Source organism: Paenibacillus sp. GYB004 (assembly GCF_036577605.1).
GTDB classification, from domain to species: Bacteria; Bacillota; Bacilli; order Paenibacillales; family NBRC-103111; genus Paenibacillus_AB; species Paenibacillus_AB oceani.
The window spans coordinates 57,672-115,342 of record NZ_JARBDB010000047.1; the positions used below are offsets into that span (position 1 = coordinate 57,672).

Annotated in this window: 44 protein-coding genes, 1 pseudogene and 1 riboswitch (2 of these 46 cut by a window edge); of the genes and pseudogenes, 40 read left to right on the top strand and 5 right to left on the bottom strand. The window is 54.1% G+C overall.

The features are described from left to right. The 15 genes and pseudogenes from PV433_RS18850 to PV433_RS18920 form a co-directional block, all read left to right on the top strand. Positions 1-325, top strand: the end of a protein-coding gene (locus PV433_RS18850; protein WP_332073608.1) for a Gfo/Idh/MocA family protein. It extends 929 nt beyond the left edge of the window; 325 of the gene's 1,254 nt are visible here — the last part of the coding sequence; its start codon lies off the left edge, out of view; its stop codon occupies positions 323-325. Positions 326-435: 110 nt separating this feature from the next. Beyond that, positions 436-1,515 (top strand): Gfo/Idh/MocA family protein, encoded by a 1,080-nt coding sequence (locus tag PV433_RS18855; RefSeq protein WP_332073609.1) that lies wholly within the window; start codon positions 436-438, stop codon positions 1,513-1,515. Positions 1,516-1,538: 23 nt separating this feature from the next. Further along, on the top strand, positions 1,539-2,348 hold the full coding sequence (locus PV433_RS18860; protein ID WP_332073610.1) for a sugar phosphate isomerase/epimerase family protein: 810 nt from the start codon (positions 1,539-1,541) through the stop codon (positions 2,346-2,348). 617 nt (positions 2,349-2,965) lie between these two features. Then, positions 2,966-3,145: pseudogene (locus PV433_RS18865) on the top strand (CPCC family cysteine-rich protein); the annotation flags it as partial. Positions 3,146-3,722: 577 nt separating this feature from the next. Further along, positions 3,723-3,992: a WGxxGxxG family protein gene (locus PV433_RS18870; protein WP_332073612.1), complete on the top strand. Its 270-nt coding sequence runs from the start codon at positions 3,723-3,725 to the stop codon at positions 3,990-3,992. Positions 3,993-4,017: 25 nt separating this feature from the next. Then, positions 4,018-4,536, top strand: a complete 519-nt coding sequence (locus PV433_RS18875) for a DUF3231 family protein (RefSeq protein WP_332073613.1) — start codon at positions 4,018-4,020, stop codon at positions 4,534-4,536. A 1,971-nt stretch (positions 4,537-6,507) separates the two neighbouring features. Next, positions 6,508-7,074 (top strand): outer spore coat protein CotE, encoded by a 567-nt coding sequence (locus PV433_RS18880; protein ID WP_190924887.1) that lies wholly within the window; start codon positions 6,508-6,510, stop codon positions 7,072-7,074. Positions 7,075-7,233: 159 nt separating this feature from the next. Beyond that, on the top strand, positions 7,234-8,565 hold the full coding sequence (locus tag PV433_RS18885) for a putative amidoligase domain-containing protein (RefSeq protein WP_332073614.1): 1,332 nt from the start codon (positions 7,234-7,236) through the stop codon (positions 8,563-8,565). A gap of 213 nt (positions 8,566-8,778) precedes the next feature. Further along, positions 8,779-11,505: a DNA mismatch repair protein MutS gene (mutS, locus tag PV433_RS18890; protein ID WP_332073615.1), complete on the top strand. Its 2,727-nt coding sequence runs from the start codon at positions 8,779-8,781 to the stop codon at positions 11,503-11,505. A 15-nt stretch (positions 11,506-11,520) separates the two neighbouring features. Continuing rightward, positions 11,521-12,978 carry a S41 family peptidase gene (locus PV433_RS18895; protein ID WP_332073616.1) on the top strand — a complete coding sequence of 486 codons (1,458 nt, stop codon included), beginning with the start codon at positions 11,521-11,523 and terminating at the stop codon, positions 12,976-12,978. Continuing rightward, positions 12,978-14,999 carry a DNA mismatch repair endonuclease MutL gene (gene mutL / locus PV433_RS18900; protein WP_332073617.1) on the top strand — a complete coding sequence of 674 codons (2,022 nt, stop codon included), beginning with the start codon at positions 12,978-12,980 and terminating at the stop codon, positions 14,997-14,999. The genes PV433_RS18895 and mutL overlap by 1 nt, the downstream gene beginning before the upstream one ends. Next, a complete protein-coding gene (locus PV433_RS18905) occupies positions 14,999-15,772 on the top strand; it encodes a class I SAM-dependent methyltransferase (protein ID WP_332073618.1) in 774 nt (257 codons plus the stop codon). Before mutL ends, PV433_RS18905 begins: the two co-directional genes overlap by 1 nt. Further along, positions 15,769-16,728, top strand: a complete 960-nt coding sequence (gene miaA, locus PV433_RS18910) for a tRNA (adenosine(37)-N6)-dimethylallyltransferase MiaA (protein ID WP_332073619.1) — start codon at positions 15,769-15,771, stop codon at positions 16,726-16,728. The genes PV433_RS18905 and miaA overlap by 4 nt, the downstream gene beginning before the upstream one ends. A gap of 77 nt (positions 16,729-16,805) precedes the next feature. After that, positions 16,806-17,048 carry an RNA chaperone Hfq gene (gene hfq, locus PV433_RS18915; protein WP_190924873.1) on the top strand — a complete coding sequence of 81 codons (243 nt, stop codon included), beginning with the start codon at positions 16,806-16,808 and terminating at the stop codon, positions 17,046-17,048. A gap of 150 nt (positions 17,049-17,198) precedes the next feature. Beyond that, positions 17,199-19,961, top strand: coding sequence for a transglycosylase domain-containing protein (locus PV433_RS18920; RefSeq protein ID WP_332073620.1), 2,763 nt, complete (start codon positions 17,199-17,201; stop codon positions 19,959-19,961). Positions 19,962-20,514: 553 nt separating this feature from the next. On the opposite strand, the gene mgrA is transcribed toward PV433_RS18920, so the two are convergent. Next, positions 20,515-21,504: an L-glyceraldehyde 3-phosphate reductase gene (mgrA, locus tag PV433_RS18925; RefSeq protein ID WP_332073621.1), complete on the bottom strand. Its 990-nt coding sequence runs from the start codon at positions 21,502-21,504 to the stop codon at positions 20,515-20,517. A gap of 208 nt (positions 21,505-21,712) precedes the next feature. Here mgrA and PV433_RS18930 point away from each other — a divergent pair, with 208 nt between their 5' ends. The 4 genes from PV433_RS18930 to PV433_RS18945 all read left to right on the top strand — a co-directional run bounded on the left by PV433_RS18930 (position 21,713) and on the right by PV433_RS18945 (position 28,266). Next, complete coding sequence (locus PV433_RS18930) at positions 21,713-23,455, top strand: sensor histidine kinase (RefSeq protein ID WP_332073622.1); 1,743 nt, start codon at positions 21,713-21,715, stop codon at positions 23,453-23,455. Positions 23,456-23,457: 2 nt separating this feature from the next. Continuing rightward, positions 23,458-24,999, top strand: coding sequence for a response regulator (locus PV433_RS18935; RefSeq protein ID WP_332073623.1), 1,542 nt, complete (start codon positions 23,458-23,460; stop codon positions 24,997-24,999). 132 nt (positions 25,000-25,131) lie between these two features. Beyond that, on the top strand, positions 25,132-27,522 hold the full coding sequence (locus tag PV433_RS18940; RefSeq protein WP_332073624.1) for a bifunctional diguanylate cyclase/phosphodiesterase: 2,391 nt from the start codon (positions 25,132-25,134) through the stop codon (positions 27,520-27,522). 15 nt (positions 27,523-27,537) lie between these two features. Next, on the top strand, positions 27,538-28,266 hold the full coding sequence (locus tag PV433_RS18945; protein ID WP_332073625.1) for a metallophosphoesterase family protein: 729 nt from the start codon (positions 27,538-27,540) through the stop codon (positions 28,264-28,266). Between the two features lie 968 nt (positions 28,267-29,234). Here PV433_RS18945 and PV433_RS18950 read toward each other — a convergent pair. Continuing rightward, a complete protein-coding gene (locus PV433_RS18950; protein ID WP_332073626.1) occupies positions 29,235-29,393 on the bottom strand; it encodes a hypothetical protein in 159 nt (52 codons plus the stop codon). Positions 29,394-29,494: 101 nt separating this feature from the next. Between PV433_RS18950 and PV433_RS18955 the strand changes: the two genes are divergently transcribed. From PV433_RS18955 to PV433_RS18990, 8 genes are all read left to right on the top strand, one after another. After that, positions 29,495-30,226 carry an ABC transporter ATP-binding protein gene (locus tag PV433_RS18955; RefSeq protein ID WP_332073627.1) on the top strand — a complete coding sequence of 244 codons (732 nt, stop codon included), beginning with the start codon at positions 29,495-29,497 and terminating at the stop codon, positions 30,224-30,226. Continuing rightward, positions 30,210-31,235 carry an efflux RND transporter periplasmic adaptor subunit gene (locus PV433_RS18960; RefSeq protein WP_332073628.1) on the top strand — a complete coding sequence of 342 codons (1,026 nt, stop codon included), beginning with the start codon at positions 30,210-30,212 and terminating at the stop codon, positions 31,233-31,235. The genes PV433_RS18955 and PV433_RS18960 overlap by 17 nt, the downstream gene beginning before the upstream one ends. A gap of 65 nt (positions 31,236-31,300) precedes the next feature. Next, a complete protein-coding gene (locus PV433_RS18965) occupies positions 31,301-34,192 on the top strand; it encodes an ABC transporter permease (RefSeq protein WP_332073629.1) in 2,892 nt (963 codons plus the stop codon). A gap of 3 nt (positions 34,193-34,195) precedes the next feature. Continuing rightward, entirely contained in the window at positions 34,196-35,089 is an 894-nt protein-coding gene (locus PV433_RS18970) for an ABC transporter ATP-binding protein (RefSeq protein ID WP_190924853.1), read from the top strand. A gap of 164 nt (positions 35,090-35,253) precedes the next feature. Beyond that, complete coding sequence (locus tag PV433_RS18975) at positions 35,254-35,907, top strand: peptidylprolyl isomerase (protein WP_332073630.1); 654 nt, start codon at positions 35,254-35,256, stop codon at positions 35,905-35,907. Between the two features lie 84 nt (positions 35,908-35,991). After that, positions 35,992-36,537, top strand: coding sequence for a DUF402 domain-containing protein (locus PV433_RS18980; protein WP_332073631.1), 546 nt, complete (start codon positions 35,992-35,994; stop codon positions 36,535-36,537). Between the two features lie 298 nt (positions 36,538-36,835). Next, a complete protein-coding gene (locus tag PV433_RS18985; protein WP_332073632.1) occupies positions 36,836-37,489 on the top strand; it encodes an alpha/beta hydrolase in 654 nt (217 codons plus the stop codon). 87 nt (positions 37,490-37,576) lie between these two features. Continuing rightward, positions 37,577-38,230: a YdcF family protein gene (locus tag PV433_RS18990; protein WP_332073633.1), complete on the top strand. Its 654-nt coding sequence runs from the start codon at positions 37,577-37,579 to the stop codon at positions 38,228-38,230. Position 38,231: 1 nt separating this feature from the next. Here PV433_RS18990 and PV433_RS18995 read toward each other — a convergent pair whose 3' ends face one another. Next, the gene (locus PV433_RS18995) at positions 38,232-39,518 is read right to left on the bottom strand and encodes a polysaccharide deacetylase family protein (protein WP_332073634.1); all 1,287 of its coding nucleotides are present in this window, start codon (positions 39,516-39,518) and stop codon (positions 38,232-38,234) included. 356 nt (positions 39,519-39,874) lie between these two features. Between PV433_RS18995 and PV433_RS19000 the strand changes: the two genes are divergently transcribed. The 7 genes from PV433_RS19000 to glnA all read left to right on the top strand — a co-directional run bounded on the left by PV433_RS19000 (position 39,875) and on the right by glnA (position 48,612). Further along, complete coding sequence (locus PV433_RS19000; RefSeq protein ID WP_190924841.1) at positions 39,875-40,843, top strand: AAA family ATPase; 969 nt, start codon at positions 39,875-39,877, stop codon at positions 40,841-40,843. Between the two features lie 167 nt (positions 40,844-41,010). Then, positions 41,011-41,676: an HAD family hydrolase gene (locus PV433_RS19005; RefSeq protein WP_332073636.1), complete on the top strand. Its 666-nt coding sequence runs from the start codon at positions 41,011-41,013 to the stop codon at positions 41,674-41,676. Between the two features lie 183 nt (positions 41,677-41,859). Beyond that, a riboswitch (cyclic di-GMP riboswitch) is annotated at positions 41,860-41,952 on the top strand. 130 nt (positions 41,953-42,082) lie between these two features. Beyond that, positions 42,083-44,116: a diguanylate cyclase domain-containing protein gene (locus PV433_RS19010; RefSeq protein WP_332073637.1), complete on the top strand. Its 2,034-nt coding sequence runs from the start codon at positions 42,083-42,085 to the stop codon at positions 44,114-44,116. A gap of 79 nt (positions 44,117-44,195) precedes the next feature. After that, positions 44,196-45,512 carry a GTPase HflX gene (gene hflX / locus PV433_RS19015; RefSeq protein ID WP_332073639.1) on the top strand — a complete coding sequence of 439 codons (1,317 nt, stop codon included), beginning with the start codon at positions 44,196-44,198 and terminating at the stop codon, positions 45,510-45,512. Positions 45,513-45,514: 2 nt separating this feature from the next. Further along, positions 45,515-46,768, top strand: a complete 1,254-nt coding sequence (locus PV433_RS19020) for a methionine gamma-lyase family protein (RefSeq protein WP_332073641.1) — start codon at positions 45,515-45,517, stop codon at positions 46,766-46,768. A gap of 80 nt (positions 46,769-46,848) precedes the next feature. Next, positions 46,849-47,259: a MerR family transcriptional regulator gene (locus tag PV433_RS19025; RefSeq protein ID WP_190924832.1), complete on the top strand. Its 411-nt coding sequence runs from the start codon at positions 46,849-46,851 to the stop codon at positions 47,257-47,259. A gap of 15 nt (positions 47,260-47,274) precedes the next feature. Further along, positions 47,275-48,612: a type I glutamate--ammonia ligase gene (glnA, locus tag PV433_RS19030; RefSeq protein ID WP_332073642.1), complete on the top strand. Its 1,338-nt coding sequence runs from the start codon at positions 47,275-47,277 to the stop codon at positions 48,610-48,612. Between the two features lie 105 nt (positions 48,613-48,717). Here the strand turns inward: glnA and PV433_RS19035 are convergent, their stop codons facing one another. Beyond that, positions 48,718-48,975 (bottom strand): hypothetical protein, encoded by a 258-nt coding sequence (locus tag PV433_RS19035; protein ID WP_332073643.1) that lies wholly within the window; start codon positions 48,973-48,975, stop codon positions 48,718-48,720. A gap of 259 nt (positions 48,976-49,234) precedes the next feature. On the opposite strand from PV433_RS19035, the gene PV433_RS19040 reads away from it, so the two are divergent. Further along, positions 49,235-50,779 (top strand): hypothetical protein, encoded by a 1,545-nt coding sequence (locus PV433_RS19040; protein ID WP_332073644.1) that lies wholly within the window; start codon positions 49,235-49,237, stop codon positions 50,777-50,779. A gap of 190 nt (positions 50,780-50,969) precedes the next feature. On the opposite strand, the gene lexA is transcribed toward PV433_RS19040, so the two are convergent. After that, positions 50,970-51,593 carry a transcriptional repressor LexA gene (gene lexA, locus PV433_RS19045; protein WP_190924826.1) on the bottom strand — a complete coding sequence of 208 codons (624 nt, stop codon included), beginning with the start codon at positions 51,591-51,593 and terminating at the stop codon, positions 50,970-50,972. Between the two features lie 347 nt (positions 51,594-51,940). Here lexA and PV433_RS19050 point away from each other — a divergent pair, with 347 nt between their 5' ends. The 5 genes from PV433_RS19050 to PV433_RS19070 form a co-directional block, all read left to right on the top strand. Further along, entirely contained in the window at positions 51,941-53,332 is a 1,392-nt protein-coding gene (locus PV433_RS19050) for an extracellular solute-binding protein (protein WP_332073645.1), read from the top strand. 193 nt (positions 53,333-53,525) lie between these two features. Next, positions 53,526-56,480 (top strand): hypothetical protein, encoded by a 2,955-nt coding sequence (locus PV433_RS19055; protein ID WP_332073646.1) that lies wholly within the window; start codon positions 53,526-53,528, stop codon positions 56,478-56,480. 109 nt (positions 56,481-56,589) lie between these two features. Beyond that, complete coding sequence (locus tag PV433_RS19060) at positions 56,590-56,976, top strand: LysM peptidoglycan-binding domain-containing protein (RefSeq protein ID WP_332073648.1); 387 nt, start codon at positions 56,590-56,592, stop codon at positions 56,974-56,976. 229 nt (positions 56,977-57,205) lie between these two features. Continuing rightward, complete coding sequence (locus PV433_RS19065) at positions 57,206-57,412, top strand: DUF896 domain-containing protein (protein WP_190924816.1); 207 nt, start codon at positions 57,206-57,208, stop codon at positions 57,410-57,412. A 16-nt stretch (positions 57,413-57,428) separates the two neighbouring features. Next, on the top strand, positions 57,429-57,671 hold the 5' end (the start) of the coding sequence (locus PV433_RS19070; protein WP_332073649.1) for a hypothetical protein. Its footprint extends 273 nt past the window's final position; only the first 243 of its 516 coding nucleotides appear in the window; its start codon is at positions 57,429-57,431; the stop codon falls past the right edge of the window.

Here is a 57,671-nt window from a genome sequence, read left to right on the forward strand (position 1 = left end):
TGTGATGGGAGGGCGCGAGCAGAAACTCGACGTCTCCATCGAGTCGGCAATCCGATTTACGGTTGCAGCGAACGGCGCTTTCGAATCGTCAGGCGTCGTTCATAGTATCCCGCAGATGCATACTCGATCGGATATGAACCAGGGAAAGTCCGCGCTTTACGTGGAAGGAATCGAACAGACATTACTCGCTGCATTCCGCGAAGGGAAGCTGCTCTCGGAGCTCGGAGATGTACCATGGGCGAAACGAACAGAATCGTTCGGGCTGTCCGGGTACAGCAGCTTTCCGCAGCGGTTCAACCTTGGGCAAAAAGCGTCTACCCAATGAATTTTCCAAGTTGAATTGTGAAAATATTCACTAAATCAAACCAACTTTCGACTGGATCCGTTTCCTGGCCTTTGAAAATCGGTTCCATTCACAATCAAGAGGTGTATACGATGAGATTTTATTTAATTGGCGCCGGCGTCATCAGCAAAACACATGCAGATACTATACGAAAAATAGCGGCTGAAGAGACAGTCGAGATTAAAGTCGCTGATCCTAACCCTCAGGCGCTCGCAGGTTTTGCAGAAAAATATCCAGAAGCGAAAACTTATTCGGACGCAAAAGAGATGCTGGAAGAAAAAGCTCGGGAAGATGATATCGTCATCGTCTGCACACCGCCTTCAACACATTTCTCGTTATCTTTGCTCGCCCTGAAATCCGGTCGGAACGCGCTGTGCGAAAAGCCGTTTGTCATGACGCTGGAACAATCGGAACAATTGCTTGAAGCGGCGAAGGAGAACCATCGTCTAGTCGGCTGCTGCAGCGTCAGGTTTATCGGTACGCCTAAGACGGAAGAGGTCCGGAAGTATATCGAATCCGGCCAGCTGGGTGAAGTTTATAAGGTCACTTTTGTATTCCGCAATCAAAGAGGCCGTCCAGGTGTGGAATATCAACCGGAAAGTCGTTGGTTCCTTGATCGCTCCAAAGCCGGAGGCGGCATCCTGATGGACTGGGGACCATATGATATCTCGGTGCTGAACGATCTATTCAAGCCAACTTCGGTCGAAGTATCCGCAGCGTGGATGAGTAAACCCGTAACCGAGGTCGATCCTGTCGACGTTGTATACGACGTCGAGGGCCACGTCGGAGCGATGCTGAAGTATAAGCTTGAAGGCAGCAAACAATTATGGGTGCAATACGAGCGTGCAGCTTGCACGCACGGAGAAGCATATCGCCACGTCGAGATTGAAGGGACGCTCGGGGCTATTAAGTGGTCGCCCTATTTCGATTCCGACGAGGTTCTATATAAGTCTGACAGCAACGGGCAAGTTGCCGAGAATGCGCAGAGTCTGCCGAATACCGGCAATTTTGGTTTTATGGACAACCCGGTGTACTTTTTCTACAAGCGGGTGACGGGGCAGCCATCGCCGGCAGTAGTAAACGAGCAGGCGGTATTCAACTTCTCTTGTATGCAGGCGATCTATGATTGTGCGGATTCCGGACTACCGCAGCAGATTATCAGAAAGGTGTAAAGAGAAGGGAGACTGGGATCATAATGAAGATAAAAGGATTTTCCACGAATATGTACGGTTGGCAGGACCAATACTGGCAGCAGGGCAAAGATGCTCCCTGGGAGGAGCTATTCCGGAAGTGCCGAGAGAGTGGTATCGATGCCGTCGAGCTCGACCCGACAACAGAAGTGCTGAAGTTAGCTAAAGCCCAAAGCTTGTCTGTATCCGGTGCGTATGTCGGGCTACTGCTGCACGAACCGTTCGAAGCACTTCGAGTGGAAGAAAGCGTACTTCCTCTCGCAACAAGGGTTGCAGAAGCTGGTGGCGTCGATCTCGTCATCAATGCCAATCCCAAGGGAGGCTGGAGCAATCCGGAGCCAAAGACGGAAGAGGAGTTCAAACGTCAGGGCGACAATCTGTCACGTATCGCTGATGCCGTCGCGCCGCTCGGACTAAAGGTCAGCATGCATAACCACACGGCGGAACGACATAACGCGGACGGTGATCTTCGCTCCGTCATTGATTATGCATCGCCTGAAGTCGGCTTGTGCATAGATACGGGATGGGCTTATGTGGCGGGTCACGATCCGATTGAATATATTCGGCAGTATCCGGAAAAACTCTACGCTTTCCACTTAAGAAACATGGGAGGGGCACTTCCGACGGAGGATTTGCTGGAAGGCGACATTGATATGCGCGCACTCATCCATGAACTTGCCCACTGCGGTTACGATGGCTGGTTGACATTCGAGCTGCTGCATCACAAAGATATATCTCCCAAGCGGACGATGATTGAGGACGTACGTCGTTCTGTCGATTATTTGAAGAAGTTGATTGCGGAGACAGCCAACTAAAGCATTTTTTTTAAAAACGAAGGCCGCTGAATGGATCAGCGGCCTTTTCTTTCTAAAAAGTTCCGTAGTAAAATTAGAAAATAAGCAACCTATTATCATCATTGATAGTTATAGCGCGTTTGCTCGGAAACTTTTGTCTTCTTCTAAAGAGAATCAGCTTACTCTTCCAAACTCAAGAGGAATTGTAAAGGGGCACTCATATTAATTAAACTTGGCATGTAAAAGTAGTTAGACTTAAAGTGAGGTTAGATTATTACAGAACTTACAATTATTTTTAGCAAGGTCAGATGAAACGGTCACTGAGACAGTAAAATGAACTGATGTAATAAGGCTGTGATAACCCATTTTTAAGCAGTCTTCACATGGTTGTAAGGTATAAGAGCATTGACGAACCAATTATGGTTAGCAATTTCTTTCTCAGCAACTTTCATATTACGGGAACTGCCTTCACTTATTTTTATAAAAAATCCCGAAGTCTACTAGAAGAACACGAAGACTTGCCAATCATCGTGAAATAAAAAAGGGGGAGAGCAGTAATAAACTAGCTCTCCCTTTACTTTTGAACATCGTGTTCAGGTGTTATCACCTTGTCGATAGTAAGTCCCAAGGAGTGACCTATGAATAACAAATATTATTGCCCATGTTGCGGTTATAAAACTTTAGAATTTGAGCCACCTGGTTCGTACGATATATGCGAAATTTGCTTTTGGGAAGATGATATCGTCCAATTCAATGACCCTGAATATGATGGAAGAGCGAATGTTGAATCCCTTAGGCAGTATCAAAGACAATTTATTAACCCCTCCTAAATAAAGCGAAGCTAATAGTAATTAGCCTTGGGAGGGGTTTTTGTTTTATTAAAATGACTGATCTCTGGACGTTGTACGAGGCCGACAAACGCATTTGGGTTTTAGTCCACATACGTTAAAAGCTTATTCTTTTCAGTTTAAAGTTCTGACCCGTCAGGAGAAGCTGTTGAATGCATAAGCGGAGGAGCTGTGGGTGCAGTTGGGGTTCAGCATGGGGGTACTGCCGTCAGAGCAGAATAAGCACGTTTCATGTGGGCCAGGGGTAAACCCTGCGCCCTTTTATTGTCTTACGCAAGAAATTTTGGGGCAATACTGTTTCATTCCATCCCAAGTACCCCATAAGTAACCTTTACATGCTTGGGGTTGTCTCGGACGTATTTCAATTCGTTGCTTATTCAACTTGCGGCTTACCCCCATATAGATAATTTATATCCAGAGATGGGGTTTATTATCCGGCTGTTGGGCTTAGAGGCTGTTTACGATTTGGGAAAAATTATCATGTTAGTAAGTGAGTTCAGGGGACAGTCTAATTAGCGAAACCCATAAGAAAGGAGGGCCAGCAGCAATGAAGAAACTGTTTATGACAATAGTTTTAGCGTTTAGCTTACTTCTCTCCATTCCTGCATTTTCAATGGATACAAGTAAGGAAACAGCGATAGCTACAAATACTTCGATGAACGATGCACTCACTGCAAACAATGCAACCAATGGTCACAATAATACGACTCGAGCTTACGCGACAAGTGGTAATCGTACAAATTGGGGATGGTTGGGGTTATTGGGTCTGTTCGGATTGGCGGGTTTAAGAAACAGATCAAGAGATCCTCAGAAATAAATAAGTTATTAGAAGGAGATGTTACATGGGGATTTTAAACGGTAATCCAAAAGACCAGCCACTACATTATGGAGAAGTGTTTGATATTTGGTCGTTTTCAATGAAAGCGAAAGGTAGTATTTCTGTTTATCGTGCGTATCAGTATCATGCCGGTGATAAAGATTTGAAGAAAATTTTGGGCGATTTGATTAACCAGGCGGAGTTGGAGTCGGAGGAATGTGATCAAATTCTGATTCACAATGGAATCGCCTCATCTCCAACTCTTCCAGCAAGACCAGAAGCAAAACTTGAAGATATTCCTGTAGGCGCAAGACTTACAGATCCAGAAATAGCAGCTTTGGTTTCTGCAGATACCGCCGCAAGCATGGTTATTTGTAGCCAAATCATGGGCAAATCTATTCGGGAAGACATTGGAGCATTATTTGGCAAATACCATATGACAAAAGCTGCTATAGGGTTAAAAATTCTTGAAATGAATAAAGAAAAAGGATGGCTTGTTCCTCCTCCCCTTCATGTTAAACGGCCTGAGTTGGTTGAGGCGTAAGAGCAACATAAATCCCCGCTGGCTTTGGCTGGCGGGGACTTTGTTCTTTAAACTAACTAACTCACTCGGTTGCATTTGTTGAAGGCCGGAAAAAGTACGGATGTTGTCGTGGCTATAGGTATGATCACCTGTAATAAAGCTCTTATGTAAAAGGCCTAAGCAACAATTAGGTTATTGCATACATTAGCTACTACAACAGGAGTTTGCGAAAGGAAGTTATCCGGATGCGAAGGAAATAATCTATACCACCCACATGTTAATGATACTCACCTATGGAGCCTATTGATAACACTATAACTTTGACTTAGTAACAAGAATACATTTTTAAAAAGAAAAGAACACCTTTCTGATAGATTCATATACTGAATTCAGAAAGGAGTTGATGAAACATGGGAGCAGCCGATTTTTGTTTAGTTACGATTACACTGGCCTCTATAGTCCAAACCGTTCCACCACTTCCACCTGTCACAATTCCGGTAGGGGTCAATTTGATAACAGCCGTACCATTTCCCGAGGTTGGAGGCAATGTCACCATTGATCTCTTGCCCATACTAGGGGTCGACCTTGATATTACGGTCCCTTGTCCGAGTGTCACGACTCAAGCTGTTGTAATTACCCCGGTATTAACTGCAAACCTCGTTATTACCGTAACTGAAGCGCCGTAATGAGAAAAAGTCCCCCGCTGTTTGTTAATGGGGGACTTCTTTTTTATACCGTCATCGATTTCTCATTAGCCTAAGCATCCCTCAATTGTAATGCATACTCTAACAGCAGGGGATTGGGAATGGATCCCTTGCTCCCAAGACTAGAGTACTCGATGAGTACTCTAGTTCACTCCATCTTTCTCTTTGAACGAGGGGCCACCCACCCTTCGTTCTTATATTTGAAAAAAGACCAGCCTATGAAGACTGGTAAAGGTACTATCTCCTAAAGAGGACTCACAAAGTTAGATTATTTATTTGGGCGTAAATTGTTCTGTTATTCAAATGGTGGATGCTTCTTTACTTTCTGCCGGTCTTCTTCCTCCCGTTTTTAGCTCTACGGTAATGGACCTCCAAGACCGTCAACCCTCCTACAAACAAACCACATATGACCAATGCAATTATCAAATACAGCTGCTGGCTGTGCAAAGCACATCAAGGTGCGCAGTATAGTAACATCGGCCGCTTAGCTTAGAGCTATGAACTCTCAGAGGGAGGGGCTCTAGGCTCCCACCTAAGCCGATTACCTTTAAATTACTTTAATCTCATGCAAATCTTCCATAGCGCAATCAAGCCAAAAAGCGATTGGGTATGAAAAGTGCCTCTTGCCTGAAATGACCTGAGATAAGAAACCTTGGGAAATTCCAAGACGACGAACAAAGTCTGCTTGTGTCCAATTCTTGACTGCCAAAAGCTCTGGTAATCGGCTCCTCCCGATCTGGAGGGTTATCGTTCACCTCTGAATTAAAATCGAAGCACTACATGAAAAGATCATACACATCGATCGCTAAATCGTAAACAACGGGAGGATATTCGAGTTGATGGAAAACGCGAATGATGATGAATTAATTAAGGAGTGCGAGCAAAAGGCGGGTTCATTAAATTGTGAAATCGTTAAAAATTGGAAGTGATTGGAAATCTGCTGCCGAATAGATATCACTGTATAACATTTGATATTGAAGAACTGTATTATGAAAAATCTAAATTAGTCATCACGTCATCATATGCAATAGATAAACGAACTCAAGAAGAGAGAAGCTGCCGGCCGTTACGATCGATCGGAGCTTCTCTTTTTTAATTATTAATGACCGCATTTTGACCGCGAAACATATACTTGGATGCAGTCGCATAAGCTTGAGCTACGGGATATTTGCTGGTGAACAGAGGGTTTTCCGAATTATTTAAATTCGAATACACTCATTTTATCAACATTGGCCTATGTCCTGCATACACTTTTAATGAATGATTTGTCATGGAGGAGGTTTGCAGGATGTCGATAGCACATAGAGATATGAATTGCAGAGAAATCATTACGAAAGCTGTATGCGGCAAAGGTCGTAAGTTTTCGCAAGTGACGCATACCGTAACTCCGCCACACAATCCGTCGAGTATTCTTGGCGCCTGGGTCATTAACCACGAGTATGAGGCGGTTAGAGGCAACGACGGGATCGAGGTGGTAGGTACTTACGATATCAACATTTGGTATTCTTACGACAAAAACAAGAGCACAGACGTAGCGAAAGAGACAATCTCTTACGTCGAGTTAGTACCGCTGTCGTATCTTGATCCGAAACATAGGGCTTCTACGGTGGAGGTCGCTGCGGTCGCAACGCAAGACCCGAACTGTGTGGAAGCGGGCGTTTCGTCCTCCGGTAACGGTGTCGTTATCCGGGTGGAGCGGGAGTTCCAGGTGGAGATGATCGCTGAGACGAAGGTGTGCGTCTCCGTGTGCCCGGGCGGCTGCGACGACCTCGATAAAGAAGTCGAGTTCGCCAGCCACGATGAGAGCGATTATGAGGATCTCGATCCGGATTTGCTCGACGACGACGTGAATTAATACTTACGTTATACTATGCGGGAGAGGACGTTTCGCCAGGGGGCATCCGCCCTCTTTTTTATCGGGAACGTAAGATTAGGCTTGGCTCGTACTTTAGCTCCCGCACCGGAGCAGAGAGAAGCTCCGATCTGCTAAAGATGGGGGAAATGAGGTGGCCGGATGGACGTCTTGTTCACCGAAGCGGAGCGGCTGGGACTGAACGGCAGAGAGGCGGTGGAGGCGGCGCGGAATCCGCGGCTGTTGATCTCTCTGCCGGGTCTGCTCGGCTACTCGGACTTATCGACAACCGGAACGATGCGGGCCGTCACCCGCCGTTACCGGTTTTGTCTGTTTCATCTGGAGACGATAGCGGCCTACCGTTCCGTTACCAGCGACGTGTTTACGGCCGAAGGGCTGCAGCCTGTATCCGGGTCGCGGTTCGCGAGGGGATTTCTGCCGCCTACATACGAGAGAGAATGGGAACCCGCCGTCCATGAAGACAGACTCGACAAAAGGCTGAAACGGGCCGAGAAAGCGGCAGGCCGGATTTTGTATATGCTGGGGCTGGATTACGGCGTCGTTGACATCGGGATCGGTGCGGACGGCAAGCCGGTTCTGCTCGGAGTCGAGCCGTATCCCGAGCTGGAGCAATCTGCCGCATTGGCGTTCGGTGTGGCGCTGGCGAAATATCGCGAAGGAAGGGCGGAGGAAAGCGGAAGAAGCCTTGACGCCACTTTGGGGGCGGACCCGGAATTTCTGCTTACGAACGCTGAAGGCCAAGTTGTGCCGGCATCCGCGTATCTTCCGAGACGGGGACTTGCCGGATGCGATCATGTGCGGATCGGGGAGCGGCTGCTGTATCCGCTTGCCGAGCTGAGGCCTGAGCCCAGCCCCGACCCGGGAAAGCTGTTCGCTTCGATCCGCAAAGCGCTGTACCATGCAGCCGAACATATCCCCGATCGGCCGGGGATGCGATGGCTGGCCGGAGGAATGCCTGCCAGAGGCTTTGCTCTGGGCGGTCATATCCATCTGAGCGGCCTGTGGCTGAACAGCTCGCTGCTGCGTGTACTGGATAATTACTTGGCGCTGCCGCTTATGCTGATCGAAGACGGGCGTTCGCAGGCAAGGCGTCCCCGGTACGGCGCGCCGGGGGATGTCCGCCGCCAGCCGCACGGAGGATTCGAATACCGGACGCTTCCCAGCTGGCTCGTCACCCCGGGTATCACGAAGGGCGTGCTGGGGCTCGCTGCGCTGCTCTCTTCTTCTTATCGCGAGCTTCATCAGAGGCCGCTGCGGAACTTCGAGCTGCTCCGGGCCTATTACGAGGGCGACAAACCAAAGCTGGCGGTCGCGGTGAAGCCGCTCATCGACGAACTGCACGAACTTGCCGGTTACCGGCGGTATGAGCAGATGGTGTCCCCGTTCTTACGAATGGTCCATCTGGGAATAAGCTGGGACGAGTCCCGCGATATCCGGATGGGCTGGAAAATAGGCCCGTGGAAGGAGCGCTGACGAGCGGAAGGATAAATTTTTTTTGGAAACAACTTTATAAGATGTTCATACGATTCAATTCTTTCTGGGAAAGAACCTTTATAACGTTGCACTATAAAATTCTTCCTAAGGCTGCAAAACAAGGAGAAAGCCGCGATTTATGATATAATAGTTTGATAGAGAAGAGACGTTAGCGGCATCCGTTGGCGCATCAATCGCGGTTGGGGGATGGACATGACCAAATATACACCGATGATCGAGCAATATTTATCGATCAAGGCGCAGGCGGAGGACGCTTTTTTGTTGTTCCGCCTGGGTGATTTTTACGAGATGTTTTTCGAGGATGCGATCAAAGCTTCGCAAGAGCTGGAGATAACGCTGACCGGCAGGGAAGGCGGCATGGAGGAGCGCATACCGATGTGCGGCGTTCCGTACCATTCGGCGGAATCGTACATAACCCGGCTGATCGAGAAAGGATATAAGGTTGCGATTTGCGAGCAGGTCGAGAATCCTGCGGAAGCGAAAGGCCCCGTCCGCCGGGAGATCGTACGGATCGTGACTCCGGGCACCGTCATGGACGGTAAGACGCTGGGAGAGACGAAAAACAACTTCCTCGTCTGCGTCACCTCCGCGGACGATCAATATGGGCTCGCCGCCTGTGACCTGTCGACCGGCGAGCTGTTCGTGACGAAAACCGAAGATACGCTGGAGCAGCTCGTCGACGAGATTAACGTCTATGCTCCGTCCGAGCTGATCGGACAGCCGGAGTTGCTGGACAAGCTGCAAAGCTCGATGTCCGGCTGGCTGACCACCAAGCTGTTCACCGCCAGATCCGGCATGGACGAAGAACTGTTCGAGAGCCAGTTTCCCGAGGAGGAGCGGCGTGCGATTCCGTCTGTATGCCGGGATGCGGCTTCGTTGCTGCTCTCCTATCTGAACGAGACGCAGAAGCGCTCCCTATCCCATATTACGCATATCGAGGCGTACGACCGCCAGCAGCATATGACGATGGACCCGTTCACCAGACGCAACCTGGAGCTTACCGAGACGGTCCGCGAGCGGTCCAAAAAAGGTTCGCTGCTGTGGCTTCTGGACCGGACCGTCACTTCCATGGGCGCGAGGCTGCTCCGAAGATGGATCGACAAACCGCTTACGAGCCGGGATGCGATCGAGCAGCGGCTTGAAGCCGTCGACTGTTTGTACAACGGGCTAATCGTCCGGGAGGAACTGCGGCAGCAGCTCAAGGAAGTGTACGATCTGCAAAGGCTGGTCGGGCGTATCTCATACGGCAGCGCCAACGTGCGCGATCTGCTTGCGCTGAAGCTGTCACTGATGCAGGTGCCGGCGGTCAGGCAGCTCTGTATCTCCTCGGGGTCGGCGACGCTCCGGACGCTCGGGGAAACGATGGATGACTGCGGCGATATCCTGCAGTGGATCGCAGACGCGATCGCCGAGGAGCCGCCGGTATCGGTCCGCGAAGGCGGATTGATCAAGGCCGGCTTCCACGGTCGGCTCGATCAGCTCCGGGAAGCGAGCACGAACGGCAAGAAGTGGATCGCCGAACTGGAGCGCCAGGAGCGCGAAGCGACCGGCATCCGTTCGCTGAAGATTGGCTACAACAAAATATTCGGTTATTATATCGAAGTGACGCGCAGCAACCTCGGGTCGCTGCCGGAGAACCGCTACGAGCGCAAGCAGACGCTGGCCAATGCGGAGCGGTTCGTGACTCCGGAGCTGAAGGAGAAAGAAGCGCTTATTCTCGAAGCCGAGGAGAAGATGGTCGATCTCGAGTACGACCTGTTCATCGAGCTGCGGAACAAGCTGGCCGGCGAGGTCAAACGTCTGCAACTGCTGGCCGAGACGATCGCCACCGCGGACGTGCTCCAGTCGTTTGCGGCGGTAAGCGCCGCTTACCGCTACCGCAAGCCGGAATTGTCCGGCCAATATGAGTTGAACGTCGAAGGCGGACGTCATCCTGTCGTGGAAGCGATATTGAAGGACGGCTCGTTTATTGCCAACGATACCCAGATGGCGGCGGACGACGGCCGCGTGCTGCTGATCACCGGACCGAATATGGCGGGGAAGAGCACGTACATGCGCCAAGTGGCGATGATCTGCATCATGGCGCAGATCGGCTGCTTCGTCCCGGCGGAACGTGCCGTCGTGCCGATTGTCGACCGCATCTTCACCCGAATCGGCGCTGCGGACGACCTCGTCGGCGGACAGAGCACGTTCATGGTCGAGATGATGGATATCCGGACGATGACCGCCAAGGCAACCTCGCACAGTCTCGTCATTATCGACGAGCTGGGCAGAGGCACGTCAACCGCCGAAGGGATGGCGATCGCGCAGGCGGTCATCGAATATTTGCACGACCGGATCGGCTGCAAGACGCTCGTATCAACTCATTTTCACGAGCTGGCTCACCTGGAGGAGACGATGCCCGCGCTCCGCAACCATTGCATGGCCGTCAAGGAAAGCGGGCAGGACGTTACGTTTTTACGCAAAATGATCCGCGGAGCGGCAAGCACGAGCTATGGGATTTACTGCGCGCGGGTCGCCGGGCTTCCGGACTCGATTATCGACCGGGCCTACGACTTGCTGAACCGGTTCGAGGCGATCTCCTCGGTCCTGCAAAGTCCCGGCGAAGCGGCGGCCTCTGTCGAGGAAGCGCTGCGGCTGAACGAGACGAAGCCGTCAGTACCGCCATCCGCCGCTGTGCAAGCGGAGCTTCCGCAACCGGACAGGGTGATGGAAGCTTCGCCTATCGTTCAGCTCAGTCTGTTCGGTGAAGGCGAGAAGTCGGACAAGCCCGGGAGCAAGACGAAGACCAAGTCGGAGCTTGCCGCCGAGAAGCTGGTCGAGCAGTTGAAGTCAGCCGATCTGATTAACATGACGCCTCTTCAGGCGATGAATTTCCTGTACGAACTAAAGCAGAAAGCATCTGCAGACCTAAAATAAAGAGGAGGGCTCCATATGAAAAAAGCCCCGGTATCCGGCTTCTTGAAACGACTGCCCGCATGGAGCGCTTCCCTCGCTCTGTTCGGCGCCCTGATGTTCCCTGCCGCCGTTTCGGCGGAACAGGCGACGAAGGAGCAATATAAGGAAGTGTATCAGCTGATCAATCAGCTGCACATCAACGGTTCGTCCGTCAAAGAATCGGAGGGAGGTTCGATCGACGAGCTGATCGGTTCGCTGAACGATCCTTACACCGATTTTTTCGATGAGAAGGAATGGAACTCGTTCAACAATTCCATCCAGCTCAATTACCCCGGGATCGGCATGCGGCTCGGCCACGATGAAGGCGGCTATATCGCCGTTCAAATTTTCGAAGGATCGCCGGCCGAAAAAGCCGGGATGAAGCGCGGAGACTATATCGTAGCCGTAGCGGACAAGCAGACGGCGGACATGACGCTTAATGAGGTTACCGAACTCGTCCGCGGGCCGAAAGGAACGGAAGTGTCGATTACGGTCCGACGCGGCGGCGAGGAGCTGAATCTGAAACCGAAGCGGGGGCAGATCCACCTTCCGGTCGTTGACGGCGGCATGATGGAAGGCCAGATCGGTTATTTGAACATTGACAGCTTCTCGGAAGATGCCGACGAATTGTTCGCTCTGATGCTCTCCGACCTGAAATACCGGAAAATCAAAGGACTTGTCGTCGATTTGCGCGACAACCCGGGCGGATATTTGGAAACGGCGAAACATATCGCCGAGCAGTTTATCCCGGAAGGGGTCCTGATCCATACCCGCGATCGTGACGATATCGATGAGCCTCTGGAGATCCTGAACGGCAAAACGGTAGAATTCCCGGTTGTAATTCTCGTCAATGAAAATAGCGCCAGCGCATCCGAGGTGTTGACGGCCGCTATGCAGGATTATCACAAAGCAACGGCTGTGGGCACCAAAACTTACGGGAAAGGCAGCGTACAGGGGCTGTACCCGCTCGAATCCGGCGGCGTGCTGAAGCTGACGATCCAGGAATATTTGTCACCGAAAAAACGGACGGTCAACAATGTCGGGCTGTCGCCGGATGTGAACACGGAAGGTTACGTCCCGCAGCTTTTGATCGGTCTTCATACGGCCGGACTTAAGGAGCTTCGCTTGGAAGTGTTCCGGCACACCTACAAGGTGAACGGCTTGGAATTTTTCGATGTCGGTTTGCCCCGCCTGAAGCTGGACGACAAAGATTATTTGCCGGCCCGGGTATTGGCGGCCTTCGCAGGCAAACCGCTGGAGTGGAACGATACCGCAGCGGGAGTCGATATCGGTGCCGGAGCGGAACGTATCCTGTTCGACGCGAATTCGGGCTTCCGCATTGTAGAAGGTACCGGATTTATCGAGCTGGCCAAGTTTAAGGAGAAGTTCCCCGGAATCGAATGGACGAGCGATGCGGAGAAAACGGTGCTGACCACGAAAGGAAACGGGGTTTAATGGGAAAAATTAAAGTGCTGGACGAGCATGTGGCAAACCAGATCGCGGCGGGCGAAGTAATCGAACGTCCGTCGTCGATCGTGAAGGAGCTCGTCGAAAACTCGCTTGATGCGGGGAGCACCCGAATAGATGTGACGGTGGAAGAGGGCGGCCTGCAGCTGATTCGCGTAACCGACAACGGGTCGGGCATCGCTACGGAAGATTGCGAGGCCGCTTTCTTCCGTCATGCGACGAGCAAAATCGAGAGCGGCAAAGATTTGTTCCATATCCGCACGTTAGGGTTCCGCGGAGAGGCGCTGCCGAGTATCGCCGCTGTCTCCAAGGTGGAGTGCGTCAGCGCTGCGGAGACGGGCGGACTCGGACGCAAGCTGATTATCGAGGGCGGTTCCATCAAGGCGTTTCAGGAGACGGCCGCTTCCCGCGGCACCGATATGACCGTCAGGGAGCTGTTCTACAACACGCCGGCGCGGCTGAAATATATGAAGACGATCCAGACGGAGCTCGGGCATATATCCGATTATATGTACCGCCTGGCGATGGCGCATCCCCATGTCGCGTTCAGCGTGAAGCATAACGGCAATTTGCTGCTGCAGACGCTGGGCAACGGTGATCTGCTGCAGGTAATGGCCGCTGTATACGGAACGTCGACGGCCAAGGCGCTGCTTCCCGTCCAGGGGGAGAACGCCGACTATACGCTGAAGGGATACGTCAGCCGTCCCGATGTCACGCGTTCGAACAGACAAGGGATGACGATTGTAATGAACGGCCGCACGATCCGTAATTACGCGGTGTCGGGCGCCGTGATGAGCGCCTATCACACGCTGCTGCCGATCAACCGGTATCCGATCGCGGCGCTGCATATCGGTATGGACCCGTCGCTGGTCGACGTAAACGTCCATCCGGCCAAGCTGGAGGTCCGGTTCAGCAAGGAGCAGGAGCTCGTCCGGTTTATCGAAGATCAGATTCGGAGTATACTAAGAGGTCAGGTTCTTATCCCGCAAGCCTCCAGACCGACGCCGAAGGCGGCTGTCGTCCAGGAGCGGATGGAACTGTACCGGAGCGCCCCGGCTCCGGACGCGCTGGCGGATCATCCGCTTCCGGAGCCGCCTCCTCCTCCTCGCATTCCGGATGAGCGCGACACTGTGTCGGAAACGTTTCAAGCTCCGGAGCAATTACCGGTGGGCGCGGCGCGGCCCGATTCGGAGCCGAGGGAGACGGCGAGGTCGGCGCCTCCTGTCGAGAAGGAGCCGTATTCGGGCGCTGCGAAGGAGTTTCGAGAGCCGGTACGCCAGCCGGTTAACCCGTATTCGCAGAAACAAGCCGGTTCCCGCGAGCCGGCCTATCCCGTGCAGCCGAAAAGCGGTCTCTCTTACGACAAGCTGGTGGACATCCTCCCGGCGAAGGAGGATGCCGCGGAAACGATACCCGCCGCTCCGCAATTTCCGAGACTGGACCCGATCGGCCAGATGCACGGCACCTACATAGTGGCGCAGCACGAGAACGGCTTGTATCTGATCGACCAGCATGCGGCCCATGAGCGAATCAATTACGAGTTTTATTACGAGAAATTCGGCAAGCCGGCCGAAGCGAGCCAGCAGCTGCTCGTGCCGATTACGCTGGAGTTTACGTCCGCCGAAGCGGACGTCATCCGGGATAAGCTGCCGGTACTCGAACAGGTGGGCGTCTATCTCGAATCGTTCGGAGGGGGCACGTTTCTGGTCAGAGCGCTTCCCTACTGGTTTCCTGCCGGAGAAGAAAAGGCTCTGGTGGAGGAGATGACCGAATGGCTGCTGGCCGAGAAAAAATCGGTCGAGCTCACCAAGCTGCGCGAGAAGGCGGCGATTATGTGTTCCTGCAAAGCTTCGATCAAGGCGAACCAATCGCTCAGCACGACCGAGATCGAAGCGCTGCTCGACAGGCTGGCTGCTTGCCGCAACCCGTATACGTGCCCGCACGGCCGTCCGATCGTGGTCAGCTTCTCCACCTATGAGCTGGAAAAAATGTTTAAGCGGGTGATGTGATGCTGGTTACGACTTCCTACTCCCCTTCGCCCGATGCGGAAGCGCGTGCGAAGCGGCTGGCTGCGGAGCTCGGCGTCCGTTACGTTCCGAGAGGCACATCCTCTGTACGCAGATTGGGCGAACGTTACCGCGATTCTCACTTTATGCTCGTCTCCGAGCGGGAGCTGCATTATTACGGAGACGGGGACGCTCCGCTTTTCTTCCATCCGTCCCTTTCGTTTGTCCGTGTGAAAAGGCTGATGAACGGGGAGAACGACGGACTGATTGAGATAACGGGAGCAAAGCCCGGAGACCGGATTCTCGATTGTACCGCGGGACTCGGTGCGGACTCGATCGTATTCTCGTATGTGGCCGGCCCCGATGGAAGCGTGACGGCGGTCGAGAGCGAGCCCGCCTTGTATACGATCGTCAAGGAAGGGCTCGCCTCCTACGAGACGCATCTGGAGCCTTTTAACGAGGCGATGCGAAGGGTGCGGATGAAGCTGGGACATCATCTGGACGTGCTCCGGATGATGCCTGACGACAGCTTCGACATCGTTTACTTCGATCCGATGTTCCGCCAGCCGGTTGAACAGTCGAGCGGCATCGGCCCGCTTCGCCAGGCCGCCAATCACGAGCCGTTGACGGAGGAAGCGATCCGCGAAGCCGTCCGCGTCGCCCGCCGAAGCGTCGTGCTGAAGGAGCACCGCGACAGCGGGGAATTCGAGCGGCTCGGATTCCAGCAGCCTTCGCGCACCCGAACGAAAATTGCATATGGAGTGATTCACCCTTGACGGAAACGGAAAAGAAACCGGCGCTGCTCGTTCTCGTCGGACCGACGGCAGTCGGCAAAACGAAGCTGAGTCTGGAGCTGGCCGGCCGCTTCGGCTGCGAGATTATATCCGGAGACTCGATGCAGGTATACCGGGGGATGGATATCGGAACGGCCAAAGCGACGGAGGAGGAGCGCTCGCTCGTTCCCCATCATATGATCGATATTCATGATCCGGATTATCCGTTTTCAGTCGCGGAGTTTCAGGAGCGGAGCCGGGCTTTGATTGAAGAGATAAGCAGCCGGGGCAAGCTTCCCTTCATTGTCGGAGGAACGGGGCTTTACGTCGAATCGGTATGTTACGATTATCAGTTCAGCGAGGGCGGCTCGGACGAGGACTATCGCCGCGAGCTGAACGAATACGCGGACAGCCATGGGGAAGAGGCGCTGCACGACAAGCTGAAAGCGATCGATCCTCCGTCCGCGCAGCGCATTCATTCCAACGACCGCAGGCGCACGATCCGGGCGCTTGAAGTGTACCGTCTGACCGGAATCCCGCAATCCGAACATTTGGCCCGACAAAAAAAGCAATCTCCTTACGAACTATGTATCGTCGGGCTGACGATGGAGCGCGATCTGCTGTACGAGAGAATCGAGCAGCGGATCGATCTGATGATGGAGCAGGGGCTGGTCCGGGAAGTGGCGTCGCTTCTGGACAAAGGGTATTCGACCGATCTCGTATCGATGCAGGGTCTCGGCTATAAGGAAATTGCCGGATATGTGACCGGGCAGTACGAGCTGCCGATGGCCGTAGAGCTGCTGAAGCGGAATACGCGGCGGTTTGCAAAGCGCCAGCTATCCTGGTTCCGGCATATGAAGGACATACGCTGGGTCGACGTGACGGAGCCAAATATTTCTGCGCATTTGCAAATAATTAGTGATATAATAGCAGGAAAGTTTCCACCCGATCCAGAATAAGTAGGGAGCAATCCGAATAATTCCGGCATACGTCCGTGGAATTTTATGATTCGAAACGATTAGGGGGTACTCTTTTCATGAACAAGTCGATCAATATTCAGGATACGTTCCTGAACCAGCTTCGCAAAGAGAGCATTGCAGTCACCGTCTATTTGACGAACGGCTTCCAAATTCGCGGATACATCAAGGCATTTGACAACTTCACGATCATTATCGACAGCGAAGGCCGCCAGCAGATGGTGTACAAGCATGCGATCTCGACTTTCACGCCGCAGCGTCCGGTTTCGCTTATGCCTCAGGAGCCCGCCGCCGAGTCTTGATCGTGTGAAAGCCCGCTTCCTGCGGGGTGAAGACGTACGGATGAAACTTTTTGCGCCTCCGTTACGTTTAATAAATGAACAAGTAAAGAAGCAGAGCAACCCCATCCGGGTTGTTCTTTTGCTTCAATCGGGTAAGGAGGGAGTCGGACGATGAGCGCAACACGGAACTCCAACGCCAATCAGCCGAAAAAACAACCGAAAAAAAGAAAGGCGAAAAAGAAGTTTCGTCCGAAAAAGCTGCTTGTCTGGTTTTTGATTACGTGCGCGCTTGGCGCTTTTTGCGCGATGGCGGGATATATCGTAATCATGCTGAACGGGGAAAAATACTATGAGGAAAACAAAGATAAGATGGTGATGGCCGACGCAGCCATCGTGTACGACAGGGACAATCAGGAAGTGACGACGCTTGCCAGGGAAAACCGCGAGCTGGTGACGATGAGCGAAGTTCCGGAGAAGCTCGCACAGGCGTTTATCGCTACCGAGGACAAACGGTTTACCGAGCACAAAGGGATCGACTTTTGGTCGATCGGCCGTGCACTATACAAGGACGTTATGCACCGCAGCCTCGTTGAAGGCGGCAGCACGATTACGCAGCAGCTGGCCAAAAACATGTTTTTGGACGCTGACAAGACGATATTCCGCAAAGCGAATGAAGCGGCAATCGCGCTGGCGCTTGAGCGGAAAATGAGCAAAGAAGATATTTTGGAAGCCTATATGAACCGGATCTATTTCGGCAATCGGGCTTACGGCGTCAAGGCGGCAGCGAAGCTGTATTTCGGCAAATCGGACCTGACATCGCTCCAAGTATGGGAAATGGCCACCTTGGCGGCGATCCCGAAGGCGCCGTCGTATTATAATCCGATCAGCGATCCGGAACGTTCCAAAGAAAGACGCGGCGTCGTTCTGCAGCTGATGAAGGACCAGGGCTACATTACCGAGGAAGAACGGGCGAATGCGGCCGCAGTCGTATACGACTACAAGCCTCCGACCAAGAGCAACCAATACGCCGCCTTTATCGATTACGTCGTTAACGAAGCGGTCGAGAAAACCGGTAAAACCGAGGATGAGCTGCTGCGCGGAGGATACAAAATCTATACGACGATGGATCAGACCGCGCAGAAGGCGATGGAGCAGGCTTACGCCAACGACAAGCTGTTCCAGGCCGACGGTCCGAAGCAGCAGATGCAAAGCGCGATGGTCATCGTCGATCATAAGACAGGCGGTATTATCGGGATGATCGGCGGCCGAGACTACAAGACCAAGGATATGAACCGGGCGGTCCGTCCGCGGGCGCCGGGCTCGTCGTTCAAGCCGATTACCGTGTTTGCTCCAGCGATGGAGTACGACTTCAACAAGTACAATCCGTATACGATGCTGAAGGACGAGAAGATGTCGTTCGGCGGTTATTCCCCATCCAACTGGGATAACGTGTACTTGGGACAAATGAGTATGAAGCAAACGATCCAGAAGTCCGGCAACGTCGCCAGCGTATGGCTGCTCAACGAGATCGGCGTGAAGCGAGGGATGGACTTTTCCAAAAAGATCGGAATCCCGCTTGACGAATCGAAAGACCGGAATCTCGCGATCGCTCTCGGCGGATTGACCAAGGGAGCTACTCCGCTCCAGATGGCTGCGGCTTACGGCGCGTTTGCCAACAACGGCCAACTGAACGAAAGCCATTCGGTGTTGAAAATCGAACGTGCAGGCTCGGAGGTTTACACGTACAAGCCGGCGAAGCCGGAACAAGTGATGAGCGCGAGAACCGCATGGTATATGACCGAGATGCTCAAAAACGCCGTAGATAACGGCACGGGAGCCAGCGCCAAAATGAACCGGGCGGTAGCTGGCAAGACGGGCACAACCCAGCTGGATTTGAAAGGGCTGGAGAAATATAACCGCGACGTCTGGTTCGCAGGGTATACGCCGGAATGGTCGGCGGCGATCTGGATGGGCTTCGATACGACCGACACGCAGCATTACGTGAAGGACGGCAGCGCACGGCCCGCTATTTTGTTCAAGGAAGTTATGACCAAGGCGCTTGCGAACCACAAACCGTCGCAATTCGTAAAGCCGAAGGGCATCGAGGATATCAGCGCACCGCCGCCAACTGTCAGCGATCTGGCCGGCACCTACATCAAGGAAGAACAAACCGTCAAGCTGACCTGGTCTCCGGTCCAAGGCGACAATATCGTATATAAAGTGTTCCGCAAAGGAACGAAGGACAGCGAGCCGAAGCTGCTGGCCAGCTCGGCGACGCCGGAGCTGCGCGATATGGCGATTCCGGGCGACAAGTACGAGTATTACGTAGTTCCGTACAACTCGGCAACGAGCATAGAAGCGGAGAAGTCCAATGTCGTTACGGTCGAGATTCCGGCCGGCGGCAATCAGGGCCCCGGCGAGGGGAACGGGAATAACAACGGCAACAATGGCGGAAACGGAAATACTAACGGCAACAACAATGGCAGTAATAACGGAAGCAACAATAGCAATAACAACGGAAGTGGAAATACCGGTGGAAACAATACCGGAAACAACACGGGTAACAACACCGGCAATGGTAATGGAGGCAACACGGGCAACAATACTGGTAACAACACAGGAAACAATACCGGAAATAACACTGGAAATAACACTGGAAATAACACGGGTAACAACACCGGCAACGGTACTGGAAGCAATACGGGGAACAATACCGGGAACAACACCGGAAGCAATCCCGGGGATTCAAATCCAGGAACCGGAACCGGGACCGGTGGTACAGGCACGAGCAGCGGCGGCACTTCCACAGGGGGAACTGAAACGGGTGGTTCAACCGGCGGCAGCAACACCCCGACAGGCTCCACCGGTACAGGAGGCGGAAGTACGCAGCAGCCGATTCCAAATCCGAATCAAGTTCCTAATCAGACCCGATAGACGGTATCGGGTACGATCCGATTAACCGGTTTTATCCTAACCCTATTAAATCGGCGAGAAGCACATGCCGCTGTGAACGGTGTGTAAGAACGGTGTGTAAGAACAAAAACTCTAACGGACACAGCGGTCGTTATTACGGTGAATTTCGATCCAATTGATTTTTAACGGACATGAATGCAACTATTTGGTGAGAAATGTTACTTTTAGAGGTGGTTCGTAGTGAATAAGTGCTGTGGTGACCGTTACATTTAAAAAAACAGTTTTTTCAGCGAAATAGCCTCCACTATGTCCGTTAGAGTATGGTTTAGCTTACATTCCGGGTTCATCTTCATTTTAATGCGGAGAAGAAAAAAACATTCTGATCTCTTAAGAATAGCTTTTAAACGAAGCCTTTACCACGCTAATCGATCCTGCGTAAGAGGCAGCTTTTCTTGGTTCAGAATGTTTGGATTCACTTATTCACTTCAATGCTCTATCGCTTTAGATAACTTAAACATTCTGGCGACAAAAAAACCGGCAGGGCAGTTCCCCTTGCCGGCCATTTTTGTGCCATTTAAGCCAATATGGAATCGATCTTTGCCAATTCCTCGTCGCTGAAGCCCAGGCGATTTAATGCCGCGACATTTTCTTCGATCTGGGATACCCGGCTGGCGCCGATCAGGGCGGAAGTTACTTTGCCTCTTCGAAGCACCCAAGCCAGCGCCATTTGCGCAAGCGTCTGGCCGCGTCCTTCGGCAATCTCGTTCAGAGCGCGTATTTTCGCAATTTTGTCGTCGGTCACATCTTTGGATTTCAGAAATCCGGTCACTTTGGCCGCGCGCGAATCTTCAGGAATTCCCGAAATGTACCGGCTCGTAAGCAGCCCTTGGGCGAGCGGGCAAAAGGCGATCGTGCCTGCCCCTGTTTCGTCCAGCACGTCCTGCAAACCGTTTTCGATCCAACGGTTCAGCATTGAATAGGAAGGCTGGTGAATCAGCAGCGGCGTGCCGAGCTGCTTCAAAATTTCGGCGGCACGGGCCGTTTGCTCCGCATTGTACGAAGAAATCCCGACATACAGCGCTTTGCCTTGACGCACCACGTGATCGAGCGCCATCATCGTTTCCTCCAGCGGAGTGTCCGGATCAGGACGATGCGAGTAAAAAATATCGACGTAATCGACGCCCATCCGCTTCAGACTCTGATCGAGGCTGGAAACTAGATATTTCCGCGAACCCCAGTCCCCGTATGGCCCCGGCCACATATGATAGCCCGCTTTCGTCGAGATGACCAGTTCGTCGCGATAACCGGCAAAATCCGTTTTGAGAATCCGGCCGAAATTTTCTTCCGCGCTTCCCGGAGGTGGACCGTAGTTATTGGCCAAGTCAAAATGCGTAATTCCGAGATCGAACGAACGGCGAAGCATCGCCCTCATGTTCTCCAAATAATCGACTCCGCCGAAGTTGTGCCACAGCCCGAGCGAGATTGCCGGCAGCTTCAGTCCGGAACGTCCGCACCTGTTGTATACCATCGATTCGTACCGGTCGCTTGCAGGAGTGTAGGTCATTGTTGTTGTCACGCCTCCTCTATGTAGAGATCCTCGCTATTACCTCTTCATCATAACGGTTTCGTCCATCCTGCTGCAACAACGGATCTCGGTACGCCGATTTTCAGGCGCGTATTCGATTCGCTTCCATCTTCAAGTAGGATTCCGGAGCTCCTTTGTCGAAGTAAGTCAGGATCGATTCGGCAATATCAACCATACAGGTGACGACATGCAGAGACTGGTTTCCTTATTCGCCGCACAGCCGTTCAAAAGCTTTCAGGTGCGTATGTTCCTTTATTTGATTATAATCGGATCTGTTCCGGTTTGTATTGCCTTAACGTTTTTTTACGTCCAGTCGGTGGAGCGTACCGAAGCGGAATGGAAAGCGGCGGTATCGGCCAAGCATGACCGGGTCACGCGCCAGCTGGAGAAAGAAATGCGGGAGCTCGAATATGTATATAGATCGCTCCTGGAAACCCCTGGGTTGGAACTGTGGCTCAAATCCGGCAAGTCCGGCTTGGAAGAGGAAGACGCCGCGATGCGCAGAGTGAAGGAATCGATCGTACATTCAGCCTCGTACCGGCTGGAGTACCGGAAACATATAATTGATTTTTGCTTTGCGATCGAAGGGGGCAGCTCGTTCTGCGCGGCCGGCAGCCCGCTGGACTACGAATCACGCGCTTCGAAGATGCCGGTTAACCGCTCCGACTTTTTCGTACGCGAAGAAGGCCGCAACCGGATGTCCTGGGTCGGTCCCTTGTACGGTTCGGACTATTATGTGGACGGATCCATTCGAATTCTGGCGGATATGACCCGCATACTCGACGAGATGCGCGGCGACAGCGTCTTGTCCAATCTGGCGCTGTGGGATCCGGATACCGGCTCCGTGCTGTTCGAGAGCGGAACCCGGCAGCCCGGTAAGGAGCAAAGCACGTCCTTGTTTCTTTCGGAGAAAGACGCTTTCTTGAGAGCGGGACCGGACGTGATCGTCTCCCAGAGGCCGTTATCGGTACCGGGACAGACGTGGATGAGTTATGTTGAAGTCCCGAATATGGACGGAATGGCGCTCAGATCAACGATGCGCAACACGGTGATCGTCTTTTTCGCTATCGTTCTCGCGGTGTCTATCGTCAGCTCCTTATTATTCTCCGCTTTGTTCTCCCGCCCACTGCACTCGCTGCGCCGGCTTATGAAACGTGCCGAATCGGGTGATCTGAAGGCGTACTGGACTTCCGGCAGCGTGCGTGAGATCGACGAACTGGGCAACAGCTACAACCAGATGCTGAATCGTCTGGAGGAGACGATCAAGCAGGCGAAGCTGGAGGAGTCGCTTAAGAAAGAAGCGGAGATCGAAGCGCTGCAGTATCAGCTGAATCCGCATTTTTTGTACAATACGCTGAATACGATCAAATGGGTGGCCAAAATCCATAAAACGCCGCAAATATCCGACGCGGTCAGCGCGCTCGTTCGTCTGCTGCAGGCGAGCCTCGGCAAGAAGGGCGATTTTCTTACGCTGAAGGAAGAGATTGCGCTGCTGCGCGACTATATGGCGATCCAGTCGTTCCGCTACGGCGATCTGGTGAAGCTGAACCTCGATGTCGATCCGCTCGCCTCCGTCTGTCTCGTGCCGAAGCTGATGCTTCAGCCGCTGGTCGAAAATGCGCTCATTCACGGACTTGCGAACAGTCCCCGCGAAGGGGAGATTACGATCCGGGCCTGGCTCGACCGCGATATGCTGCTGTGTCAGGTACAGGATAACGGCATAGGGATAGCCGAGCCGGACGGGGTTGTGAATCCGCAGCATAACCCAACGAGCAGCAAGGAACGAATGAGCGGCATCGGCTTGCGCAATATCCGGGAGCGAATTAAGCTGTACTACGGGCCGGATTACAAGATGCATGTGTTCAGCAAGCCGAATGTGGGGACTACCGTCCGTTTGTCTTTGCCTATTCACCGAAATGAGGAGTCCTGATTATGAATGTGTTGATCGTCGACGATGAGCCGATTATCCGGATCGGCTTGCGGACGCTGGTCGACTGGGAGGAGCACGGCTTCCATCTGGTCGGCGAAGCCTCCGACGGCATAGAGGCGCTGGAATGTTTCCGCAAGGAACAGATCGATATTGTAATAACGGATATTCGGATGCCGCGAATGGACGGCCTTGCGCTGATGCGCGAAGTGAAGGAATTGCAGGAAGACGTAGGGCTTCTCGTCCTCAGCTGCCTCGACGATTTCTCGCTCGTGAAGGAAGCGATGAAGCTCGGCGCCCAGGACTATATCCTGAAGCCGACGATGGAGCCGGACGGGCTGGTCGACATTCTCCAGTCGGTGCGCGCCAAGCTGGATGAAGAGCGCCATACGAAGCGGGTTATCGCGGAATGGCAGGAGCAGCTCAAGCAGTCGAAAGCGTATCGTCTCGCCGATTGGCTGCGTCAATACGTGCAGGCCGGCGTGGGCGAGGCAAGACTGGAGGCCGAGCTGTTTCAGCGGGGGGCGGGGACGTTCAGCATCTGGGTCGAGACCGATTCCGTCTTTCGCCCTTCCTTGGAGGAGTGGACGATCCCGCACAGTAAGGCCGTATTGAAATGGAGCGACAAAGTATGGATCGTGATGGGCGGCACCGACCGGAGCTTGTCCGAGAAGGAACGTCATGAATGGATGTTCGGATGCGCGCAAAGCGTATATACGAAACTGAAGGAGGCCGCTCCGCCGCAAGCGAATTGGTTTGTCGGGCTTGGCCCGGTGATCCCGAAGGCGCAAGATTTCGTTAACGCGCTCGCGGTTCACCGCCGGCAAGGGCACCGGTACTTTTATGGAGAAGCCGGACCGCTGATCGTTGACGATTTTCCCGCTGCGGAAGAAACGCCGCTGCCCGTTCAGGAGCGAAACGACTTTTTGCGGGCCGTATCGAGCGGGAACAAAGAAGCCGCCTGCCATTGGATCGAGATGATTGCCGAGTCCATCCGGCGTCATAAGCCGAACGTCGCCAAGCTTCAAAGCTTCGTATGCGATATGCTGGGTTTGGCGGCCGGCTTCGCCAGACAGCAGTCCCGGCAAAGCGAAGACGAGCCCGAATCCGTCTCGCTGGAGCAGATCCGCTCCATCCCGCGGGCCGACTTGCTGTGCTCGTTCATGGTCGAGGAAGCGGTACAGCTGTGGGGAAGGCCGTTCGGCGGTGAGCGCTCCAAAGCGTCGAACAATCCGTTTATCAAAAAAGCCGTCCAGTTCATGCGCGAGCAATACCGGCGCAACATCGGAACCGTCGATATCGCCGATCACGTGAAGCTGAGCCGCAGCTATCTCAGCGATTTGTTCAGCAAGGAGATGGGGGAGTCGCTGACTGAGACGTTAACCCGGATCCGTATCGAGGAAGCGAAGAAAAAGCTGCTTTCCGGCGAGATGAAAGTGTACGAAATTGCCGAAGCGGTCGGCTTCTCCGACCCGAAATCGTTTGCGAAGACGTTTAAAAGGCTTGTCGGCTGTACGCCGAAAGAGTTCGAGGCGACGCACAAATAGACACCTATAGGGTGTCTATTTTCAGGACGCCGCGAAGCTTTCACTGGCATCCTGCGATATCGGGGCCGCGCAACGCAGCCGGCCTTTTTGCGTATAACCTACATAATCAATGCGGATGGAAAGGGGAAACCGATGGATCATGTGCACGGCTCGTACAACCTTTTTCTGGTCGCGTTATCTTATATTATCGCTGTAACTGCATCTTATTCGGCTCTTGATCTGGCCGGAAGGATCGTCACCTCGAGAGGGAAGGCTCGCTCGATCTGGCTTGGGTGCGGAGCGGTATCGATGGGACTTGGCATCTGGTCCATGCATTTTGTCGGCATGCTCGCTTTTTCCTTGCCGATGGACGTATCGTATAAGTTCGGGCCGTTTGTTATGTCGGTTCTGCTCGCTATAGCCGTTTCCAGTGTAGCGTTGCATACGGTCAGCGGAACCGTCTTCGGCGCCAAGCAGCTGGTGGCCGCCTCGGCTCTGATGGCCGCGGGAATATCGGGGATGCATTACATCGGGATGGCCGCGATGACGGTTCAAATCACCTACAACCCGATGCTCGTCGCCCTGTCGGTCGCGATCGCGATCGCCGCTTCGCTTGCAGCCTTATGGCTGCTGTACGTTTTTCGCAAAAACCAGTCCCGTTACGTAGTCCTGTACAAGCTCGGCTGCGGCACTATAATGGGCGCGGCTATTGCGGGCATGCATTACACAGGGATGGCGGCGGCTACTTTCCGATCCGGCGACGGTCCGACCGGCGGGGGGATGCGGATTGAGCCCGGTATGCTCGCTTTGATTATCTCGGCAGGCATTTTACTTACTCTTGGCTTCACGCTGTTCAGCGTCTATGTGAACAAGCGGCTCTCGCAAAAAGATTCGGCGATCAAACAGCATGAACGGTGGTACCGGTCGCTGTACGAAAATAATTCGGACGGGATTATATCGATCGATACGCAGGGAAAGATTATCAGCTTCAACCCGGCGGCTTCGATCCTTACCGGATTTACCGAGGCGGGATACAAAGATGCGCCCATCGCGTCGCTCGGCAGCGGAATCGCCGGGGGCCTCTCGGCAGATTCGAGTTATGAAACGACCTTCGTACGAAACGATAACAGCCGCGTGGAGCTGAGCGTGAATCCCGTTCCCGTCGAGATCGACGGAGAAGCGGCAGGCACCCATCTGTTAATCAAAGATATAACCGAAGAGAAACGTTCCAAAGAGATGATCCATTATCTGGCCTATCATGACGAGCTGACCGGGCTGCCGAACCGGCGAAAGTTCAACCAGCTGTTAGCGGAAGCGATCGAGGACGGGGAGAGGCGGGGTAGCCGGTTTTCGGTTATGATTCTCGATATCGACCGGTTCAAGCTCATTAACGATTCGCTCGGCCATACTTACGGCGATATGTTCCTGAAAGAAGTAAGCGAGCGGCTGCTCCTTAGCGCGGAAGGGTTCGACGTATCAATCGCCAGAATGGGCGGTGACGAATTTACGATTCTGTGCCGCAGCGGTCAGGAATATAGCGGAGATACGGCGCGGCTTGCGGATCGGATCATCCAGTCGGTGCAAGTTCCTTACCGGATCAAGGACAACGATTATTATGTAACCGCGAGTATCGGAATCGCGTCCTATCCGGATCACGGCCTAATGTCCGAGAACTTGCTCCGCAACGCGGATACGGCCATGTATGAAGTGAAAAAACACGGAAAAAACGGCTATCGTTATTATTCACGCGAACTGGATTCCGGGTTGGCGGAGAAAATGGAGCTCGAAGCGGATCTGAGAAAAGCGTTGGAGCGGGACGAATTGATCCTTCACTACCAGCCGCAGTTCGACACGTCCGACCGGAGCATGATCGGAATCGAAGCGTTGGTCCGCTGGAATCATCCTGCCAGAGGATTGCTGTACCCGAAAACGTTTATCCCGCTCGCCGAAGAGACCGGACTGATCTATGATCTCGGAACGTGGGTGCTGCGCGAAGCGTGCCGGCAAATGAAGGATTGGCACGATGGAGGAGGGCCGCGGATTCCGGTATCCGTCAATCTGTCCTCGCTGCAGTTTCACCAGAACAACCTGGTCGGTTATGTGACCCGCATTCTCGAAGAAACGGGGTTGGCGCCGGAATATTTGGTGCTGGAAATTACGGAGAGCATGATGATGGACCCGGCCACTTCGAAGGCGATCCTGGACGATCTGGCCCGGCTCGGTATCCGGATCAGTCTGGACGATTTCGGCACAGGCTACAGCTCGCTAAGCTACTTGAGGCAGTTTCCGATTCATAAGCTGAAGATCGACAGGTCGTTTATTGCCGACATCACGATGAACGACAACGATAAAGCGATCGTCGAGACGATTATCTCGATGGCCCGCCATCTGAACATGAACGTTATCGCGGAAGGGATCGAGACGGAGGACCAGTTGGAAATATTAAAAGCGAACGCCTGCAAGGAAATCCAGGGCTACTATTTCAGCAGACCGCTTCCGCCGGACGAAGTGGAGAAGAGGTTTTGGACGCCGATCCAAGCTTAAACAAGGAGGACTGCCATGAAAGCGGCGATACTGACCGACATTCACGGCAACAGCCCGGCTCTCGAAGCGGCGCTTGGGCACATCGACGCAGCCGGCGATTTCGACCGGATCTACTGCCTCGGCGATCTGATCGGGATCGGTCCCGATACGAACGAAGTGCTGGAGCAACTGACGGCGCGTAACGACATGTTTTGTATCACCGGCAATCATGAGCAGGCGGTGCTGCGTATCATTCGGGGCGACGGATGTTTGCCGGGGCACGAGCAAGCATTTGCCCATCATGAGTGGATCGCACGACGGCTGGATTCCAAGTTTGTCCCGTATCTCAGCCAGTTGCCGCTTCAGGAGGAGGTGCGGCATGATGGACGCCGAATCTTGTTGACGCATTACCATCTCGGGAACGACGGCCAATATGCGGTGATCGACCCTGACCCGGACGGCGTCAAGCTCGATAAGCTGTACGGAGATAGCGGCTATGATCTCGTCTGCTTCGGTCACCATCACCCTGTTCATTTGTTTAGAACAGTCCGCAGACAGTACATGAATCCGGGAGCCCTCGGCTGCAGCGATACGCCGGTCGCCCGATACGGCGTCGTCACGGTTCGGGACGGGGAGGTCGCGATCGAGCTGGAGGAAGCGCCATACGATAACAGTTTGTTTTTGCGATCCTACTCCTCGCTGAACGTTCCAGACGGGCCGTTTATTCTGAGAGCTTTCCATGGAAACCAGCATTTACGGCTGTAGACCGAGGCGGGAGCGGGAGAAGGGGCGTAGCAAGCACAATAACCCGGAGCGCTGTAAAGAACCTGCAGCTGACTGGCCATAAAAGATGGACCGCGTCCGTAAGGAACGCAGTTTGTTAAGGTTTCAGAGCAAGGTAAAGTCGCAAGTGTGGTTAAGCTTAAATGCGTTGCTTCGAATAAGCGAATAGCGAATTTCTGTACGAAAAAAAAAGCTATCTGATACGCCGGGTCAAGGCCTCGGGACAAAGTTCGCTTAAGAAGTTTTCTTAAGCGGTTCAGCAAGTTTCGCAGATTGGTGAATCGTGAATCATGAATCGTGACTGCCCGGCCCTATGCTTGTGGGCAGGTGAGAAGGAACGGGGCGGAATGGGATGGGGCAACCGACCGCCGTTTTGCAAGGAATAAGAGTGGTTTGCGAGCCTGTCGATTCATTATGGACAACCAAGTGGAAAGGGAAAAGATTACCTTCTGGCGAGTTTTGTTTGGAATCCCCTACCTTACAATCCTTATTCAATCAAGGGATTCCGGACAACCTGTTTGAGTAGAAGAAGGTAACTTTTCACTTGGAACGGCCTGCTAACACTTCTACACAATGAATCGACAGCCTCGTTTGCAGTCTTTATTTTGTCCAACACCGGTTCGACTGACGAAATAAGAACGGTTTGAAGCTGCTAAAATCGGCGAAAAGGGTGTAGACACCATCCGTTGATTGAAATAAGGGGTGCAAACCGCCTCTATGTCGCTTCGTTTTGTGAAATCGCCGGAGGGTACTAAAGACCCTTATCGGGGGCGGCCGAACTCCATCATGGATCAAACGAGCGAAGGCCGAAAGGCCGAAAGGCTGAAAGGCTGAAAGGCCGAGAGGGTAGACGGTCAAGCCGGAACGGGGCCACGAACTCATCAAGCCCCGCTCTTCAAACCCAACTCTCAAGCCCAACTCATCAAGCCCCGCTCATCATCCATCCCTCCTCAAGCACCGCTCTTCAAGCCCCGCTCCACAAGCCCCGCTCCACAAGCCCCGCTCTTCAAGCGCTGCACGCCGCTGGAGTGTGCCGTATACGGAGCGGCGGCCCCTAGGCGGCTCCCGTTTTCAGGCAAATCGAACAAATCGCCCCCCATTTCCAACAAAAAGTTCCTTTTATGTTCGGATGAATACGTTTACAGTATGTACATCAAGGTAATTTGACGTTTCATGCATTCGGCCAGCAGCGCTAAGTGGGGGGATATAGATGGAGACGATTCGCAAGACCGACATCGCGCTGTACGATTCAACCCAGGGCAGCGAACCGATTCTGAAGGCGGTCGGCATCAAGCGGGTGTTCGGGCGCGGTCCAAGCGCGGTCCACGCGCTGAAGGGCGCCAACCTGTCGATTCCGTACGGCCGGCTCGTTGCGCTGAAGGGGCGGTCCGGCTCGGGTAAAACGACGCTGATCAACTTGCTCGGGGCTCTGGATGTGCCCACGGAAGGCGCGATTTACTTCGGCGGTCAGGAGATTACGACACTCGGTGAGAAAAAGCGCAACGAGCTGCGGCGCGTACAGATGGGCTTCATTTTCCAGTCGTTTGCGCTTATGCCGCTTATGTCCGCCTACGAAAACGTGGAGTTCGGCCTTCGGATCGCCGGCACGCCGACGAAACATCATCGGGAAATGGCGGAGCGGGCGCTCGAAAGCGTGGGGCTCAAATCCAGAATGAGTCACCGTCCCTTCGAGATGTCAGGCGGGGAGCAGCAGCGGACCGCTATTGCGAGAGCGATTGCGCACCGTCCCAAGCTGTTGCTCGCTGACGAGCCTACAGCCGAGTTGGACAGCAAGATGGGGCTGCAGATCATTAAAATCTTCAAGGATCTCGTACAGATGGAAGGGATGACGATCGTCATCACTACGCACGATCCTGCCATTATGGAAATCGTCGATCAAGTTTACGCATTGGAGGATGGGCAAATTGTCGATCAGGGGTAAAGCTTACGCTCGCCGCGTTATGGTCTCCGTACTCGTCGTCGCCGCATGTGCCGGCTGCTCCCTCGTACCGGCGGAGGAGGAACCGTTGAAGCCGCCGCTGGTGAAGCCGGTCAAAGAAAATTATGAGATCGTCGAAGTGAAAAGCGGTACGATTATTAAACGAATTTCCGGTGTGGCGACAGTCGAATCTACGAACGTTAAAAATCATGAGTTTAAAGGCGTATCCGGTAAAATCCAGGAAGTGCTCGTACTCAACAACACGCCGGTCAAAAAGGGCGATCCGCTCATCGTGCTCGATCCGGGCGACTCGGCCATCGTGCTGAAGGAGAAAGAGCGCGATTACGAGCAGGCGGTGTACAACCTGGAACAAGCCAAGCAAACCCAGGATACGAACAAGATGAAAATCCGGCTCATGGAGCTGAATATAGCGGAGCTGCGGCTGAGCGACGCGAGGAAAGCCGTGGAAGGGAAGACGCTGCGCGCCGAGATGGACGGGATGATCACGTTCGTCGATCCGGCCAAGCCGGGCGATTCGGTGCAAGCGAACAAAACGTATGTCATCATCTCCGATCCGAACTCGGTAAGGCTCGCCTATACGTCGGGCAATACGTCCGATATGCTCGAGGTACAGGCCGGTGTGTCGGTAGAGGTAACGATCAAAGGCAAAAAGCTGGAAGGAAAAGTCGTCCAATCGCCGTCCAATACGCCGGCTACCGACAACAAGCAGTTGGCCGAACGGTATTCGAAAACGATATTTATTCAGGTTCAGGACCATCCGCCGGAGTTAACGCTGGGGGCCAATGCGGATATCAACATCGTAACGAGGCAAAAGGATAACGTGCTGATCATTCCTCCGCGCGCGTTGTCGCAATATTTGGGCCGTAATTTCGTCAAGGTGCTCGAAGGCGACAGCATCAAAGAGGTGGACGTCGAGAAAGGGCTGGAAACGACCAGCGGCATCGAGATCGTCAAGGGCATTAGAGAAGGGCAGAAGCTTATCCTGCAATAGCATACAGGAGCCGTTGCGCTCTAGCGCCGATATGAAGCGCCCCCTCGGAAGGAGGATCCGTTTTCGTGGCCATACTTGTTATGATTTTTCGCAAAATGCTCAAGAACAAATGGCTGGAGCTCAGCCTGCTGTTCGGGCTCGTGCTGTCCGTGGCGCTGGTCAGCAGCATGCCGATCTACACCGAGGCGATCTTGCAGCGGATGCTTGTGAAGGAACTGGAAAATTATCAGATGAGCTCCGGCGCCTATCCGGTCACCCATCGCACCGGTCTGTACTTGACGGACGACGATCCGCAGAAAAACGGGGAAAGCACGCGTCAGGTGGATGCGTTTATGGAATCGGTCAAAAACCGGTTCTCCCTGCCGATTCTCGAGCAGGTGACAGAGCGCGGCACGGATACGTTCTCGTTCAAGCCGATCGATACGGAACGGGTCGATCCCGAGGTCCGGCGGAATGCGGATCTGGTCGCCTTCTCCAATCTGGACCAGCATATCAAGCTGGTGGACGGTGTGATGCCGGCCAAGGAGCCGGTAAACGGCGTATACGAGGTTCTCGTCGTGGAGAGCGCCCTGACCCAACTGAAAATGGTGCTCGGCAACGAGTTTATTATTGCCGACGAGCGGATCAAGAAGCCGATCACCGTCAAGCCGGTCGGTATTATTAATCCGAAGGACGAGCACGACCTGTTCTGGTACACATCGGTCGAAAGCTACAGCCGATCGTTCCTGATGGATTTCGAGCTGTTCGAGAAGACGATCACGAATAGCAGCGAAACCGATATCTCGATGCGCTCCGGCTTCTGGTTTTTTGCGTTCGACTATTCGAGAATGAATATGCAGTCGATCGAATCGTTCATCCGTACGCACAACCGGATCGAGGGATATGTGACGAACACGTTCAACAGCCAATCGATCAAGGCGCCGGCGCTGAGCGTCATCTCGAAATATTTGGACCGCCAGGAGCAGCTGCGCGTCATGCTGTGGTCGCTGAACGTTCCGGTTATGATCATGCTCGGGTTTTACCTGTTCATGGTATCGAACCTGATCGTAGATCGGCAGAAGACGGAGATTGCGGTATTGCGCAGCCGGGGCGCAAGCCGCCTTCAAGTGCTGCTCAGCTACGTGATCGAAGGGATTTTGCTCGGAGTCGTCGCCTACATTATCGGTCCTTATGTGGGAATGCTGATCACCAAGCTGCTCGGAGCGTCCAACGGCTTCCTGGAGTTTGTCCAGAGGTCCGCCCTGATTGTGGAGCTGAACGCGACCGCCTATAAATATGCTTTATACGCCGTTATGTTCTCCCTGATCATGACGCTGATTCCGGCGTTTCTCGCCACCCGTACTTCCATCGTCGGACATAAGCAGCAGATGGCGCGGATGACGAAGCTGAGCTTCTGGCACAAATATTTTCTCGATATCGTCCTGCTCGGAATATCGATCTACGGACTGCAATCGTTTAAACGGCGGATGAGCGATCTGCAGTCGCTCGGACTCGACTCGGCCAGTTTCAAGGTTGATCCGCTGCTGTTTCTCGTTCCGGCGCTGTTTACGTTAGGGCTCGGCTTGCTGCTGCTGCGGATCTACCCGCTATTCATCCGGCTCGTTTACTGGATCGGACGCAGGGTGTGGCCGCCTTCGCTGTACTCGACGCTGATTCAGGTCGGCCGTTCAAGCACCCAGTACAACTTCCTGATGGTCTTCCTGATGGTGACGCTTGCGACCGGCTTGTTCAGCGCCAGCGCCGCCCGCACGATGAACAGCAATACGCTGGAGAAGGTGCGGTACAAAAACGGTACCGACGTCATCATGAACATCAAGTGGGAGAACGATGCGCCTCCGCCTTCGATGGGCGGCATGGAGGAAGCCGGCGGGGAGGAAGCTGCGGATACGTCCGCCCTGCCGATCACCGGGCCAAAACGGATTCAGTATACGGAGCCGCCGTTCCAGGTATTTACGGAGCTTCCGGGCGTGGAGAACGCCGCCAAAGTGTTCGTCAAGGACGATGCCAACGTGCAGATCGGGAAATCGACGTCGCGCATTAAGCTGATGGGCGTCGATACCGACGAGTTCGGCAAAACCGCCTACTTGAAAGACCGGCTGCTGGAGCATCATTTTTACGATTATCTCAACTTGATATCGACGGAGCCTTCCGCCGTCCTGGTGTCCCGCTCGATGGCCCAGGAAGCCGGCGTCAAGGAAGGGGACTCGATCTACATCGGCTGGAACAACGTGACGTATAAGCCGTTCACCGTATATGGCATTATCGATTTCTGGCCGACGTTCAACCCGAACCCGCAGCAGCCGGCATCCGCCAATAAGAAACCGGAGCTGCCCAAGCTCGTCGTCGGGCATCTGAGCTATATTCAGAGTACGATCGCGCTGGAGCCTTATCAGGTATGGATCGACTTGAAGGATGAGCCGAATGCGAGAACGGTATTTAACGAGGCGATCAACGAGAAGGAAATACCGGTTGAGAATATTATCGATACCGGTTACGAGCTGACCCAGGCCAAAAACGATCCGTTTCAGATGGCGATTAACGGCGTCATGACTTTAGGTTTTCTGATCAGCGTCGTCATCAGCTTTTTCGGCTTCCTGCTATATTGGGTTCTGTCGCTCAATGGCCGGGTGCTGCAATACGGCATATTGCGGGCAATGGGGATCTCGTTCATGCAGCTGATCGGCATGCTCATTACGGAGCAGGTGCTTACTTCAGGAGCGGCTTTCCTGCTCGGAGCCGGCATCGGGAACGTCACCAGCGTTCTGTTCGTGCCGCTGTTCCAGCTTTCGTTTAATCCGGCGACGCAGGTTCCGCCGTTCCAGGTTTTGTTCGATCCGTCCGACTCGATCAGGCTGTATATGATCGTAACGGGCATGATCATCATCGGACTTGTCATCTTGGGCCATCTTCTCTCTCGAATCAAAATTCATCAGGCCGTCAAGCTGGGGGAGGATTAATCGATGATTCATTGCGAGAATCTGGTCAAAATATTCAAGGTGGCCGATCTGGAAGTCGTCGCCTTGCAAGGTCTCGATCTGCATGTCGAGCCCGGCGAGCTGATGGCGATTATCGGCAACAGCGGAAGCGGGAAATCGACGCTGCTTAATATGCTGGGCGGTCTCGACCGCCCGTCTGCGGGCAATCTTGTCGTCGACGGCAAAGATCTGTTGAAATTTACCGAGAAGGATATCGTCAAGTACAAACGCGAGACGGTAGGTTTCGTCTGGCAAAACAACGCCCGGAACTTGATCCCTTATCTGACGGCGCTGGAAAACGTCGAACTGCCGATCTTGCTGCAGGGCCGCAGACGCCGGCTGAGGGCGCTGGAGCTGCTGGAAGCGGTAGGGCTGGGGCATCGGACCAAAAACAAGCTGAACCAGCTGTCAGGCGGCGAACAGCAGCGGGTTGCGATCGCGATCGCACTGGCCAACCATCCTCGCCTATTGCTCGCCGACGAACCGACAGGTTCGCTCGATACGAAGATGTCGAACCAGATTCTGGATCTGTTCCGCGAGCTGAACCGGTCGCTCGGTCTGACCGTTGTTATCGTCACCCACGACCCGCTTCTCGCCAAGAAGGTCGATCGCGTCGTAGCGATCCGCGACGGCAAAACGTCCTCGGAATTTATCCGAAGCCGCTCTTACGCGGATGAGCTCGCCGAGCTGGAACAGGGGATGGCGGTCGAGGAGGAGACGCATGTGGAATACGCGATATTGGATAAGGCGGGACGGCTGCAAATCCCGTCAAATTATTTGGAAGCGGTCGGCGTCAAAAATTCGAACAAGATGGTCGTAACGTTGGAGGACGGGAAAATCGTCCTGCTGCCCCCGCAAAACGAGACGGTCTCGAAATGACCGGCTGATCGAAACCGTTAAAACCCCGTCCGTGCGGGGTTTTTTCGCGATTTGGCGAGTTGTGCGGCTGCGTCAAAAGGCGGCGGGCAATTCCCGATTTGATACAAGTTAGGCACCAGTGGTATAATTTGGGGCGAGAAAAGGCTAACCAAGGAGTGGGACACATGTGGGGTAAACCGGTTAAACCGCTTAGAATGATGGTAATCGTTGGTGCGCTTGCGCTTACGATCGCCGGATGCGGGGAGAAGCCCGCAAGCAACGCGGGAGAAGGAGCGGCCGAAGGGGCCAAAAGCTGGAGCTCGCCGCCGCCGATGACGATTAAATCCGATAAGAAGTATGAAGCCGTCATCGATACGACAGAAGGCAAAATCACGGTCAGTCTGTTCAACGACACGGCGCCCAAGACGGTGAACAGCTTCGTTTTTTTGTCCAAGGAAAAGTTTTACGATAACGTCATCTTTCATCGCGTCATTAAAGGCTTCATGATCCAGACCGGCGACCCGACGGGAACCGGAAGGGGCGGTCCGGGCTACAAGCTGGAGGACGAGCTGAAGACGACCCGCAAGTATGAGCCGGGAATCGTTGCGATGGCGAATTCAGGACGCAACACCGCCGGCAGTCAGTTTTTTATATGTTCCGGCTCTTCCTGCTCCAATCTGAATCAGAAGCCCGATTACACCATCATCGGACAAGTGACGTCCGGAATGGATGTTGTCACGAAAATCTCCGAGGTACCAGTCAAGCTCGGTGCGGATGGCGATATGAGCTCGCCCATCAAGGAAGTTAAAATCAATACCATCGAAATCAGCGAGAAATAAATCGGGTACGGCGGCGCGCGGACCGGGTGAAGCTGATGGGAACGTCGCGCCGGCCCTGTACTCCCGGGAGAGGGTGGGATTCCATTGATTCGAAAATACGCGGATCGAACCGATTGGGGGAGAATCGTAGAGAAGCAAGTTACGGTCGTATCGAAAAGAACGATCGGATTTTCGGGTACGGTCACCTTATGTGAGATGCTGAAAGTAAAAGCTCCGCTGTATAAGCGGTACAGCCCGGAGCAGCCGGAGATATGCATTGCCTCGGACGGCTACAAATGGCTGCAGCATTTTCCCGAATACGCCCATTACACGTTGTCCTCGATGTACGATCAGGAGGATCGTGTCGTACAATGGTATGTCGACATCTGCAAATGTCAGGGCGTCACCGATTCCGGAATTCCCTGGTATGACGACTTGTATCTGAATATCGTCATTTTGCCGGACGGGCAGCTGTACGTGCTTCACCAGGAACGTCTGGAGGAAGCTCTTGAGCGCGGGGAGCTGAACGAGAACGACTACGAGCTGGCCTGGAATACATGCAATCAGGTGGTCGAGGAGTACCGCAACGGTTCGTTTGACCTTCTTTTGCTGGCGGATATGCATTTGCAGGAGCTTAACGAAGAATCCTAATAGTGCGAGTTGAATTCCATATTCGATGCCGAGCAGGCTTCCTGATTTGCTTCGTGATCAAAATTGGGCTTTTTGAACAACCTCTAATAGTGCGAGTTCAAAGAGGCCGGTTTTCAGCACCGAGAAGATGGGATGAAGCTAGGAAATGAGGAGCGGAGCGTAGTGACAGCTACGTGAGCACCGGAAGTTCCGGCTGAATTCCATATTCGATGCCGAGCAGGCTTCCTGATTTGCTTCGTGATCAAAATTGGGCTTTTTGAACTACCTCTATAGGAACATAAGCAAGCGAGGAACGAGAATGGACAAAATATGCTTAGGATTTCACGGATTTACAGGCGGGCCGTTCGAGCTGGAGCCGCTTGCCATGCATCTGAGGTCGGCCGGATATACGTGCGTGCTGCCCACCTTGCCGGGTCACGACGATCCGGATCAGCTTCGGCGGATTAGCTGGATCGACTGGATCGAAGCCGCAGACAAAGAAGCGGGGATCATTGCCGGACAGCACGGGGAATTCGATCTGATCGGATTTTCGATGGGCGGCATCCTCGCCGCCCACATCGCGAACCGGTATCCGGTCCGCAGACTCGTCCTGCTTAACGCAGCGGCTATCTATGTAAGTCCGCGGCGATTTCTGCAGGAGGTGGCGGGCGCGTTCCGGGATCAGGAATGGCAGCGGCTCGTCAAGATCAAGCAAACGCCGCTGAATGCGACGCTGCAATTTATGCGGGTGGTCCGTTCGGCCAAGCCGATGTGGGCAGGCATCCAGGTGCCGACGCTGATCGCCCAGAGCGGAAAAGATCCGGTCATTCATCCGCATAGCGCGCTCGTGCTTGCCGACAAAATTCCAGGGCCGAAGCAGGTCCGGATCTTTCCCGAATCCAAGCATTTGATCTGTCTCGACCAGGAAGCGGATAGTCTGTTTAACACCGTGGAGCAATTTTTGTCCGAATAAAGGAGCGCCGTCACGGGTGATGGCGCTCTCTGCTTGTATCCAAGTAGGCCGACTCACACGGGCGGCGATGAATCAGGGGGGAAGTGCATGAACCGGCTTACCGGCGCGGTCTCCTTCAGCGGGGAAAAGCGCAAACGCAAACGTTACCGGCTATTCCGAACGATCGTATTGGCGCTGATCGCCATAGGAATCCTATGGGTCGTGTATGTGCAGTGGCTGATCCATAACGTTCAAAGCCGCGCTCCCGTCCAGACGGCGGATGTGGCGATCGTGCTTGGAGCCGCTTTGTGGAACGACCGGCCGAGCCCGGCGCTGCGCGAACGTCTGGATCAGGCTTACCGCTTGTACGAAACGAAGCAGGTGAGCCGGATCATCGTCTCAGGCGGTCTGGGTGCGAACGGATCTACGATTACCGAAGCGGAAGGGATGCGTCGGTATTTGACTGAACGCGGCGTGCCGCCGGAAGCGGTATACGAGGAAGGAGAATCGACCAGCACTTACGAGAACCTCCGGTTCAGTAAGCGAATTATGGATCGGGAAGGCTGGAGCGTTCCGGTGATCGTCACTCATGAATACCATGGCGCGCGGGCGATGGATATCGCCCGCTACGTCGGAATTCGGGAAGCATCAGTTTCGCTGACGAAGTCCAACGTCATGTGGATGCCATGGCACAAAGCGAGGGAGACGCTTGCTTACACGAAATGGATCGCGGACAAATGGCTGATGCGGCCGGTGGACTGATTCAGGCGGTATAGCGGAGCTTTAATTCATTTTTGGAGATCGCGACGATTTTCGGTTCCAGCAGCGCCGTTTTTTCTTTTAGACGATCCTTGCCGTTCGGATGCACTACATAGAGCAGGAGTCGCAAATACGTACGGGTAACCCGGGCGAATAGTCCGTTCGGCAGATCGATGACGGTGAATCCGAGCTGTCTGGACCCTCTGTGGATCATGGTGATCGCGTACAGCCCTTTGACGTCCCGGTACAACGGATCGGTCAGCATGAGCTTTCCGATCTCCGGCATGAGCAGCCTCGTCTGCCGGATCAACTGGGTGGCCAACTGGACCGGGCTGCGTGAATGAAGACCGAGCTGGTACAGCGTGTAATTATCGAGATGCAGCTCAGCGACCCGGTCCCCTTTTCGAATCTGTTCCCCGTCAGGAAGCGCGATCGCCTGCCTGCCCTGGTATTCGCGGATGCGAATTTTGAGCAGAGGGTTCATCGAATCGATCGGTTTGACACGAAACAATTTGACGAAGCACCATTCCCATCCCATCCAGATCGAGACCAGCACCCGCTTGAAAATCCCTAATCTGTACTCTGCCGATTCCTCAAGAAGTTCGTCCACACGCACGGGAATCAGTCCTTTCTGCAGCATTCCGGCGATCACTTCGTCCAGCGCTGTCAGCATATAGGCGGGGGCGTCAGGATCAGCTCCGAACGTCTGCCCGCTGTCATGCAAGAGGATGACCGATCCTTCGCGAATTCGGGTTTCCAGTCTGGACTTCAGCTTCTCGCGGGCGATCCGGCTCCGCCAGTCTTTGGGCATAACCGACCATAAGACGATGTTATAAGATTTCAGGGTAAATAAGTCGAAGACGTTCAATATGCCCCACGGCGGCCGGTAATAAGCGGGTTTGGAGCCCGTAATCGAAGAAACGATATCGGCCGACCGTTCCACCTGATGCCGCCGTACCGACCAGGGGCTCATCAGCCAATTGGACTTGTGGCTGTAGTTGTGTATGCCGATCTGGTGGCCTTCCCTATGGATGCGCCCGATCAGATCGGGGTGCCGCTCCGCCTTGGCGCCAAGGACGAAAAACGTCGCTTTCACGTCATGTTTTTTTAGAAGATCCAGGAGAAGAGGCGTGTATTCCGGGTCGGGACCGTCGTCGAAGGTCAGCGCGATCCGGTTGCCGGCCGATCCCTTGCGGAATACACCGATCGAGAATATTCGCGTCACCACCCAAGGAACGAGCGTGTATACGACAACAAGCAGAGTGAAAGACAATAAGAGACGTTCCTTCATGGAAATCCTCCTCGCTATTCAATCCGTCTAACCAAGCTTCCCAATCCGGTGCCAAGCTGCAGTTCAACGGGAATGGATGACCTTCCGCGCCTTGCAAGCAGCGCTTTTACGTGAAGTCTACCATACCCGAATTGCGAGGCCAAGTGAAAAAATACCGAAAAAACTACTCTTTATTGTATGCAGTTGACACGTTTGGATGTAAAAGAAATTTTGGATGGGGACACGCACTTCGATCATAGGACAACTTCTAATCCTGTACATTATAGGCAGGGGTAATTCCGGCTGTTACACGCTGGTTTTCCCGACACGGGCGAATCGATCCAAGCCTGCACCACCGAAGGAAAGAGGTGAATCCGATGAGCAGTCGAGTCGTGAGCGGTGCCGCCAAATCGTCCAGACAAATCAATGTCGTGCTCCGAACGCCGGAACCTGCGGCCGTCCATGAGCAGGAGCAGCCGGCCGGCGGGAAGCCGGTGCCTTCACAAGGGCCGTTCGCGGAGATGCTGAAGGAACTGGACCAGTTGGTCGGTTTGGACAACGTAAAGGAACTGGTGTTCGAAATTTATGCGTTGCTGCAAATCGGGCAATACCGGGCGGAAGCGGGACTTGCTGCCAGCCAGCAGGTGTACCATATGATATTCAAAGGAAATCCGGGAACAGGCAAGACGACAGTCGCACGAATTGTCGCCAAGCTGTTCCAGTCGATGGGACTGCTGCAGAAAGGCCATCTGATCGAAGTAGAGCGGGCCGATCTGGTCGGCGAATACATTGGACACACGGCGCTTAAGACGCGCGATCTGGTCAAGAAGGCGATGGGCGGCATTTTGTTTATTGACGAAGCGTACAGTCTGGCGCGGGGCGGCGAGAAAGATTTCGGCAAAGAAGCGATCGATACGCTGGTCAAAGCGATGGAGGACCACAAGAACCAGTTTGTGCTCATTTTGGCCGGTTATTCGGAAGAGATGGATTTTTTTCTCGCCCAAAATCCGGGATTGCCTTCGAGGTTCCCGATCGCGATCGATTTCCCCGATTATTCTATCGACCAATTGGTGCAAATTGCCGAGCTAATGGGGAAGGAACGGGAGTATACGCTTATTCCGGCAAGCATCATGAAGCTGAGGCAGATGCTGATCGCCGAGAAAAACAACTGCTTGTCCGCCTTCAGCAACGCCCGTTACGTGCGCAATGTGATGGAAAAGTCGATGCGTCATCAAGCGGTCCGGCTGCTCGGCCAGTATCAAAATAGTTCGCCGGGGCGTCAGGAACTGATGACGATTAAACCCGAGGATATGCGGACTGAGCCGCGTGCGGGACTTGGACTGTAAAAACCCGGCGCGTACGCGACGGCAAGCCGAAGGAAATGTGTAAAAGGAGCCGCAGGCTGCGGCTTTTTTCGGTTTGAAGCTACGCTGTCGGTGAAGTTCCGCTATAATGGAGGGATAGGAGTCCATATCCTTATAGAGCTAAATAGCGGATGGAGGCATACTGAACGATGATTCGAGCCATTGTGTTTGATTTTGACGGAGTTATTCTGGACACGGAAACCAATGAATTCAGGGCATACCAGGACGTGTATCGGCAGCATGGGGCGGAGCTCCCGCTTGAGGTATGGTCCAGCGTCATCGGAACGGACATGACGGACGTATTCGATCCGTACAAATATTTGGAAGACCAGACTGGGAAGCCGGTTGACCGCGACGCGTTCAGCCGGATGCGCAGAGAGCTGTTTCTGCAGCGGATGGAGACGGAGCAGCTTCGGCCTGGCGTCATATCGGTGCTGGATCAGGCTGCACGGCTCGGGCTTTCGGTCGGGCTGGCTTCCAGCTCGAGCCGGAGCTGGGTGACCGGGTACTTAACGAAGTTCGGGTTGCTGGACCGTTTCTCGTGCATTCGAACCAAGGACGACGTGTTGAAAGTGAAGCCGGACCCGGAGCTGTATGTACAGGCCGTCGGATGTCTCGGAGTCCAGCCCGGGGAAGCGATCGCGTTCGAGGATTCGGCTAACGGCGCACTAGCTGCCCACCGGGCGGGACTGCACTGCGTAATCGTGCCGAATCCGGTCACGGAGGCGCTGCTGTTCGGCGAGCACCGGAAACGTCTGACGACGATGGAGGGGCTTGATCTGGCCGAGCTAATCTCCGAGCTGCCGGCGGTCTAGCGAATGCGGCGGTTCGGCCTTTGTTCCGGTAGAACCGGCGGCTCGCATGCCGGGCCGAAACGAGAGATTTGCGACACTTTTTACCCTGAATCGACAGGCATTTGTACCGCTTACTTTCTAGTTTCAAAAAAAGGTAAGGTATGGTATATTAAATTTCGAGTACAACCAACGTCACATTCGTTATCATCTCGATGGCAAACTTGCCGAAAGGCAGGGACGCAAAGCTTCAGGTCTAACGCTCCACGCTCGATGAGCCATGACAGCTGGGCTGCCGACAACGTTCGCTTCAGCGATAAGTATTGCTGTGATCGGCCGTCCCTGTTTAGGGGCGGCTTTATATATGGCGGGCTTCTCCGCAGCAGTTCGTTTGCAGGATTCGAATATGCAGTTGAAAGGGAAGAACCCTATGCAGCGTATGGATTTAATACGGGCGTGCCTCCAATCCGTGTACCGAAGCGAGAAGTGGTTGTTCGTCGCGCTCGCACTGGTCGTCAGCGTCTGCGCGATTCTGTTTAGTGAGCCGGATGCCGCAAGCGTAGCGGCCTCGTGTACATTTGCCGGCTTTCTGCTAGCCTCCGTCATTTTTCGGGGGAAGCCGCCCGTTTTTTATGTGCTGACGGGGCTTGCTTTGTTCGTATACGCTGCAGCCTTGCAGCTTGACGTATGGTATGCCGAATTGTTCATCGCTTACCCGCTGTTGCTTATGTACGCTCTCCTAATGCCCAATCCCCTGTATATGCTAGTGGCCGCGCTTGCGGTTGGCCTCCATCTGTATACCGTCACCGACGACTCGGAACCATTCGCGCGGATCGCCCACCTGGTTTTTTTCTCGTTTATTGCTCTGGCCAACATTCTCCTCGCCTCTTATATTAAACATCTGGAGCAGGAACGAAACGAGTACCGCCACCTGAGCGGAATCGATTCGCTGACCGGCCTTGCTTCGCTGCAACAGACGCTGCAATTTGGTCAAAGACTGCTGGACGACGGCAGGACGGTCCGGGTGCTGCTGATCGATCTGAATTTTTTCAAGCAAATCAACGACACCTACGGCCACATGATCGGGAACCGCGTCATTATGCTTGTCGCCGACTACCTGCGGGAGATGATTCGTGATGTAAACGGTATCGCCGGGAGGCTGGGCGGGGACGAGTTTGTCGTCATCGTCGAGGATGCTCCCCGGTTTGAGAATATGCGGCAAAAGCTGCTGGACGAGCTGAACGGCAAGTCGTTTATCCCCGACGACGGGCTGCCTCCGGTATCGTTGTCCTTTTCGGTCGGCGTAGCGGTATCGTCAACCGAAGAGACGGTACATATCGAGGAACTGCTGCACGGTGCCGATCTGAATATGTATGAATATAAGCTGCAGCATAAGCTGCCGGCTTATCTCGGCAAAACGGCCGACCTGATCGAGCATAATCCGGCGCCGATCTGTACGTTCGACCGTAAAGGCAAGCTGCTGGCGATTAATCCCGCCGTCTCCGGGCTGCTCGGATATTCCGCCCAGGAGTTGACCAGACGCCAGTTCGTCGGGCTCATACATCCTCAGGACCGATTGAAAGCGTTGACATCTTTTCAGGAAGCGATGGAAGGCAACTCCGTGCATCTGGAGCTGAGGCTCATACATAGAGAAGGCTATACGGTCGAAGTGGACGTGACGAACATACCGATTATCGCCGATCTTCAAATCGTCGGCATATACGGAGTGGCCAAAGATGTTACGGACCGCAAAAAATCCGAAGAGCTGCTGCGCAACTCCGACCGTCTCGCGGTGATGGGGCAATTGGCCGCAGGTTTGGCGCACGAGATTCGCAACCCGCTTACTGCGCTGAAAGGGTTTATTCAGCTGCTGCAATCGTCCCCGAAGGAGAACAAGTCGTATTATCCGATCATGTTGACGGAGCTAGACCGGATCAATTTGATCCTTAATGAATTTTTGCTGCTATCCAAGCCGCGTCAGACGCTTTTTGGGGATACTGATATTCGGGTAGTCATTCGTCATGTGGTGACGCTGCTCGATACGCAAGCGATCCTCAACAAGGTGCGGATCGTCATCGTGGAGAAGGAGGATCTCCCGGTCATCCGCTGCGATGAGAACCAGATGAAGCAAGTGTTCGTCAATGTGCTGAAAAATGCGATCGAAGCGATGCCGGACGGCGGCGAAGTGACCGTTACGACGTTATTGTCCGAGCAGGACGTTGTCGTACGCGTGCAGGACGAAGGCGACGGCATATCGGATGAGCTGATCTCGCGGATCGGACAACCCTTTTTCACGACCAAAGATAAAGGAACGGGGCTTGGCCTGATGGTGTGCAATAACATTATGGAGAACCACGGTGGAAGGTTGACGATCCGAAGCGTTCCGGGCAAAGGGACTACGGTGGAAGTCGAGCTCCCGATCCGGGAAGGTGCGGCGCAGGAAGACCGGCTGGTCCGAGTATAGCCTTTCATTTTCCTATATGAAAGGTACTGGAGAAGTATGGTACAATAATACAATTGAGGGTCTGTGAAGGAGTGTTGGCATGAAACCACCGGTTCACGAAGTAGCCGGCGAAGCTTTGGATAAAGCGATCGTAGTCAGTCTGGTGCTGAAGGGGGACCGGTTATCCGACGACAGAGTCCAGCATTCGCTGGAAGAGCTCATCCGTCTGGCCGACAGCGCCGGAGTCGAAGTGCTTCATTCGGTCGTACAATCGAAGGACTCGATCGATTCGAAATGGTTTATCGGCAAAGGGAAAGCGGAGGAAGTGCGCGATCTTGCCGTGCAGCTCGGAGCCAATACGGCGATTTTCGACCAGGAGCTTTCCGGGGCGCAAGTCCGCAATCTCGAGCATGCGCTGGACCTGAAGATTATCGACCGCACTCAACTGATTCTCGATATATTCGCGCAGCGGGCGAAAACCCGCGAAGGCTTCCTCCAAGTGGAGCTGGCGCAGCTCAGCTACTTGCTGCCCCGGCTGTCCGGACACGGAGTGAATTTGTCGCGTCTTGGCGGGGGCATCGGTACGCGAGGTCCCGGGGAAACGAAGCTGGAGATGGACCGGCGGCATATTCGCAACCGGATCAGCGAGCTGCGCCATTCGCTCCAGGAAGTGAAACGGCATCGGGAACTGCACCGCGAGCGGAGGAAAAAAACCGGCGTGTACCAGGTGGCGCTGGTCGGATATACGAATGCGGGAAAATCGACCCTGCTGAACCGGATGACGTCGGCGGACGTATACGCCGAGAATCAGCTGTTCGCCACGCTGGACCCAACGTCCAGAGCGCTCCGGTTGCCCGGCGGGCAGGAAGTCGTGCTGACCGATACGGTCGGTTTTATCCAAAATCTCCCGCATGACCTGGTCGCTGCGTTCCGTGCGACGCTGGAGGAAGTTAATGAGGCCGATCTGATCCTGCACGTGGTCGACAGCGCAAGCGAGATGAGGGAAAGGCAAATGGCCGTTGTCGACGAAGTGCTGCTCGAGCTTGGAGCTCAAGGGAAACCGCGCATTACCGTGTTCAATAAAATCGATATGGCGACGGATGGAAGCGGCGGGCTGCTAAGCGCAGACGGCGATTCGTTGAAGGTGTCCGCGTTCTCGGCGACGGATCTGGAGCTGCTGAAGCTCTCGATTCAGGAGAAACTGATGGGCGGGACGAAGCGGTTTCTAATTCCTGCCGCCCGGGGCGACCTGATCTCGCTCGTCTACAGGCTTGGCGATGTGCTGGAGCAGGAAATCGAAGGGGACGACATCCGCTTTGACGTGCGTGTGAAGCAAACCGAATTCGAGAAACAAGGATATATGCTTCAGGCCTTTATAGCGCAGGAAGCGATACAGCTAGAGGGAGAGAGCTACTGAACATGAACGTACCAGACAAAATCGGCGCGCTGATGGAGGAAGCCGAAGCGCTTGCGGAGCCGAAGCTGAAACAGATCGACAAGCGGGTCGACCACAACCAATGGAAAGTGATCCGCGCTTTCCAGAAACATAAAGTAAGCGATTATCATTTCGCAGGCTCGACCGGTTACGGCTATAACGACCGGGGGCGCGAAGTGCTGGATCTCGTATATGCCGATGTGTTCGGAGCGGAGGCGGGCCTAGTCCGGCCTCACTTCGTCTCCGGCACGCATACGATCGGCACGGCGCTGTTCGGCCTGCTGCGTCCCGGCGACTTGCTGCTGTATATGACCGGCAAGCCGTACGATACGCTGCATAAAGTGATCGGCAAGCCGGGAGACGGGACCGGATCGCTGCAGGACTGGGGAGTGCGCTATGACGAAGTGGCGCTGTCCCCGGACGGGATGCCGGACTGGAACCGGCTCGCGGACAAGCTGAGGACGGACCCGCCCAAGGTGGTCGGCATCCAGCGTTCACGGGGGTACGACTGGCGACCGTCCTATACGGTCGCCCAAATCGCCGAGATGGTGAGGTTCGTCAAAGAGCTTGTTCCTTCTGCGATCATATTCGTTGACAACTGCTACGGAGAATTTACGGAGGAAGCCGAACCGACCGAAGTCGGGGTCGATCTGATGGCCGGCTCGCTGATCAAAAATCCGGGCGGGGGAATCGCTCCGACCGGCGGATATATTGTCGGCAAAAAGGAGTTAGTGGAGTTGGCGGCGTACCGGCTCACAGCTCCCGGGATCGGCGGCGAGGTCGGAGCGATGCTTGGGGTGACGAGAGACTTTTTCCAAGGCCTATTCCTCGCGCCGCATCTTGTCGGACAAGCTCTCAAGGGGAGCGTATTCGCATCCGCGATGTTCGAGCGGCTCGGCTTCGACACCCATCCGCGTTGGAACGACGAGCGGACCGATCTCATACAGGCGATCCGTTTCACGTCGGCGGACCATCTGATCGCATTCGTTCAAGGCATTCAGAAAGCGGCGGCGGTCGACTCCCATGTCGTCCCCGAAGCTTGGGAGATGCCCGGCTATGAACACCCCGTCATTATGGCGGCGGGAACGTTCATCCAGGGAGGCAGTCTGGAGCTTTCCGCAGACGCGCCGATCCGTTCGCCGTACATTGCATACATGCAGGGCGGACTCACTTATGCCCATGTCAAGTGGGGCGTCGTGATGGCCCTTTCCAATATGATGAATAAAGGATTGTTGTAATTAAACCTTACACGCATTGACATGTTTATGTTCGATATGTACAATGAACTTATATCCTTTACATGTCGGAGTGGTGTACAATGAGCGACGAAATTCGCCGCAACATGGCTTTATTCGCAATCGGAAGCGTCATGAAACTGACCGATTTGACTGCGCGCCAAATACGCTACTACGAGCAGCATGAGCTGATCGTTCCGGCCAGGACGGACGGGAATCAACGTTTATTTTCATTCAACGACGTTGAACGTCTGCTCCAGATTAAGGCGCTGATCGAGAAGGGCGTCAACATCGCGGGTATTAAGCAAGTGCTTAATCCGGTGAATAAGGACTCCGAAGAGGCGACGGTCATCACGGACGAGACGCAGGTAAAACGCAAGGAGCTGTCCGATTCCCAACTGCACAAAATGTTGAAACAGGATCTGTTGACCGGCAACCGCCGCGGCAAGGTTTCCCTCATCCAAGGGGAGCTGTCCCGTTTTTTTACTAAATAAAGGAGGAATTATTCCGTGTCTCAAACGCATTATACGAAGGAAGATATTTTACGCATCGCCAAGGAAGAAAACGTCCGCTTTATCCGTCTTCAATTCACTGACTTGCTCGGCACGATCAAAAACGTCGAGATTCCGCGCAGTCAGTTGGAGAAAGCGCTCGACAATAAAATGATGTTCGACGGTTCCTCGATCGAAGGCTACGTGCGGATCGAGGAGTCCGATATGTATTTGTATCCGGATCTGAATACGTGGGTTATTTTCCCTTGGGTCACGGAAGATCGCGTTGCCCGTCTCATCTGCGACGTGTACTTGCCTGACGGACGGCCGTTCCCGGGCGATCCGCGCGGCATTCTGAAGCGTGCGCTGGAAGAGGCTTCCGAGATGGGGTACACGGCGATGAACGTGGGGCCTGAGCCGGAGTTTTTCCTGTTCAAGACCGATGAAAAAGGCAATCCGACGATGGAGTTGAACGACCAGGGCGGTTACTTCGATCTGGCGCCTACCGACCTTGGCGAGAACTGCCGCCGCGAGATCGTTCTGACGCTGGAGGAAATGGGCTTCGAGATCGAAGCATCGCACCATGAAGTGGCGCCGGGTCAGCACGAGATCGACTTTAAATATGCAGACGCGGTTAAAGCGGCCGACCAGATCCAGACGTTCAAGCTCGTCGTCAAGACGATCGCCCGCCAGCACGGACTGCATGCTACCTTTATGCCGAAGCCTCTGTTCGGGGTGAACGGTTCCGGTATGCATTGCCACCAATCGTTGTTCCAAGGCAGCGAGAACGCGTTCTACGACGAGAGCGACAAGCTCGGCCTCAGCACTACGGCTCGTCACTACATGGCCGGCGTGCTGAAGCATGCCCGCGCCTTCGCGGCGATTACGAACCCGACGGTCAACTCGTACAAGCGGCTCGTACCGGGTTACGAAGCGCCTTGTTACGTCGCATGGTCGGCGAGCAACCGCAGCCCGATGATCCGGATTCCGGCTTCCCGCGGACTGAGCACACGCGTAGAGGTGCGTAACCCGGACCCTGCGGCGAATCCATACCTGGCTTTGGCCGTTATGTTGAAAGCAGGTCTTGACGGAGTGAAGAACAAAACTCCGCTGCCGGCTCCGACCGACCGCAACATTTATGTCATGTCCGAAGAAGAGCGCGAAGAACAAGGAATCCCGAGCTTGCCGTCCGATCTGCACGAGGCGATCGTCGAGCTGATGAATAACGAAGTGATTTGCGAAGCTTTGGGCGAGCATGCGCTCACTCACTTTATCGAGCTGAAAGAAATCGAGTGGGATATGTACCGCACCCAGATTCATTCCTGGGAACGCGATCAGTATATGACGTTGTATTAATCGTAAAATCCCCGCATGGCGTAATGGCCGGCGGGGATTTTTTTGGGTTGCGGCCGTCGGACCGGCAGCTCGGCGAAAAATTTGCGTTATGCACTCACGCGGGATTCAGGAGCACCGGAACCGGAAAATGTCCAGGATGATGCCGATCGGAATACGGATCGTAATAAACACCCGGTTTACACCGCTATAGATGCGCAAGCGGATCGAGTTGGCCCCGACGCTTACCAAACAGCCGGTAAACGTATTAAATAAGGTCCGCACGACAACAACTCTTCCTACCAGACGCAGGGCGTTTCTTCTAATCCTTCTCTGCCTGGCGGGAGACACCCGTCTGCCCGAATTTATTTGAATCTCCTTAGACATGCCATCTCTCTCCTATCGGTCATTTCTGCGGGGATCGTAACCCGCAACGACAGTTTACGGAGAGAAGCACCGGGGGGGCACGGCGATTGCCCGGCTCGCCGGGGGATAGGGCTCGGGTGAAACAGGGGGGCGGGTCGGATATGCTGTAAAAGTGATCAGGAATACAGTACACAAGCCGATGATCCCATGTTACGATGAACTCTGACGCAACACCTCGCCCGAGTAATCGGAGCCCCTGCGGATGGAGGTAAACGAACGAATGAGTTGGACCGATTCATCGGGAATTAGTACAAAAACCGGGAATGGCTCGGCTACTGCGGGTAATGAAGCGATACGTCCGGGCGGCGGAGCGGCGTTGACAAGCCCTGTGCCCGTTTCTGCAGCCGGCTTGGTTGATTCGAGCGCAGATATCGTGGTGACCAAGAGCGGTGAGCTTTTCCACATCTCAAGCCGCTTTGATGATGCCCATACCATTACGATCGAAACGTCGCGAAGCGGGTCTCGCAACGGCAGCTTTAACTTTATCCGGACTCGAATCGGGTCGGAGATCGTCCATGCCAACCATGACGATATAACGCCTGTCCGTACTTTCAATACGGTAGGGGCGAACCACGGGTATACGTGTGTAGTGAAGGTGTCCATGGCCGGACACGACAAAACGGCGGACGATCTGGGATCGCAATGGACGGATGGGGCGAGAATCTACACGCTGCTGGACGTAAACGGCGATCATCTTACATGGGGGTGCCCGTATACGGTGACGAACGGGATCGTATCCGCTCTGCTTGTCCAACCCGAGCAAGATCTCACTCCTGTATGCGGTGCGGTCCATACACAGCCGGTGAACGTTAACGTCCTTGTACCGGGGGCTCAGCTCTATCCGTCCATTAACAACATAAAGGTGCAATATATGCTGGACGGCAAGGAAATCACGGAGGACGGGATGTATTCCGGTACGGTTCTGAAGGTGCACGAATCCTATCACATTATGGACTACAGGGCGATCATAGATTTCGCGCAATCCCATCCGGGAGTGAGTTATGCGAACGATTCGGTAGCGGGGGCTGTTCGGCTCTCGATCGTGTATACGTTCAGGAAGGGCGGCCGCTGTCATATCTCGCATAACTTCAAGGCTTTGCAGAAGCTGCAAGTCATGGACTGCGGCTTTCTGCAGTCGATGCCGATGAGTTTGTCCGGTCATACGCTCAGCCGTTATATGCCGGATGTGAAGAGCAAAAGCGGGCAGGATTTTCAAAATATAGTGGATATGACCGGTTACAGTATGAATCTCGTATATGGCCCATCCGATTATATAGACCCGGCCAAGCCTCCCAACCGATATGTCGACTGGCTGCGGGACGGCAGCGGGCTGGGAAAGGTGGGTTTTACAATGGGATATATCGTCGACAAAACGAACAGCAAAAACGCCGATCGGGCGGCTCAAACATCGAGAGGCTGGGATATGCGCAGCACGAGGAAAAGCTATCCGATCGCGATGAGCGGACTGATCTTAAATGCCGGGGACTACAAAACGTTCATGGGGTACCGGAATTACTTGTCGCCGGTTGAGGTGGGGAAAGCCACCAATCTAAGCGTAGTTCAAGACGACAAAGATACATATGTGTACATCGATTACCATGTCCCCGTTACCGGAGCGAATCTCAAGCTCCCCGAACATATCGGGAAAACCGTATCTGTAATCGATCACGTAAACTTTACGCTTCAAAACGATATAGTAGACAGCGACGGCATCACCTTCAGTATTACTGCTGGCCATGGCTATGCGATCTTGAAAGTACACTGATCCCCGCTACCCCGAGCGAACCGGTCGGGGGATCTGGCTGCGGCCGGACAGTGCACGTATCACGAATACAAGGTGCGTAAGACAGCTGTCAGTGCGATTAGACAGCCAGAGCCCTGACCGGATATCCGGCAGGGCTCTCTTGGCGTACGGTTTATGGCTCGTCCCGTAAGAGGGACGAGCCAACATGAGACTAATGAATGTCGCGGAACAATCCGATTACTTTCCCCAGAATTGTTACGTTGCGGAGACGAATCGGGTCCATAGACGGATTCTCCGGCTGGAGCCGAATATGGTCGCGCTCCTTGTAAAACGTCTTGACGGTCGCTTCGTCATCTTCGGTCATGGCGACGACGATATCGCCGTTGTTCGCGGTCGGCTGCTGCTTAACGATAACGTAGTCGTTATGGTGAATGCCGGCTTCGATCATACTTTCTCCGACGACGCGAAGCATGAATACGCTGTGGTCGCCGACGAAATGACTCGGAAGCGGGAAATATTCTTCGATGTTCTCGGTTGCCGTAATCGGCATACCAGCCGTTACTTTGCCGACTACCGGTACACGCGCTATCGAGAAGGAAAATACGGAAGCGGATTCGTCATGGGCGCTGAGCACCTCGATCGCTCTAGGCTTGGTCGGGTCTCTGCGGATGTAACCTTTCTTCTCGAGCCGGTCCAAATGACCGTGTACGGTAGAGCTGGACGCAAGCCCGACGGCTTCGCCGATTTCCCTTACGGAAGGCGGGTAGCCTTTATCGCGTACTTCGTTCTTGATAAATTCCAGTATCGCTTGTTGGCGATTGGAAACCTTGCTCACGATCATCACTCCCATTACGGACATTTTATATGGGTAAATTATACCACAGAACTCGAGTTCGTACAAACATAAGTTCGAGTATGGGTCTTGGAGAATTCAACCATCCGGTCGCATGTCGTTCTGATGTATATAAAGTATTCGTTTGTAGTGTACATGATATCGTTGACTCCTATATTGGGCCATTTTATAATGAAATCAAGAAAAATATAACAATTATAGCAATCTGTAATGTATATTTCTGTAATTGTTATATACATCAGGGTCGATCGCCGAAGGAGAGGATGTGTTCCGGATGGGATAAGACGGATGTAAGGGAGATATACGGTGCAGCAAAGGAGGACCGGTGATTGAAGAAAAAACCGACGCATGAGCAATTTCAGAAACAGCTGGATCATATGGTACAGACGCTTCGAGCAGACATTCTGGAAGGAAAGTATGCAACCGGCGACTACCTGCCCTCGGAGCTTGTGCAGGCGAAGATGTTCAGATTAAGCAACAAGTCGGTTCGCAAAGGGCTGGACATACTGAATGCAGAAGGCTGGATCGAGAAGATCCCGCGGGTTGGCAGCCGGGTGCTGGCGAAGCGGGAGACGGTTCGTTTGACCGTCGGGATTAACCGTACGGATGAGGTCAATATGAAATTATCCGGACTCGCCGAGCTTTTTTGTAAGCGCTATCCTTGGATCGAGCTTGAGTTTGTGCCGTTTGTATCGGATCTCGGCGGACCGGGCGACCAGCGGAAGCTGGCGGAATTCGATGCGATCGTCATCAACCATCTTCAATTTCAGCGAATGAAAGAGAGCGGTCATCTTCACCTGTTCGCCCCTTTGCCGGAGAAGCGGGAGATCTACCCGTTCCTTTCGGGACTGTTCAAGGACGGCGGGATGCATTATGTGTACCCGATCATCTTTTCCCCGATCGTGCTTTGTTACAATAAGCGGCATTTCCGCGAACGGGGCTTGGCCGAGCCGGACGGCAGCTGGACCTGGGACGACCTGGTCCGTAACGCCATCGAGCTTACGAACGGGAACGGGAGATTCGGATTCGCCTTTTATTTGCTGAATGAAAATCGCTGGCCGCTCTTCTGGCTCCAGGCGGGGGAAGATCTCCGGCAGGAAGGCCGCAGCCCGGAATCGCTCCGGCACTCCCGTCTGATGGACGCGGCGAGACTGTGCAAAAGTATTATCAGCAACCGCGATTTTTTCCCGATGTTCTTATCGGAGAACAACCGGGAGATCAATGCGATGTTTCAGGAAGGCCGGCTGTCGATGGTTATCAACAGTTACATGGGAATGAACGATTGGCAGGAGTCTCCCGGTCTGGAATACGACGTATCTCCGCTTCCTTACATGAACGAGCCGATCACTTTGATGATCTCTCAAGGTGTAGGAGTGCTCAAGCAAACCGGGCATCCGGAGGAAGCGATGCTGCTTGCCGACTTCCTCACGTCGCTGCCGGGCCAGCAGTATATCGGCAGCCACACGCTCAGCATCCCGAGCCACTGGGGAGCGGATTCGTCCCCGAATAAGAAGGCGTTTGCAGTGCCCGGCCGATATTCGATGTACCGGGAAATGATGTTTTCGTACCGGACGCACGCCTCGCTCGGCATCCCGGCGCTGTCGTATTCACATATTTTCAAGCATGTGCGGGCTTATTGGGCCGATCTGATCGACGAGCGCGAGCTGTGCGAGCGTATGGCCGAAGCGTTATCGGAGCGGGAAGAGCATGTTCCCGGGTAAAAGGTACGGGATGACGGAGTTACGATTAGGCGGTGCCGATTAGGCGGCATAACCGGTTAGCGGGCGAATCGGTACATGAGGAAATGGGACTAGTAGCGGCGATCCGGCCTGCTTACGGCAACCGGGAATGAACGGCTTGGGACCAGGCACTCCGTCGGAGCTGGATAACGATCGATTCGAGGAGGGAACAGGGATGGAAGAACGGAACGTAGAACATGCGCGGCCGCCTAAACGGATCTCCAGAAGGAGCTTGCTTGCGGCCCTTGGAGGAGCCGGTGTTGCGGTAGCGGGACAGTCGTTCATCAAGGAGGGAGTTATGGGCGATTCGGTAAATTTGGCCACGTACGGGTTCGGTCCGGATATGGGGAATTTTCCGTTTGCGATGTTCCGCTTCCGTTATGTGGAGAACATAGCCAAGATGAAAAGTGAGACGATGCTCAGAGAGGGGATGATCGTCCGGACTGCCGGGTATTACGAGCCGGGGGACGGCGGCGGCGCGGACTACATCGTCAAGCCGGGCATCCTGCCGGAAGACTTGGGCAGTGTCGTGAATCTGAGCGGAGAGCTGCAGGCGATCCTGCTTGCGGAGGACAGCGTGAACTACAAGCAGTTCGGCGCGGTCGGGGACGGGGTTAACGACGACGGGGTTCAGATCAAGCGGGCGCATGCATATGCGAACGCCCGTGATTTGCCCGTACAGAACCTGACAGGCGAGTACTGGATCAAAGCGACAAATGATATTATCGTGCAGACGAATGCAAACTGGGGTCACACAAAGTTTCATATCGACGAAGGGATGAACTCCAAATCAAATCCCCGGTTCCGGGTGACGAGCCGCAAAAGCACGGTGAATATCCAGTTCGACGCGGCGGAGAAAGCTTCATTTCTAGACAAAATGAAGCCTGGCACGACATTTGTCCCGGAGCTGGCTCCCTATAAGAACTCTCTTGTGTTCATTACCGACAGCAACGACAAAATCGGTGTGAGACAAGGATACAATCACAATGGCTGGAACAAAGAAGAGTTTTTCTATGTCGAGGAGCACGGGCGGCTGATCGGGGACATTGCCTGGACCTTCAACAATTATACGAGCCTGGTCGCATACCCGTGCGACGATAACTACCTGATCCTCGACGGAGGCACCTTTTACATGTCGGGCAACAGTCCCGGGGCGGGCGGCGCTTATTTGCACAACGGAATTATGGTCCGGCGCAGCCGTACGATCATCCGCAACCAGTGGGTCGGGCTGGAGGAGGGGGCGAGCGATACGTCGCTTGATCCGCGAATCGGATTTTATTATTTCAACTATGTGTTCGACGTTACGCTGGAGAACGTGAGACTCATTCCGTGGGAGCAGGACCGCGAAGGGACGGATCGCGACGTGCCCGCCGGCACGTACGGGATCGGCGGAGCGAGGGTGCTGAACGCGACGTTCCGCAACGTCACGTCTGAAGGCGGGATGGTTCATTGGGGCGTTTTCGGCACGAACCTGTTCAAAAATTTCAGCATCGAAGGCTGCCGCCTGAACCGGGTGGACGTTCATTTCCACTGCTGGAACTTGTACGTGAAAGACTCGGAGATCGGGTATCGCGGTTTTACGCTGACCGGCGGCGGAGATTTGTTTATCGAGAATACGAAACGGTTCGGCAGCCGGTTCATCGATTTTCGCGTCGATTATGGCGCCAAGTGGGATGGCAGCATCCGGCTCACCAAGTGCAGGCTGATCGTCACGAACGGACCGGCGGAAGCGGTCGCGCTCCATTGCGTTCCGGCCAACTTCAATTATAAATATCCGATCGGATACGGCCGCTCGATTAAGATCGAAGACTTCGTGTTCGACTATACCGGCATTCCGAACCCGACCGGCATATGCCGGATTATGAAAATTGCCGCTTTCTCCAAAATATCGTCCACCTCCGAAAGGCTGTTTTTCCCGCAATCGATCGAGTTCAGAGACGTGACCGTCGTCGGCCGGGAGAAGGGCGTCCGTATGCTGGAGATTCCGAATCCGCTCAGCTTCCATCTGGGCAAGCCGGGCGGATACGACGCGAGCCGTGTCACCCCGAACTGCCGCATGTCGTTTGTTAATATTCAGTCGGAGAAAGTTCCGGCTCAAACCTCACAGTCGACGACCCATGTCAACTTTTTGTTAAACGCGCTCGCGACCGCCGCCTATGAGGACTCGTACGCGCTGTATCCGAAGCTCGAATTTGTGAACTGCGGAGATTTCTTCGGCCACTTTAAAGGCAGCGTCGCGGACGTGTCCTTCAGCGGGTGCACCGTCAATTGTCTGGATGCTTATGAAGGCGGCCGGATGCGGGGGCGGATCGTGTTCGACAACTGCCATCTGAAGGCCGACGCTGTCGACGACGGCAAATTGCTGTATTCGACGTCGGTTGACCACGGCGTCTCCTTTCTTAATTGTACGATTCACGCGCCCGTTCTGGACGGAACGAGCCGGCCGGACCTGGTGGCGCGGTACGATTTTATCGATGTGAACCATAAGCTGCTGCACAACCATCTGAACACGGCGCTGTCGAAAGAAATCATCGATTATTACGCAGGGATCGGAACACCGATCGCCCCTGAATTTTACGCGATGCTGAAAAGCCATCATGTCTCGGAAAGCACGCTGATGGCAAGACGCAGAGGACCGACGGCGAGCCGTCCGGTTCCGGCAGCGTTCCAGAACGAGCCCGGCTTCGCCTATTTCGACGAAAGCTTGAACCGGATCGTCGTCTGGGACGGAACGCGCTGGATCAAGGCGGATAAAGAGAAGCGAACGCTCCACTATTATTTCGGTCAGCTGGCTACAGCGAGCCCGGGCGCTGCCTTCCAGAGAGAGGGGGGACATCCTTCCCAGACGTACGTTTTGCCCGGCGACGGCAAGCTGCTGCGATACATCGTCTTGTTTCATTCGTCTAGTGCGGCCGGCTCGTTCGTATTTGAGGTATGGAAAAACGGGGCGCTCTGGATGGGCGGCCTGGCCAGTCCTTCTCCGGCGCTGAAGCCGGGCGCGGTCCTGTTCGCTCCGGATACGGCGTTCGAGGAAGGAGATACTATCGGAATCCGCCTGAACGGCGTTTCGCCGGGATTGCCGGCGGACGCGTATGCGACCATCGATCTGTTCGCGGAATACGAGGAATAGGGGAACGAAGTGCGAACATGAACTACGAACACTTGTTCGAAATTCTTGTTGACACGAATGTGTGTTCGTGTTAATTTAAGAACAGAACAAATGTTTGGGGGTCATTTCGATGATGTCGTCAACCACTTTCCACCGTACTGTGCTGCACCAAGGTTCTTATAAATCGATCTGGGCAAATCCGGACAGCGATGCGAACAAGAAGAAAGCATCCTCCGGCACCCGGTTGCGCATGGCTGCCGCCGCGCTTGTTATGCTTGCTTGCTTCGGTCTCGGAGCGTTATTCCTGGAATGGCCTGGCCACAATGAAGTGCAGGCTGCCGCCATTCAGATTAAGGAAGAAGTCACCGTCGTACCGGGAGATACCTTGTGGTCGATCGCCAGTCAGCACGTCCGGCAAGGGGAAGACATCCGCGATTATATACGGAAAGTGAAGACGGCGAACGGGATGACCACATCGACGCTGATTCCCGGCCAAGTTCTTCAATTGCCGCAGTAACGATGCCGGGCTTTGTTCTGTTCGTATACTATGAGTTATGGCTGTCCGGCTGGTATTCCGGCCCAACGACTGTTTACGCTTCATGCTTCTCCCCTAATATCCAATCGATCTATTACGCCCGGAGCTGCACGCTCCGGGTTATTTGCCGTTTCGTCCCGGTTTTCTTGACAACCGTATCCTGCGCATGTCAAAGTAAGAGATAACCGACACGAGGAGGACGAACACGCGTATGGTAACCGAACAAATGATCGCCCGCATTAATGAACTGGCGAAAAAGGCGAACACCGTCGGACTGACCGAAAACGAAGTCCAGGAACGCGCCGAGCTGCGCAAGCGTTATATCGAAGCGTTTAAGACATCGCTTCGGGCGCAGCTCGATTCGATTGAATTCGTTGATGGGGATCAACCGAACGAAACCGATAAAAAGCGTCATTAGAACGGAGGATTCAGTCATGTCCCGGAAGTGGGAGCGGATGGTAGAGAAAAACAGCAAACAACTGAATCAGCGGCGGAAGAAGACGGGCGCTCAGCCTATCTCGGTAGCGGCGGCCCAGGAGCAGATGGACGTGTTCAAAGGAAGAAGCTGGTTTTTGCCGGCGCTTCTTGTCGCCTGCTCCCTGTTCTTCGCCGTAGTTTCCTCCACGTTGGCCGAGACGCAATCTTTTTATTGGATAACGGTACTCGGGTATTTGGTG

What these genes read in the sequence shown, in the direction of transcription:
- PV433_RS18935 (WP_332073623.1), top strand. Translation starts at nt 23,458, where the DNA reads ATGAATGTGTTGATCGTCGACGATGAGCCGATTATCCGGATCGGCTTG.
- PV433_RS18990 (WP_332073633.1), top strand. Translation starts at nt 37,577, where the DNA reads ATGAACCGGCTTACCGGCGCGGTCTCCTTCAGCGGGGAAAAGCGCAAA.
- PV433_RS18860 (WP_332073610.1), top strand. Translation starts at nt 1,539, where the DNA reads ATGAAGATAAAAGGATTTTCCACGAATATGTACGGTTGGCAGGACCAA.
- PV433_RS18880 (WP_190924887.1), top strand. Translation starts at nt 6,508, where the DNA reads ATGTCGATAGCACATAGAGATATGAATTGCAGAGAAATCATTACGAAA.
- PV433_RS18945 (WP_332073625.1), top strand. Translation starts at nt 27,538, where the DNA reads ATGAAAGCGGCGATACTGACCGACATTCACGGCAACAGCCCGGCTCTC.
- PV433_RS19060 (WP_332073648.1), top strand. Translation starts at nt 56,590, where the DNA reads ATGATGTCGTCAACCACTTTCCACCGTACTGTGCTGCACCAAGGTTCT.
- PV433_RS19010 (WP_332073637.1), top strand. Translation starts at nt 42,083, where the DNA reads ATGCAGCGTATGGATTTAATACGGGCGTGCCTCCAATCCGTGTACCGA.
- PV433_RS18995 (WP_332073634.1), bottom strand. Translation starts at nt 39,518, where the DNA reads ATGAAGGAACGTCTCTTATTGTCTTTCACTCTGCTTGTTGTCGTATAC.
- PV433_RS19055 (WP_332073646.1), top strand. Translation starts at nt 53,526, where the DNA reads ATGGAAGAACGGAACGTAGAACATGCGCGGCCGCCTAAACGGATCTCC.
- PV433_RS18940 (WP_332073624.1), top strand. Translation starts at nt 25,132, where the DNA reads ATGGATCATGTGCACGGCTCGTACAACCTTTTTCTGGTCGCGTTATCT.
- PV433_RS19065 (WP_190924816.1), top strand. Translation starts at nt 57,206, where the DNA reads ATGGTAACCGAACAAATGATCGCCCGCATTAATGAACTGGCGAAAAAG.
- PV433_RS18920 (WP_332073620.1), top strand. Translation starts at nt 17,199, where the DNA reads ATGAGCGCAACACGGAACTCCAACGCCAATCAGCCGAAAAAACAACCG.
- PV433_RS18875 (WP_332073613.1), top strand. Translation starts at nt 4,018, where the DNA reads ATGGGGATTTTAAACGGTAATCCAAAAGACCAGCCACTACATTATGGA.
- mutS (WP_332073615.1), top strand. Translation starts at nt 8,779, where the DNA reads ATGACCAAATATACACCGATGATCGAGCAATATTTATCGATCAAGGCG.
- PV433_RS19040 (WP_332073644.1), top strand. Translation starts at nt 49,235, where the DNA reads ATGAGTTGGACCGATTCATCGGGAATTAGTACAAAAACCGGGAATGGC.
- PV433_RS18855 (WP_332073609.1), top strand. Translation starts at nt 436, where the DNA reads ATGAGATTTTATTTAATTGGCGCCGGCGTCATCAGCAAAACACATGCA.
- PV433_RS19035 (WP_332073643.1), bottom strand. Translation starts at nt 48,975, where the DNA reads ATGTCTAAGGAGATTCAAATAAATTCGGGCAGACGGGTGTCTCCCGCC.
- mutL (WP_332073617.1), top strand. Translation starts at nt 12,978, where the DNA reads ATGGGAAAAATTAAAGTGCTGGACGAGCATGTGGCAAACCAGATCGCG.
- PV433_RS18895 (WP_332073616.1), top strand. Translation starts at nt 11,521, where the DNA reads ATGAAAAAAGCCCCGGTATCCGGCTTCTTGAAACGACTGCCCGCATGG.
- PV433_RS19005 (WP_332073636.1), top strand. Translation starts at nt 41,011, where the DNA reads ATGATTCGAGCCATTGTGTTTGATTTTGACGGAGTTATTCTGGACACG.
- PV433_RS18970 (WP_190924853.1), top strand. Translation starts at nt 34,196, where the DNA reads ATGATTCATTGCGAGAATCTGGTCAAAATATTCAAGGTGGCCGATCTG.
- hfq (WP_190924873.1), top strand. Translation starts at nt 16,806, where the DNA reads ATGAACAAGTCGATCAATATTCAGGATACGTTCCTGAACCAGCTTCGC.
- PV433_RS18985 (WP_332073632.1), top strand. Translation starts at nt 36,836, where the DNA reads ATGGACAAAATATGCTTAGGATTTCACGGATTTACAGGCGGGCCGTTC.
- PV433_RS18975 (WP_332073630.1), top strand. Translation starts at nt 35,254, where the DNA reads ATGTGGGGTAAACCGGTTAAACCGCTTAGAATGATGGTAATCGTTGGT.
- PV433_RS18930 (WP_332073622.1), top strand. Translation starts at nt 21,713, where the DNA reads ATGCAGAGACTGGTTTCCTTATTCGCCGCACAGCCGTTCAAAAGCTTT.
- PV433_RS19000 (WP_190924841.1), top strand. Translation starts at nt 39,875, where the DNA reads ATGAGCAGTCGAGTCGTGAGCGGTGCCGCCAAATCGTCCAGACAAATC.
- PV433_RS19020 (WP_332073641.1), top strand. Translation starts at nt 45,515, where the DNA reads ATGAACGTACCAGACAAAATCGGCGCGCTGATGGAGGAAGCCGAAGCG.
- PV433_RS19025 (WP_190924832.1), top strand. Translation starts at nt 46,849, where the DNA reads ATGAGCGACGAAATTCGCCGCAACATGGCTTTATTCGCAATCGGAAGC.
- PV433_RS18905 (WP_332073618.1), top strand. Translation starts at nt 14,999, where the DNA reads ATGCTGGTTACGACTTCCTACTCCCCTTCGCCCGATGCGGAAGCGCGT.
- mgrA (WP_332073621.1), bottom strand. Translation starts at nt 21,504, where the DNA reads ATGACCTACACTCCTGCAAGCGACCGGTACGAATCGATGGTATACAAC.
- PV433_RS18870 (WP_332073612.1), top strand. Translation starts at nt 3,723, where the DNA reads ATGAAGAAACTGTTTATGACAATAGTTTTAGCGTTTAGCTTACTTCTC.
- PV433_RS18885 (WP_332073614.1), top strand. Translation starts at nt 7,234, where the DNA reads ATGGACGTCTTGTTCACCGAAGCGGAGCGGCTGGGACTGAACGGCAGA.
- hflX (WP_332073639.1), top strand. Translation starts at nt 44,196, where the DNA reads ATGAAACCACCGGTTCACGAAGTAGCCGGCGAAGCTTTGGATAAAGCG.
- PV433_RS18955 (WP_332073627.1), top strand. Translation starts at nt 29,495, where the DNA reads ATGGAGACGATTCGCAAGACCGACATCGCGCTGTACGATTCAACCCAG.